General features: G+C 42.8%; 56 protein-coding genes, 8 tRNA genes and 1 other RNA gene. 50 read left to right on the top strand and 15 right to left on the bottom strand.

Translation table 11 applies throughout. From position 1 onward, the window contains the following. Positions 1 to 131: 131 nt before the first annotated feature. Positions 132 to 1,016 (top strand): small-conductance mechanosensitive channel MscS, encoded by an 885-nt coding sequence (mscS, locus tag C9J47_RS26015; protein WP_107256857.1) that lies wholly within the window; start codon positions 132 to 134, stop codon positions 1,014 to 1,016. Between the two features lie 87 nt (positions 1,017 to 1,103). On the opposite strand, the gene C9J47_RS26010 is transcribed toward mscS, so the two are convergent. Together C9J47_RS26010 and C9J47_RS26005 are read right to left on the bottom strand one after the other, a co-directional pair. Continuing rightward, positions 1,104 to 1,634, bottom strand: coding sequence for a YbaK/EbsC family protein (locus C9J47_RS26010; protein ID WP_107256855.1), 531 nt, complete (start codon positions 1,632 to 1,634; stop codon positions 1,104 to 1,106). Then, on the bottom strand, positions 1,621 to 2,256 hold the full coding sequence (locus C9J47_RS26005) for a LysE/ArgO family amino acid transporter (protein WP_107256853.1): 636 nt from the start codon (positions 2,254 to 2,256) through the stop codon (positions 1,621 to 1,623). The genes C9J47_RS26010 and C9J47_RS26005 overlap by 14 nt, the downstream gene beginning before the upstream one ends. A 159-nt stretch (positions 2,257 to 2,415) precedes the next feature. Here C9J47_RS26005 and C9J47_RS26000 point away from each other — a divergent pair, with 159 nt between their 5' ends. Continuing rightward, positions 2,416 to 3,312, top strand: coding sequence for a LysR family transcriptional regulator ArgP (locus tag C9J47_RS26000; protein WP_107256851.1), 897 nt, complete (start codon positions 2,416 to 2,418; stop codon positions 3,310 to 3,312). A gap of 184 nt (positions 3,313 to 3,496) precedes the next feature. Next, positions 3,497 to 4,198 (top strand): oxidative stress defense protein, encoded by a 702-nt coding sequence (locus C9J47_RS25995; protein WP_107256849.1) that lies wholly within the window; start codon positions 3,497 to 3,499, stop codon positions 4,196 to 4,198. A 163-nt stretch (positions 4,199 to 4,361) separates the two neighbouring features. Here the strand turns inward: C9J47_RS25995 and serA are convergent, their stop codons facing one another. The 5 genes from serA to zapA form a co-directional block, all read right to left on the bottom strand. Further along, positions 4,362 to 5,591, bottom strand: a complete 1,230-nt coding sequence (gene serA, locus C9J47_RS25990) for a phosphoglycerate dehydrogenase (RefSeq protein ID WP_107256847.1) — start codon at positions 5,589 to 5,591, stop codon at positions 4,362 to 4,364. 261 nt (positions 5,592 to 5,852) lie between these two features. After that, positions 5,853 to 6,512, bottom strand: coding sequence for a ribose-5-phosphate isomerase RpiA (rpiA, locus tag C9J47_RS25985; RefSeq protein WP_107256845.1), 660 nt, complete (start codon positions 6,510 to 6,512; stop codon positions 5,853 to 5,855). 272 nt (positions 6,513 to 6,784) lie between these two features. After that, entirely contained in the window at positions 6,785 to 7,390 is a 606-nt protein-coding gene (locus C9J47_RS25980) for a 5-formyltetrahydrofolate cyclo-ligase (protein WP_107256843.1), read from the bottom strand. A 90-nt stretch (positions 7,391 to 7,480) separates the two neighbouring features. Next, positions 7,481 to 7,662, bottom strand: a non-coding RNA gene (gene ssrS / locus C9J47_RS25975) — 6S RNA. A gap of 7 nt (positions 7,663 to 7,669) precedes the next feature. Then, the gene (gene zapA / locus C9J47_RS25970) at positions 7,670 to 7,972 is read right to left on the bottom strand and encodes a cell division protein ZapA (protein ID WP_107256841.1); all 303 of its coding nucleotides are present in this window, start codon (positions 7,970 to 7,972) and stop codon (positions 7,670 to 7,672) included. 276 nt (positions 7,973 to 8,248) lie between these two features. Between zapA and C9J47_RS25965 the strand changes: the two genes are divergently transcribed. From C9J47_RS25965 to gcvH, 4 genes are all read left to right on the top strand, one after another. Then, positions 8,249 to 8,917: a YecA/YgfB family protein gene (locus C9J47_RS25965; protein ID WP_107256838.1), complete on the top strand. Its 669-nt coding sequence runs from the start codon at positions 8,249 to 8,251 to the stop codon at positions 8,915 to 8,917. Between the two features lie 85 nt (positions 8,918 to 9,002). Next, complete coding sequence (ubiH, locus tag C9J47_RS25960) at positions 9,003 to 10,205, top strand: 2-octaprenyl-6-methoxyphenyl hydroxylase (protein ID WP_107256835.1); 1,203 nt, start codon at positions 9,003 to 9,005, stop codon at positions 10,203 to 10,205. A gap of 2 nt (positions 10,206 to 10,207) precedes the next feature. Continuing rightward, positions 10,208 to 11,416 (top strand): FAD-dependent 2-octaprenylphenol hydroxylase, encoded by a 1,209-nt coding sequence (locus C9J47_RS25955; protein WP_211321793.1) that lies wholly within the window; start codon positions 10,208 to 10,210, stop codon positions 11,414 to 11,416. A gap of 284 nt (positions 11,417 to 11,700) precedes the next feature. Further along, positions 11,701 to 12,093, top strand: coding sequence for a glycine cleavage system protein GcvH (gene gcvH, locus C9J47_RS25950; RefSeq protein WP_006232550.1), 393 nt, complete (start codon positions 11,701 to 11,703; stop codon positions 12,091 to 12,093). A gap of 116 nt (positions 12,094 to 12,209) precedes the next feature. Here the strand turns inward: gcvH and C9J47_RS25945 are convergent, their stop codons facing one another. Continuing rightward, a complete protein-coding gene (locus C9J47_RS25945) occupies positions 12,210 to 12,413 on the bottom strand; it encodes a DUF1107 domain-containing protein (protein ID WP_107256832.1) in 204 nt (67 codons plus the stop codon). A 479-nt stretch (positions 12,414 to 12,892) separates the two neighbouring features. On the opposite strand from C9J47_RS25945, the gene C9J47_RS25940 reads away from it, so the two are divergent. Genes C9J47_RS25940 through nqrM form a run of 3 tightly spaced genes read left to right on the top strand, consistent with a single transcriptional unit; the run spans position 12,893 to position 13,939 of the window. Then, the gene (locus tag C9J47_RS25940; protein ID WP_107256830.1) at positions 12,893 to 13,270 is read left to right on the top strand and encodes a DUF134 domain-containing protein; all 378 of its coding nucleotides are present in this window, start codon (positions 12,893 to 12,895) and stop codon (positions 13,268 to 13,270) included. 1 nt (position 13,271) lies between these two features. Continuing rightward, positions 13,272 to 13,748 (top strand): NifB/NifX family molybdenum-iron cluster-binding protein, encoded by a 477-nt coding sequence (locus C9J47_RS25935; protein ID WP_107256828.1) that lies wholly within the window; start codon positions 13,272 to 13,274, stop codon positions 13,746 to 13,748. Beyond that, positions 13,745 to 13,939, top strand: coding sequence for a (Na+)-NQR maturation NqrM (nqrM, locus tag C9J47_RS25930; RefSeq protein ID WP_107256826.1), 195 nt, complete (start codon positions 13,745 to 13,747; stop codon positions 13,937 to 13,939). Before C9J47_RS25935 ends, nqrM begins: the two co-directional genes overlap by 4 nt. Positions 13,940 to 14,090: 151 nt before the next feature. On the opposite strand, the gene C9J47_RS25925 is transcribed toward nqrM, so the two are convergent. From C9J47_RS25925 to ygfZ, 4 genes are all read right to left on the bottom strand, one after another. Next, positions 14,091 to 15,050: a LysR substrate-binding domain-containing protein gene (locus tag C9J47_RS25925; RefSeq protein ID WP_107256824.1), complete on the bottom strand. Its 960-nt coding sequence runs from the start codon at positions 15,048 to 15,050 to the stop codon at positions 14,091 to 14,093. Positions 15,051 to 15,194: 144 nt separating this feature from the next. Continuing rightward, positions 15,195 to 15,614 carry a hypothetical protein gene (locus tag C9J47_RS25920; protein ID WP_107256822.1) on the bottom strand — a complete coding sequence of 140 codons (420 nt, stop codon included), beginning with the start codon at positions 15,612 to 15,614 and terminating at the stop codon, positions 15,195 to 15,197. 235 nt (positions 15,615 to 15,849) lie between these two features. Then, complete coding sequence (locus C9J47_RS25915; protein ID WP_006232557.1) at positions 15,850 to 16,311, bottom strand: aminoacyl-tRNA deacylase; 462 nt, start codon at positions 16,309 to 16,311, stop codon at positions 15,850 to 15,852. A gap of 1 nt (position 16,312) precedes the next feature. Continuing rightward, positions 16,313 to 17,302, bottom strand: a complete 990-nt coding sequence (gene ygfZ, locus C9J47_RS25910) for a tRNA-modifying protein YgfZ (protein ID WP_107256820.1) — start codon at positions 17,300 to 17,302, stop codon at positions 16,313 to 16,315. A 354-nt stretch (positions 17,303 to 17,656) separates the two neighbouring features. On the opposite strand from ygfZ, the gene C9J47_RS25905 reads away from it, so the two are divergent. Next, positions 17,657 to 17,917, top strand: coding sequence for an FAD assembly factor SdhE (locus C9J47_RS25905; RefSeq protein ID WP_107256818.1), 261 nt, complete (start codon positions 17,657 to 17,659; stop codon positions 17,915 to 17,917). Continuing rightward, positions 17,886 to 18,305 (top strand): protein YgfX, encoded by a 420-nt coding sequence (locus C9J47_RS25900; RefSeq protein WP_107256816.1) that lies wholly within the window; start codon positions 17,886 to 17,888, stop codon positions 18,303 to 18,305. Before C9J47_RS25905 ends, C9J47_RS25900 begins: the two co-directional genes overlap by 32 nt. Positions 18,306 to 18,428: 123 nt before the next feature. Here the strand turns inward: C9J47_RS25900 and nadB are convergent, their stop codons facing one another. Further along, positions 18,429 to 20,051, bottom strand: a complete 1,623-nt coding sequence (gene nadB / locus C9J47_RS25895; protein ID WP_107256814.1) for an L-aspartate oxidase — start codon at positions 20,049 to 20,051, stop codon at positions 18,429 to 18,431. 578 nt (positions 20,052 to 20,629) lie between these two features. Between nadB and rpoE the strand changes: the two genes are divergently transcribed. The 11 genes from rpoE to acpS all read left to right on the top strand — a co-directional run bounded on the left by rpoE (position 20,630) and on the right by acpS (position 29,759). Further along, positions 20,630 to 21,208: an RNA polymerase sigma factor RpoE gene (rpoE, locus tag C9J47_RS25885; protein WP_006232563.1), complete on the top strand. Its 579-nt coding sequence runs from the start codon at positions 20,630 to 20,632 to the stop codon at positions 21,206 to 21,208. Between the two features lie 24 nt (positions 21,209 to 21,232). Continuing rightward, a complete protein-coding gene (locus tag C9J47_RS25880; RefSeq protein WP_107256808.1) occupies positions 21,233 to 21,931 on the top strand; it encodes an RseA family anti-sigma factor in 699 nt (232 codons plus the stop codon). Further along, positions 21,931 to 22,929, top strand: a complete 999-nt coding sequence (rseB, locus tag C9J47_RS25875; RefSeq protein ID WP_107256806.1) for a sigma-E factor regulatory protein RseB — start codon at positions 21,931 to 21,933, stop codon at positions 22,927 to 22,929. The genes C9J47_RS25880 and rseB overlap by 1 nt, the downstream gene beginning before the upstream one ends. Next, positions 22,926 to 23,423 carry a SoxR reducing system RseC family protein gene (locus C9J47_RS25870; RefSeq protein WP_107256804.1) on the top strand — a complete coding sequence of 166 codons (498 nt, stop codon included), beginning with the start codon at positions 22,926 to 22,928 and terminating at the stop codon, positions 23,421 to 23,423. Before rseB ends, C9J47_RS25870 begins: the two co-directional genes overlap by 4 nt. A 76-nt stretch (positions 23,424 to 23,499) precedes the next feature. Continuing rightward, positions 23,500 to 25,293 (top strand): translation elongation factor 4, encoded by a 1,794-nt coding sequence (lepA, locus tag C9J47_RS25865; protein WP_107256802.1) that lies wholly within the window; start codon positions 23,500 to 23,502, stop codon positions 25,291 to 25,293. Positions 25,294 to 25,445: 152 nt separating this feature from the next. Beyond that, complete coding sequence (lepB, locus tag C9J47_RS25860) at positions 25,446 to 26,345, top strand: signal peptidase I (protein WP_107256800.1); 900 nt, start codon at positions 25,446 to 25,448, stop codon at positions 26,343 to 26,345. A 10-nt stretch (positions 26,346 to 26,355) separates the two neighbouring features. After that, complete coding sequence (gene rnc / locus C9J47_RS25855; protein WP_006232569.1) at positions 26,356 to 27,030, top strand: ribonuclease III; 675 nt, start codon at positions 26,356 to 26,358, stop codon at positions 27,028 to 27,030. Then, the gene (gene era, locus C9J47_RS25850; RefSeq protein ID WP_006232570.1) at positions 27,027 to 27,932 is read left to right on the top strand and encodes a GTPase Era; all 906 of its coding nucleotides are present in this window, start codon (positions 27,027 to 27,029) and stop codon (positions 27,930 to 27,932) included. The genes rnc and era overlap by 4 nt, the downstream gene beginning before the upstream one ends. 8 nt (positions 27,933 to 27,940) lie before the next feature. Next, complete coding sequence (recO, locus tag C9J47_RS25845) at positions 27,941 to 28,651, top strand: DNA repair protein RecO (protein ID WP_107256797.1); 711 nt, start codon at positions 27,941 to 27,943, stop codon at positions 28,649 to 28,651. After that, positions 28,648 to 29,379 carry a pyridoxine 5'-phosphate synthase gene (gene pdxJ, locus C9J47_RS25840; protein WP_107256795.1) on the top strand — a complete coding sequence of 244 codons (732 nt, stop codon included), beginning with the start codon at positions 28,648 to 28,650 and terminating at the stop codon, positions 29,377 to 29,379. Before recO ends, pdxJ begins: the two co-directional genes overlap by 4 nt. Further along, positions 29,379 to 29,759, top strand: a complete 381-nt coding sequence (gene acpS, locus C9J47_RS25835; RefSeq protein WP_107256793.1) for a holo-ACP synthase — start codon at positions 29,379 to 29,381, stop codon at positions 29,757 to 29,759. The genes pdxJ and acpS overlap by 1 nt, the downstream gene beginning before the upstream one ends. Positions 29,760 to 29,867: 108 nt before the next feature. On the opposite strand, the gene barA is transcribed toward acpS, so the two are convergent. Continuing rightward, on the bottom strand, positions 29,868 to 32,651 hold the full coding sequence (gene barA, locus C9J47_RS25830) for a two-component sensor histidine kinase BarA (RefSeq protein ID WP_107256790.1): 2,784 nt from the start codon (positions 32,649 to 32,651) through the stop codon (positions 29,868 to 29,870). A 120-nt stretch (positions 32,652 to 32,771) separates the two neighbouring features. Here barA and rlmD point away from each other — a divergent pair, with 120 nt between their 5' ends. From rlmD to rpoS, 13 genes are all read left to right on the top strand, one after another. Beyond that, positions 32,772 to 34,136, top strand: a complete 1,365-nt coding sequence (gene rlmD / locus C9J47_RS25825; RefSeq protein WP_107256788.1) for a 23S rRNA (uracil(1939)-C(5))-methyltransferase RlmD — start codon at positions 32,772 to 32,774, stop codon at positions 34,134 to 34,136. A gap of 41 nt (positions 34,137 to 34,177) precedes the next feature. Then, positions 34,178 to 36,409: a GTP diphosphokinase gene (gene relA / locus C9J47_RS25820; RefSeq protein ID WP_107256786.1), complete on the top strand. Its 2,232-nt coding sequence runs from the start codon at positions 34,178 to 34,180 to the stop codon at positions 36,407 to 36,409. 182 nt (positions 36,410 to 36,591) lie between these two features. After that, positions 36,592 to 37,401, top strand: a complete 810-nt coding sequence (gene mazG / locus C9J47_RS25815) for a nucleoside triphosphate pyrophosphohydrolase (protein WP_107256784.1) — start codon at positions 36,592 to 36,594, stop codon at positions 37,399 to 37,401. Between the two features lie 245 nt (positions 37,402 to 37,646). After that, complete coding sequence (locus C9J47_RS25810) at positions 37,647 to 39,284, top strand: CTP synthase (protein WP_107256782.1); 1,638 nt, start codon at positions 37,647 to 37,649, stop codon at positions 39,282 to 39,284. An 83-nt stretch (positions 39,285 to 39,367) separates the two neighbouring features. Continuing rightward, on the top strand, positions 39,368 to 40,669 hold the full coding sequence (gene eno / locus C9J47_RS25805) for a phosphopyruvate hydratase (protein ID WP_107256780.1): 1,302 nt from the start codon (positions 39,368 to 39,370) through the stop codon (positions 40,667 to 40,669). 268 nt (positions 40,670 to 40,937) lie between these two features. Continuing rightward, entirely contained in the window at positions 40,938 to 41,213 is a 276-nt protein-coding gene (gene ftsB, locus C9J47_RS25800; RefSeq protein ID WP_006232580.1) for a cell division protein FtsB, read from the top strand. 32 nt (positions 41,214 to 41,245) lie between these two features. Beyond that, a complete protein-coding gene (gene ispD / locus C9J47_RS25795) occupies positions 41,246 to 41,950 on the top strand; it encodes a 2-C-methyl-D-erythritol 4-phosphate cytidylyltransferase (RefSeq protein ID WP_107256778.1) in 705 nt (234 codons plus the stop codon). 5 nt (positions 41,951 to 41,955) lie between these two features. Continuing rightward, positions 41,956 to 42,429, top strand: coding sequence for a 2-C-methyl-D-erythritol 2,4-cyclodiphosphate synthase (gene ispF, locus C9J47_RS25790; protein ID WP_107256776.1), 474 nt, complete (start codon positions 41,956 to 41,958; stop codon positions 42,427 to 42,429). Between the two features lie 25 nt (positions 42,430 to 42,454). Next, the gene (gene truD, locus C9J47_RS25785) at positions 42,455 to 43,513 is read left to right on the top strand and encodes a tRNA pseudouridine(13) synthase TruD (RefSeq protein ID WP_170107583.1); all 1,059 of its coding nucleotides are present in this window, start codon (positions 42,455 to 42,457) and stop codon (positions 43,511 to 43,513) included. Then, positions 43,494 to 44,243 carry a 5'/3'-nucleotidase SurE gene (surE, locus tag C9J47_RS25780; RefSeq protein WP_107256774.1) on the top strand — a complete coding sequence of 250 codons (750 nt, stop codon included), beginning with the start codon at positions 43,494 to 43,496 and terminating at the stop codon, positions 44,241 to 44,243. Before truD ends, surE begins: the two co-directional genes overlap by 20 nt. A gap of 2 nt (positions 44,244 to 44,245) precedes the next feature. Further along, the gene (locus C9J47_RS25775; RefSeq protein WP_107244345.1) at positions 44,246 to 44,875 is read left to right on the top strand and encodes a protein-L-isoaspartate(D-aspartate) O-methyltransferase; all 630 of its coding nucleotides are present in this window, start codon (positions 44,246 to 44,248) and stop codon (positions 44,873 to 44,875) included. Positions 44,876 to 44,879: 4 nt separating this feature from the next. Beyond that, a complete protein-coding gene (gene nlpD, locus C9J47_RS25770) occupies positions 44,880 to 45,800 on the top strand; it encodes a murein hydrolase activator NlpD (protein ID WP_107256889.1) in 921 nt (306 codons plus the stop codon). Between the two features lie 52 nt (positions 45,801 to 45,852). After that, complete coding sequence (gene rpoS, locus C9J47_RS25765; protein ID WP_107256772.1) at positions 45,853 to 46,857, top strand: RNA polymerase sigma factor RpoS; 1,005 nt, start codon at positions 45,853 to 45,855, stop codon at positions 46,855 to 46,857. Positions 46,858 to 46,992: 135 nt separating this feature from the next. On the opposite strand, the gene mutS is transcribed toward rpoS, so the two are convergent. Beyond that, a complete protein-coding gene (gene mutS / locus C9J47_RS25760; RefSeq protein WP_425440616.1) occupies positions 46,993 to 49,530 on the bottom strand; it encodes a DNA mismatch repair protein MutS in 2,538 nt (845 codons plus the stop codon). A 246-nt stretch (positions 49,531 to 49,776) separates the two neighbouring features. On the opposite strand from mutS, the gene pncC reads away from it, so the two are divergent. The 14 genes from pncC to C9J47_RS25690 all read left to right on the top strand — a co-directional run bounded on the left by pncC (position 49,777) and on the right by C9J47_RS25690 (position 57,624). Next, the gene (gene pncC, locus C9J47_RS25755) at positions 49,777 to 50,268 is read left to right on the top strand and encodes a nicotinamide-nucleotide amidase (RefSeq protein WP_107256768.1); all 492 of its coding nucleotides are present in this window, start codon (positions 49,777 to 49,779) and stop codon (positions 50,266 to 50,268) included. 138 nt (positions 50,269 to 50,406) lie between these two features. Continuing rightward, positions 50,407 to 51,468 (top strand): recombinase RecA, encoded by a 1,062-nt coding sequence (recA, locus tag C9J47_RS25750; RefSeq protein WP_107256766.1) that lies wholly within the window; start codon positions 50,407 to 50,409, stop codon positions 51,466 to 51,468. A 119-nt stretch (positions 51,469 to 51,587) separates the two neighbouring features. Then, positions 51,588 to 52,052 (top strand): recombination regulator RecX, encoded by a 465-nt coding sequence (recX, locus tag C9J47_RS25745; RefSeq protein WP_107256764.1) that lies wholly within the window; start codon positions 51,588 to 51,590, stop codon positions 52,050 to 52,052. Positions 52,053 to 52,284: 232 nt separating this feature from the next. Then, complete coding sequence (gene alaS / locus C9J47_RS25740) at positions 52,285 to 54,906, top strand: alanine--tRNA ligase (RefSeq protein ID WP_107256761.1); 2,622 nt, start codon at positions 52,285 to 52,287, stop codon at positions 54,904 to 54,906. 16 nt (positions 54,907 to 54,922) lie between these two features. Beyond that, positions 54,923 to 56,101: an aspartate kinase gene (locus C9J47_RS25735; protein ID WP_107256759.1), complete on the top strand. Its 1,179-nt coding sequence runs from the start codon at positions 54,923 to 54,925 to the stop codon at positions 56,099 to 56,101. Between the two features lie 85 nt (positions 56,102 to 56,186). Beyond that, on the top strand, positions 56,187 to 56,384 hold the full coding sequence (csrA, locus tag C9J47_RS25730; RefSeq protein ID WP_006232594.1) for a carbon storage regulator CsrA: 198 nt from the start codon (positions 56,187 to 56,189) through the stop codon (positions 56,382 to 56,384). A gap of 227 nt (positions 56,385 to 56,611) precedes the next feature. Next, positions 56,612 to 56,703, top strand: a tRNA-Ser gene (locus C9J47_RS25725). 37 nt (positions 56,704 to 56,740) lie between these two features. After that, a tRNA-Arg gene (locus C9J47_RS25720) sits at positions 56,741 to 56,817 on the top strand. Positions 56,818 to 56,871: 54 nt separating this feature from the next. After that, a tRNA-Arg gene (locus C9J47_RS25715) sits at positions 56,872 to 56,948 on the top strand. A 12-nt stretch (positions 56,949 to 56,960) separates the two neighbouring features. Next, positions 56,961 to 57,052, top strand: a tRNA-Ser gene (locus C9J47_RS25710). Between the two features lie 90 nt (positions 57,053 to 57,142). Beyond that, positions 57,143 to 57,219: transfer RNA gene (locus tag C9J47_RS25705), tRNA-Arg, on the top strand. Between the two features lie 57 nt (positions 57,220 to 57,276). Beyond that, a tRNA-Arg gene (locus C9J47_RS25700) sits at positions 57,277 to 57,353 on the top strand. A gap of 12 nt (positions 57,354 to 57,365) precedes the next feature. Further along, positions 57,366 to 57,457 (top strand) — tRNA-Ser (locus C9J47_RS25695). Between the two features lie 90 nt (positions 57,458 to 57,547). Next, positions 57,548 to 57,624, top strand: a tRNA-Arg gene (locus C9J47_RS25690). Positions 57,625 to 57,671 lie beyond the last annotated feature (47 nt).

Below are 57,671 nucleotides of genomic sequence, written 5' to 3'. Positions count from 1 at the left end.
TATAAAAACGCTGTTATATTAATAGGCAAGTTTGACCCGATATTATGACTCTTCTACGCAACTTATCTGTGAATACGTTGCGTAAAAATAATAGTTGGTGGTTACGGGACTAATAATTAGAGAGACTTATAATGACTGAGAGCGTTACTGACAAGGTTGTCGATACAATTACAGATAATGAATTAACAGAAACGATGTTAAGTGCTGGTAATTGGGTGGCTGATAACCAAGAGTTATTACTGCAATATGCTGTGAATCTTATTTCGGCAGTCTTGATATTATTTATTGGTAATATCATTGTAAAAACCATTGCCAATGGCGTAGCGAAAATGCTGCGTAAGAAAGACATGGACGAAGCCGTTGTTGAGTTCTTACACTCATTGGTTCGTTACTTGTTATTCGTCATTGTTCTAATTGCAGCTTTAGGGCGTTTAGGTGTTCAAACGGCTTCTGTGGTTGCAGTAATTGGTGCCGCTGGTTTAGCTATTGGTTTAGCGCTGCAAGGGTCGTTATCTAACTTTGCTGCTGGCGTATTGATTGTCGCCTTCCGTCCATTTAAGTCTGGTGACTATGTGGAAATTGGTGGTGTGGCGGGTTCTGTTGAATCAATCCAGATTTTCCAAACTATTCTAACAACACCTGATAATAAAATGGTTGTTGTACCCAACGGTGCAGTAATTGGTAGTGCAATTACTAACTACTCTCGTCATGAGACTCGTCGTATTGATTACGTGATTGGTGTTTCTTATAACGCTGATTTGAAAAAAACGAAAGAAGTGCTGACGCGTGTTGTTGAGGCTGATCCCCGCGTATTAAAAGATCCAGCTCCGACTATTGGCGTTGTCGCATTAGCTGATTCATCAGTTAACTTTGTGGTTCGCCCGTGGGTTAAAACAGGTGATTACTGGGCGGTATATTTTGATCTTCTTCAAGCGATTAAAGAAGAGCTTGATAAAGAAGAAATCGGAATCCCATTTCCACAAATGGATGTGCATTTGAATAAGCTGGAAGGTTAATCTAGTTTAGGATGAGCAAAGAAAAATGGAGCCGAATGGCTCCATTTTTATTGGGAAAATCAGGTTAAATACAACGATGATATATTTTCAGGCTGATGATGGTAACTGAATTTGTGGATTCGGTAACAATGCCAGCAATGAATCTAGTTTTGCGCCAGCAAAAGAAAATGTAGAAGTCGGCTTACCTGGGGTGTACATGATTTCATTAAAGCCATACAGTACCGGATCTATAATCAGTGTGACATGTTCGGGCAAACCAAACGGACATACGGCACCTGGTTCACAGCCAATCGCGGCAATCATTTCTTCATTGCTACATATTGATACGCGCTTACCCACTAATGATTTCACCAGTTTACTGTCAAGACGGTTGTCGCGATGGGTCAGCAACAAACAATGACCACCGCCTTTTAGTTTCATGAATAAACTTTTTGTGGGGGCTGCGGTGATACCTAGCTCATCACTGATACGCTGATCGGTATCGAAGTCCAGAATCGGTTCGTGTTGCCACTCTTGATAGTGCACACCTGCTTGCGTGAACAAATCGATATTTATTTGATAAATTTGATCTATTTTATTTGGTGAACTAGCTTCTACTAGCTCATTACTTAATGACATAGTTACTCCATAATTCTGTAATCAAGTGCCCTGCGATGAAAAACATCATGGCTGCAACTGCAATATCAATACCTGCTTTTACCTTAGGTTTTGACAGTGTAGGGGCTAATTTTGCAGCACCCACAGATAAGCTATAAAACCATACGAAAGACGCTAAGATAGTACCAACTGCAAACGCGATACGATCACTGCCTTCGAACTGCCCGCCAATAGAACCCAGAATAACAACAGTATCTAAATATAAATGTGGGTTTAATACCGTAACGGCTAATGCGCCAAGAATAACGGCACGGCGACCATGGGGAATTGTTTGCGTGTGTTGTTGTTCTGGTTGTGTATTTTGTCGTGCACTTTTTAAAGACATGCAGCCATAAAAGAGTAAAAACAAAATACCGCCAATGGTGACAGTAAAAAGTAAGACTTCATTACTTGCTAACAGCGCACCACCGCCAAATATCCCTAAGCTAATAAACAGCACATCACATACACTGCAAATTGTCGCCGTTGTTAAATGATGATTACGTTTAATCCCCTGATTTAGTACATAAGCATTCTGTGCACCTATTGGAATGATCATGCTTGCGCCTAATCCAAACCCTTGCAATAAAACCCAAACATTCATATTAGGTTGCCTTTAAATTGTATCGTTGAGAAATATTTGATGGTGAAAGTTTACTCTCTGGCTTTATGTTAAGTACAACTAATAAAACTTATGGATTATTAGAGTTTCTAATGTAATAGTTTTGATGTTGAGTCATGATATTAAAAAGGAGCGATGGCTATGCGAGGAGTCGATTATCGTTGGGTAGCAGCGTTGGATGCTGTGATCGCCCAGCGTGGCTTTGAACGAGCAGCAGAGAAGTTATGTATTACCCAATCGGCAGTGTCTCAGCGGATTAAGCAACTTGAGAAGCTGATGGCACAACCTCTGTTAGTCAGAGAGCAACCACCCAGACCGACGGCGGCAGGGCAGAAGCTATTGGGTTTATATCGCCGAGTAAGGTTATTAGAGCAAGAAGTCCTGCCAGAAATCACACCAGATGATATTAGCCAACCACTATCGGTTGCATTGGCGACAAATGCCGATAGTTTGGCAACATGGTTGTTACCAGCATTAAGCCCACTATTAAAATCGCGCTTTATCGAACTGAACTTATTGGTCGAAGATGAAGCTCGTACCTTAGATAAGTTGCGTAGTGGGGAAGTTGTTGGGGCGATCAGTATGGAGGCAGGGGTAATACCAGGATGTGTGGCTGATTATCTTGGACGAATGAATTACTTATGTGTCGCAAGTCCAGATTTTCAGCAAAAATATTTTTCGAATGGGGTTACCCAGACTAACTTAGTATCAGCCCCTGGGGTTGTGTTTGATCATCATGATGATATGCATGAAGTGTTTGTGCAGCAATATTTTAATTTACCTATCGGTAGCGTGATGAAACACACAGTAAGATCCTCTGAAGCATTTGTGCGGATCGCCACGGAAGGGATCGCATATTGCTTGATCCCAGAAGTGCAGATCCAGAGAGAGCTTGATCGCGGAGATCTCGTTAATGTTACACCTGAGCTTTCTTTGGTGCGTAACTTGTATTGGCATCATTGGGCATTAGAAAGCGGTGTGTTAACCGAATTATCAGAACGTTTAATTCAGTATGCTCGACAGGTTTTACCGCAATAGTGACATATTTATTTTGAGGTATGGTTGGCTACTTAGCTCTATTTTTAAGCGATTGTATTGACACTAATTTACAAATAAAACAACGTGCATAAAAATAGGAACTGCCGGGATTTTTTTAGTTATCTTGTTGTCGAATACATAAGAACAAATAATTGAAACGTAAATTAATCAATAGGAAATCAGAATGAAGAAGCATTTACTGGCAGTTGTTTTAGGCACGAGTTCATTCATTTCTGCAGGCGCGATGGCTGCTGATGTCAGTTTTCCACACCTTGAAACAACAGGTGTCGGTGAAGTGATTGCTCAACCTGATATAGCTGTGTTTTCTGTTGAAGTAACAGAAATACGTCCAACCGCCAAAGAAGCCAAACAAGCGGTAGATAAAGCGGTAACAGCATTTAATGAGCGCTTAAAGAAAGCGGGTGTAGAACGTAGTGATATTGAAAGTGCTAACATTCGCCTTAACCCACAATATCATTACCCGAAAGATCAAAAGCCTGAATTAACGGGTTACCGTGCTAGCCGCAATGTAACCGTGACAGTGAAAAAATTAGAAAATCTTAATACTTATCTAGACGGTGCATTAGGTGATGGTATTAATGGGATCAATAATATTCAGCTTAAAGTGAGTAATGAAGCAGAGTTTGCTGAACAAGCACGCCTTGCGGCAATTAAAGATGCGCAAGCGAAAGCGAAATCCTTGGCTGCGGGCTTTGGTGAAAAAATTGATGGGGTATGGAAGATTAACTACCAGCCATCAATGGTACGCCCTGTGATGATGCGTGCAATGGCGATGGATTCTGGAGCGAATACTGAAGCGTCTTATCAAGATTCTCAGATCACCATTCGAGATCGTGTTGAAGTGGTCTTTAGGCTAGAAGAGTAATATATAATACTAACCTAAATAAGTACCTGTTCATTCTTGCGCAAATTTATGACTATTTACTTATCCAGATTGGTATAAATAAAAAGGAGAACTCGACGTTCTCCTTTTTAGTGTCTGATTATCCTGAAATTAGAATATCAGCAGATATCTATTTACTCAGAACTTAGTGCAAAATACGTGCACGAATAGTCCCTTCGATCGCTTTTAACTTTTCTAGTGCTTCTTCTGCTCGTTCAATTTCAACATCAATAACCACATAACCAACCTCAGCACCAGTTTGTAGGTATTGAGCAGCAATGTTGATTCCTTCAGATGCAAAAATAGTCGTTATTTGGTTCAAAATACCCGGACGGTTTTCGTGAATATGTAACAAACGAGAACAATCACGGTGCTCAGGTAATGATACTTCAGGGAAGCCAACAGCAGACAAGGTAGAACCATTATCTGAGTACTTCACAATCTTACCTGCAACTTCAACACCGATATTTTCTTGTGCCTCTTGAGTTGAACCACCAATGTGCGGTGTAAGCAGAACATTATCGAATTGGGCTAGTGGCGAATAAAATGGATCGCTGTTGGTCTTTGGTTCGGTCGGGAATACATCAATAGCGGCGCCAGCGAGGTGTTTACTTTCTAGTGCACCACATAAAGCATCAATATCAACAACCGTACCACGGGCTGCGTTAATGAAAATTGAACCTGGCTTCATACGTGCAAACTCTTCTGCGCCCATCATATCTTGTGTATCAGGTGTTTCAGGTACATGTAAGCTGATTACATCACACTTATTCAGTAGTTCAGACATGGTACTAATTTGGGTTGCATTACCCAGTGATAGCTTATTTTCAATATCGTAGTAGTACACTCGCATACCAAGGTTTTCAGCCAAAATACCCAGCTGAGTACCAATATGACCATAACCCACGATACCTAGACGCTTACCACGTGCTTCGAAAGAATTATCTGCTGATTTCAGCCATTCACCACGGTGTGCTTTGGCATTTTTTTCTGGAATACCACGAACAAGTAGAAGTATTTCACCAAGTACTAACTCAGCAACACTTCGTGTATTAGAAAATGGGGCATTAAAGACAGGGATACCATGCTTGCTGGCAGCAGTCAGGTCAACTTGGTTTGTACCAATACAGAAACAACCAACAGCAGTAAGTTTTTTGGCAGCGTTAAAGACTTCTTCAGTAAGCTGAGTACGGGAACGAATACCAACGAAATGTGCATCTTTGATCGCTTCAAGCAGCTCTTCACCTGCAAGTGAGCCTTTATGGTACTCAATATTGGTATAACCGGCTTGCTGTAAAACCTCTAAACTAGAAGGGTGTAAACCTTCTAATAAAAGAACTTTAATCTTTTCTTTATCCAGTGAAACTTTAGCCATTGGTTCTCTTCCTTAAAAACATGAGTAAGGGATCAAAGCGTACTGATTAAGTGAAAGGGAATTGTGGCCTATAGCGGTTGCGGATATCCCTTTCCTGCACACCAGTAGCTTGAGCTTACACTCAAAAAAGTGCTACATACTGTTTATTAAAGTATCAAAAAATGAGCAATAAGGGTAAGAATATTACGAAATAGATAATAAAAAACGGCATATATTATGCCGTTTTGTAAGGAAATAACGTTAGTGCTGAGTTACGCGCAATTATTTTTCAAATTTTCTTACACCTTCAGGTGCACCAACCAATAGAACGTCAGCGCCACGGGCAGCAAATAGACCCACAGTTACAACGCCAGGCAGGGCATTGATTTTCTTTTCCATGTCTTTTGCATCAGTGATCGCCATGTTGTGCACATCAATGATGATATTACCGTTATCAGTAACCACACCTTCACGGTATTCAGGATCACCGCCAAGCTTAACAAGTTCGCGACCAATGAAAGAACGAGCCATTGGAATGACTTCAACTGGTAATGGGAACTGACCTAAAACATCGACTTGTTTAGTGTCATCAACAATACAAATGAACTTATCAGAAATGGCTGCTACGATTTTTTCACGCGTTAAAGCGGCACCGCCACCTTTGATCATGTCGTATTCAGCGTTGATTTCATCAGCGCCATCGACATAGATATCTAACCCAGCAACTTCGTTTGCATCAAATACAGTAATGCCCAGCTTTTCTAGACGTTCAGTAGACGCAACAGAACTTGAAACAGCACCTTTGATTTCTTCTTTACGTGTTTCTAGTGCATCGATGAAGTGATTAACAGTTGAGCCTGTACCCACACCCACAATGCTACCTTTAGTCACGTATTCCAGTGCAGCCCAGCCAGCAGCTTTCTTCATTTCATCTTGTGTCATGCCTTTCTCCTAGTAATACCAAACTGAACAGTTATCTGATCCAATCAGAGCGCTGATTATAGCGAAGAGTATATGGCTCGTCAGGAGATTTTTTTGACTGAGATCTTTGTTTTTAAAAACAAAAAGCATAAATCTATGAATAACAAATGTTTAGCGGTTCAGTTGTGGCACATAAAAAGCCAAACGTTTGCGTTGTGTAAGCTTTTTACTCTGAGAGAAGGGCAGCTAATTCTTGTTTGTGATGATTTTTCCGACAGATTTGGAGGAAACGGTTACCAATTAAAATGGCCCGATGGCGTAATGATGTCAGGTAAGGGGACATCCCATGCTTCATGAGGCAGGCTATTTACCTGTTGGCAATTGTGTGCCAAGCCAATAGGGCGAGGTCCCGTTTTGTGGTTATGCCAAGAAGAAAGTGTACGATCATAATATCCTCCGCCCATGCCTAGTCGTTGACCTGTTTTATCGAATGCGACCAAAGGGGTAAAAATAATATTAAGTTCAGGAACTGGCTTTACAAGGCGGACATCGAGCACGGGTTCTTTAATCTGGTATTTATTCGTCGTCATGTGAGTTTGAGCGGTGTAATGCAAAAACAATAAATGCCCTTGGCTGAAAGGGTGGAGTACCGGTAAGTAGACGGATTTTTCTTGTTGCCATAACCACTGTATTAACGGGAGCGTATCTATTTCGCCGTCGTTAGCAAGATATAAAGCGATGTGTTGTGCTGAAGATATATAAGACAATTGTTTGAATTGCGACAAAAGCTGTTGGCTTGCTGTGTGCTGCTCATCTTTGGATAATGCACGGCGAGCTTGCCGAATGTGCTGGCGTATCTGCTGCCGAGGTGATGCTGGTTGCTGAACAGGTGAACTCATGGGTCATCCAATGACTGAGGTTGTTCGATGCTAGAGGGTAAAATCAGATAAGAGTAAAGACACTCAGATCGTTGCTCATAGTAAAAGGCGGTATGCCCCAAGGTGCCGTTGCGCATCTAGGCCCTTGAACCAGATGTTCAAGGTGGTTCAGCAACATTAGCCGCAGGCTTCTCAGTCTAGCTGAGCTTGCACAATAGCTAATAAAAGCTGATCCGGGTTATTTGCTTATCGGCTCGGGGACGTTGACACACTGACGTACACCCTAGGGTCAATTCATTATCAACGCTTTGGTTGATTTTGCAAAGCTTTATCTAAAGTTTCTGCTAATAGGTTGATTCTATTTGAAAAATTAGAAGCGTTGCCTTTCTGTTCTTTTCTTTCTGAATGCATTTCATTGCACACATTCAATCCAGCAAACATTAAAAGTTGCTCGGTATTTGTCACTTTAGTGCGCTCAGACATATCTTTTAGACGTTGGTCAAAATCTGCTGCTGCTTCACGCAATGCATCTTCCTGACCTGCTGGACAGTTAACCTTTAACTTTCGGCCCAAAACTTCAATTTCAACTGCCTGAGTACTCATAAAATTCTAATCTGCTCCGTGCCAAAATGCTGTAACGTCAACATTTTGCTTGCGATAGGTGGTCAATATAAAAAAAGCCCTTTCAACATGCAAGCTTGTTAATCACGCTTTATGATGAATATAGGTCAACTATTCAGATATTAACCAGTCTGCTGCAAACTAATACAACAACAAACATGGTCGATGGTTTACATAAAGGGTATTAGCCTGTTTTAAGGCTAAGTGGTAGCATACCATAATATAGATGACGCCAATGAACATAAGGTAAAAAGCCGCATGAACGAAGTGAAGTTACCCACCTTTGAAGCGATTGAAAGTGAATTAAAAACACACGGTTTTTCTGTGTCACCATCAGAACTTCATGGTTTGCTGACGGGAATGATTTCTGGCGGTCTGAACGTAGAAGACGATAACTGGTTAGGCCCTGTTGCTGATTATGCTAATGAAGGCAAGCCCTTGCTTGATGGCGCTAAAGGCGTTGTACGTACTGTATTTGATGCAGCGACCGCTGAACTGAGCGGTATGGCACACACGGTCTTTACCTCGACTGCATCTGAATTAACGAACAACATCTTTAGCTTCACTTTGCTGATCCCTGATGAGAACACTGATCTGGTTGATCGCGCTGAAGCCCTAACAGAATGGGTTAGCAGTTTTATTTCTGGTTTAGGTTTAATGGGGTTAGATAAAACGCAGTTCTCAGCTGAAGTGAATGAAGTACTGGCAGAGTTACAAGAAATTGCTTTGCTGGGCATTGATGAAGATGAAGACTTAGCCGAGCAAGCCGAATTTTTCGAGCAAGTACTTGAACATGTACCTATGTGTGTTTTGACCTGTTTAGTTGAGTTAGGTGAACGCCCAAGTTCTGTTGAACTGCCAACGGTTGCTGGTACACCTGAAGATATCGCTCAAAAAGAACAAGATGACAAACCGACAGTACATTAATAGCTAGCTTCATAAATAACTAGGTTCATAAATAGTGAAGATTCATCAATAGCGAAGAGCCATAGCGTGAATTAAGGGAGTGAATGTGAAGCAGTATGATGTAGTGATTGCTGGTGGGGCAATGGCGGGGGCGACACTTGCTATTGCACTGAACAAGCTTAGTAGCGAACGAGACGTTAAACGTCAATTACGTGTTGCTGTAGTTGAAGCTGTTACACCGAATATAGACCAACACCCAGGTTATGATGCGCGTAGTATTGCAGTGTCATTTGGCTCGAGCCGCTTACTGAGTAAAATTGGTATTTGGTCTACGCTATCATCGGTTGCTACGCCTATCGCTCACATTCATGTTTCTGATCGTGGTCATGCCGGTATTGTACGGCTCGATGCAGAAGAACAAGCAGTTGATGCGCTAGGCTATGTCATTGAACTAGCTGATGCTGGAGGGTTGTTTCACCAGCAGCTAAAGGATTTAGATAATGTAGCACTATATTGCCCTGATTCGATTGTTGATATTTCTCGTACTCAGCAAAATGTGACGCTTTGTCTTGATTCTGGCGAGCAGATCCAAACGAAATTATTAGTGACTGCTGATGGTGCACTCTCGAGTTGCTGTGATCTCTTAGGGATTGGGCGACGTGAGCATGACTTTGAGCAAGTCGCGATTATTGCCAACATTACCACAGCACAAGCACACCAAGGGCGTGCTTTTGAGCGTTTTACGCCCTATGGCCCAGTGGCGTTATTGCCAATGTCGGAAGGGCGGAGCTCATTGGTATGGTGTATTAAGCCCGAATATCAATCAACGGTGATGAGCTGGGATGACGCTCACTTTTTAGCAGAATTACAAAGTACGTTTGGTTGGCGTTTGGGTGAACTCGTTAAAACAGGTAAGCGTGCTGCATACCCGTTATTACTTCGCCAGTCTGAAGTGTTAACGTCTCACCGTGTGGCTGTGGTGGGTAATGCCGCACAGACATTACATCCGATTGCAGGGCAAGGCTTTAATTTAGGCTTGCGTGATGTCATGACATTAGCCGAAGAGGTGGTTAATAGTTTTGAGCAAGACGAAGATGTTGGTGAGGCGGCGGTGTTGAGCCGTTATCGACAACGTCGAATACCTGATCGCCAAGCAACTGTATTGATGACGGCAGGGTTAGTGAGTGTATTTGCGAATGATAGTTTTCCTCTTGTTGCTGGTCGAAACACGGGGCTTATGGCTATGAATCTTTTTGATACGTTAAAAGCACCGCTGTTAAGGCGTGCAATGGGACAGGTAGAACGATAATCATGATGCAGAGTGTTGATGTTGCCATTATTGGTGGCGGTATGGTGGGTTTAACTCTGGCAGCTGCATTAGCTGAAACGGAATTGCGTGTTGCTGTTATTGAAGGACAACTACCTGATCCTGAATTGGCTTTATTGCCGGATGTACGTGTGTCAGCCTTAAGCCGCGCGAGTGAACGTATTTTACGTAGAGTAGGCGCTTGGCAAGGTATAGAGTCTCGTCGATTCAGCCCGTACAACCGAATGGAAGTATGGGAGCAAGATAGCTTTGCCAAGATTCAATTCGATGCCGAAAGGTTATCACAGCCTGATTTAGGCCATATCGTTGAAAACCGCGTTATTCAACTTGCGTTGCTCGATCGTATCAAACAGCTTAATAATGTGACCTTAATGGCCCCAGAACGATGTCAAAATATTGCTTTTGGTGAAAGCGAAGCATGGTTAACGATGGAGTCGGGTAAGAGCTTAACGGCAAAATTAGTGGTGGGGGCTGATGGTGCTAACTCATGGGTGCGTCGTCAGTTAGATATTCCACTAACACATTGGGATTATGGGCACAGTGCTATTGTTGCCAATATTCGTTGTGCTGAAGCTCATGATAAAACTGCTCGTCAGGTTTTTCGTCCACAAGGACCGCTAGCTTTCTTGCCGCTGGCTGAAAGCGATTTGTGTTCTATCGTATGGTCGGTAGCACCAGAAGAAGCAGAACAGTTGTGTGGGTTGTCTGATAGTGAATTTAATAAATCACTGACAGCGGCATTCGATAACCGTTTAGGTTTATGTAAGGTTGAAGGGGTGCGTCAAGCATTTCCATTAAAGATGCGGTATGCCCGTGACTTTGTACGTGAACGTGTTGCATTAGTCGGCGATGCCGCTCATACGATCCATCCCTTAGCGGGTCAGGGAGTCAACCTCGGCTTGTTAGATGCTGCGAGCTTGGCGCAAGAACTAAAAGTGTTATGGCAGAAAGAACAAGATATTGGTCAGAAGAGTAATCTTCGCCATTATGAACGCTGGCGTAAAGCAGAAGCAGCGAAGATGATCACCACAATGCAGGGCTTCCGTGATTTATTCGACGGCAGTCATCCGGCTAAGAAATTAGTGCGTGACTTAGGCATGTTATTTGCCGATAAAGCGCCGGGTATCAAAGATGAATTTATGCGCCGTGCTTTAGGGTTATCGGGTGAATTACCGGATCTTGCTAAACACTAAATATTACTGTTTTTCGACATACAGACTTGATGTGATTATAAAAAGACTACTTCAATAGAGGTGGTCTTTTTTGTTTTTGATAATTTAAAACATAAAGTGATCACAAAATTGTTTTTTTCTCCTACAGTAAATACAAGAAATCAATGTCGTGTGCGCTAGCGCTAATACGGTAACCTGCATTTCATGCAAGCTATCTGATTTGGCATTGTTTTATGTGTTTTCATCATCTGCTTCAATCGAACCTTATACGAGTATAAGCAGCCATTTCATAAGGAAGTTACACCATGAGTTATGTTCCCTCTGAATTGAGATTCTCTAACACCCACGAATGGGTGCGTTCTGAAGGTGACGGTATCTATACTGTCGGTATTACTGACCACGCGCAGGCACTGTTAGGTGATATGGTTTTTATTGATGTTCCAGACGTTGATTCTGATACCGAAGTGGGTGAAGACTGTGCTGTTGCCGAATCGGTGAAAGCAGCATCTGATATTTATGCTCCGCTTACTGGAGTCGTGGTTGCTGTGAATGAAGAACTGAGTGATTCCCCAGAATTGGTAAACAGTGATCCATATGGTGATGGCTGGTTATTTCAAATTAAAGCGGAAGATGACGGCGAATTTGATGATTTGCTTGATCCTGAAGGTTATCAAAGCCTCATCGATGAGACTGAATAGTTGAGTCGATAAGAGCCATAATGATTCTGCGCTAAAAAGTAAAAAAGCCCACCAAAGTAGCTTATGACTCATAAGTACTCGGTGGGCTTTTTAGAATAAGATAATGAACAGTGTCATTAATAAATTTCTTTTAAGCGTTTGATCTCGAAATTAACCTCGTTCACGGTTTTATAATGTCGCTCTTGGGCTTTTACTGGCACAAGTAACATTCCTTTGTCGAACTGATAGCCTCCTCGGCCATCAATATATATTCTTCCACTAAATAAACGGCTTACATGCTTAGCGATAAGCTTAGGCAGGTAGCGTTTGAACATGCGCATATAAAATTCAACCTTGAATTCGTTTTTCAACGGTGCGTATTATAAAACTATTTGCATGACAAAGATGTGACTTTATCAGCATAATAATAATGTTAAATTAAATTGAGCAGACCATCATTAGTCACCAATATTTGCTTTTAGCATAATATGCTGATGGTTGCTTCTGGATATAGCTTGTTAGATTTAATTTAATGACGCTCTAATTGGGTGTTTAGGTGTTTTTAGTAGCTGTTTTATATGGTTTTATGCGTTTTTTGCTGCATATTATGATACCAGCTTGATTCGCTATACCTCTTCAGTATGTCTCTTATTATGTGATTCCGCAGTCACCTCGTCATGGTTCACAGCATTTTCTTCTGAAACTCAATTTTCAAATAATCGCTATTATTTTTTGTATTTAGCTGTGTTGGATCAATACATAATTTCTGGCATACGCCAATAATGAATGTCGGTATATTTCAAATCAAAGTGAGGGGCTTATGGGTAGACCCAAGATCCAGCGAAAAATTAATTGCCGCCCAGCATATTCATGCTTTAAGCCTAACGGCATTCCAATGACTGAACTGAGCTCAATAGTTTTGGCTGATGATGAGTTGGAGGCACTGCGTTTGGTTGATATGAATGGGATGCAGCAATTGGCGGCAGCTCACGAGTTAGGGGTATCTCGCCAGACGTTGGGTAGTATTGTGTCTCGTGCTCGTCAAAAAGTGGCACAAGCTTTAGTGACGGGGCAAGCGCTTGATTTGCAAAGTACGCATTTACCTCACACGCAACGTCAGGCAAAAAAAGTTTTGTCATCATCTATCACTCAGCCTAAAAACGTAGCAATCGTTGAGACTGAAACAGAGGAACACTGATATGTGTATCGCAATAGCAATCACTCTTCGCTCTCAAGTTGCAGGGCACTTTGGTAAAGCCGCTGCCTTTATGGTTTATGACTTGCAAGGACAATTTATAGAGCGCATTGAAAATACAGGCAGTAAAGAGTTAGGTTGTAAGCATAAGAAAGTTATTCAACGTCAACTGAGTGAATTAGGCGTTAAAGAAATTGTGCTAGGCAATGTTGGTCAACGCTCTTTAGGTCGTTTACTGAATGCGGGCTTCAGTGTCACAAAAGTGCCTCAGCGTAGCTCTATTGATGCTGTTATGACGGGGAAAGTAGAAAAAGAAGCCCTGACAACAGCAGAACAAGGTCGGCCATGCAAGCGAGATAAAGGCGATTGTGGCTGCGGATGTGCTGGCAAGAAGAAGCCTGTACCGATAAAAATTGGCACCACGATGAATAGAAAATCAACAATCCAAGGTCTAACTAAGATAGGAGGGTTTACGTTATGACATTTGCATTAACGATGGCTGTTTTCTTGTTAGTGATTGCTGCGATGGCTATTGGCTGGGTAGTGAAAAAGAAAACGATCAGTGGAAGCTGTGGTGGTTTAGCAAACGTGGGTGTAGATAAAGAATGTGATTGTGATGAGCCTTGCGACACACATAAGCTTTATCAAATTCAAGAACCGAGTGTTAAATAGTAATTAGCATGTCTGCTTAAGTACATGTTGTTTCTTAAGCACATACAAGCAGAAGAGAGGCACTGTTGATATCGCCTCTCTGGCTGTTAAATTTATTCAATACAGAGCTTGTGCCAAGTTGCCCAATCTATATTGTATTTACCTCACCGCGTCATCTTGCTTCACTTTTCCCTCGCAGGGACGCGACGCGTTCAGTCACGGTTTCACTCACAATCTGGCGTAACCATTCCATTCTTTGATGGGTGCTATTTCGACGTAACCACAGCATGTTGATATGAAAATCAGGAATATCAACAGGGGGCTTGCACTGGGTTAGGTTGTCATTAAAAATATCAATTTTGGCCATTAATCGTGATACCACACACAATAGGTTACGATCTTTTAAAAGGTGTCTAATCGTCAGGAAATTACTCGATCCTAATGCGATATGACGTTTAAAGCCTTGTTCTTGTAATTGGTTATCAATAGGGCTTGCGAGCTTTCCATCAGGTGATACCAATGCTTGCGGTGTAATGATGTAGCGTGCCAAGCTGACAGGTATTGTTAAGCCAGTAGCCGATTGATCGAATAAGCACACATGATCTTCGGTGTATAAATATTGGCTTTCAAGTTCTTTGGGCAAATCAGTCATGGAGCCAATCACCACATCGAGGTTTTTATCGTTGAAGCTGTTGATGTAGTTATGCCTATCGACATTGCAAAAGCTGAGTTGGCATTTAGGTGCCTGTCGTGAAATGGCGTCAAACAGGGCTGGAGCAAACAGTAATTCAGCGTAGTCGGTTAAGCCGATACGAAACGTGCCTTGATAATGCTGCGAATCAAAGTCATCTGGTCGTAAAACCTGCGTCATTACAAGGTTTAGGATATTTTCAATGGTTGATGACAGTTCAATCGCACGTTGAGTCGCGATCATTTGATGCCCTTGGCGCTCAAACAGTGGGTCGTTCAGCAATAAACGAAGCCGAGATAAATTGTGACTCATTGCTGATTGACCAATCGATAACTTGGCGGCTGCTTTTGTCACGCTACGTGTTTCCATTAGTGCTGAAAAAGCAACAAGTAGGTTGAGATCGACGCCTCGCCAGTTAATATCTTTGCTTTTACTTTCCATTATTTACCCCACATAGCTCACTTCGTTAGTTGTTATACACTGCTGCAGAAGGCGGGGAAAGGGGGGTGACAAAGGAAAGGGAGTTGGGTAACCAAAATGCTGAGTTTTGGCTACGCCTTAGTATGTATTTATTCGTTCAATGATCTAATTTAATTCACCTTGTTGGCACTTTGGACATTGTTCACCACCGCTCATTTTCACAATATTTTGAGACCAGCAGTGTGGACAAGCATGGTTGTCTTTTTGAGGATTGAGCGAAAATTGGTTTGCACACTGTTGGCAGTTATGGCGATAGAGCTTTCCACTGAGCGCCAGTACCATTTGATGTAATGCTTTGGCATTATCATCTTCATTTTTCCCTGTCATTACAGCTTCAACAACCTGCTGATTAATACCATATAAAGCTGCCATACTTTGGCTAATAGAGTCAGTGCTAATTCGCTTACCATTAGGATCAATAACATAAGCTTGAGGCTGTATATTCGTGACATGATAGTCACAGTGATTGCATGAGATCGCGTGGTGGGAATGTGATGAAGCTATCTGTGTTTGGGCGTGTGGCATTGTAAAAATCTCTATCAATAAACAATATTTATTGAAAAGCTATTCTACATTGATGAAAAACTATGCAAAAGCAGTTAACTAAAATTTTTTAAATACGCCACAGATTTTATGTAACGACATGTATATTTTAGGCAAACTAAGCCCATAAAATAAAACGACTCAATGAGTCGCTTTTATTCGGGCGTTTTAATGATGAATGTTAATTCTTGATAGTAGTTATATGTTTATTCCAGCATTAGCGACAAATGTCGGCAAACATAGGATCGCAAAGCAGTAAAAGGTCGTCGGTTTCCAGCTCAATGCCAGCCATCCGATCCCCACTGCTAATATTGACTCTTTCATGCGCTTTGATGGAATGATCAAAGATCAGCGGCAATGGTTGCTTTAATCCGACAGGGGCAACCGTACCAATGACTAATCCGGTGATCTTTTCTACATCGGCTGCGTCTGCGCAGGTCATACGACGGCAGCCAAACATAGCGCGTACTTTAGTGGGATCGACTTGTGCAGGCCCAGGTACACACGCTAAAACATGAAAGCCACTCATATCGCGTAGCAAGATCGATTTCACCATTTGTTCAGGTGCAACGCCTCGCTCTTTGGCTGCTTCTTCTATTGTTTTTGCAGGTTTTGAATGCGGGAGTAGACGGTAATCGACCCCCTCATTATCCAGAAAATGTATAACAGAGGTTTGCATCTTATTTATCGTCTAACGAGTAAGGTAAATCAAGTTGTGTCCAGATAGCTTCCGGCTGGTCAGCAAGACGGAATTGCGTAGCTTCGTCAAGATCGTTCGGTAATACAACCAAGGCAATAGCTTGATCATCGGCATACAGATAGCTCGCTAATAAGGTGCCACCTTTACGCCAGTTATCACCCACGCTACGTTCTAATGCGTCACCAGTAAGGGGGCATTGTGTCGCTATACCAGTAACTATGTACATAGCACGCTTGTTGATACCACGGTACTTAGCACGTGCTACCGTTTCTTGACCAGTGTAACAGCCTTTTTTAAAGCTGATTCCATCTACTGCTTGTAGATTGACTGCTTGAGGAATGAATTCTAGTGCGGTAACTGCATCTACACGGGGAATGGCATACAGTACATCATAGAGATCCCACAATGTGCTATCAGATAGCTGCACGTTATTGTGTGTTTCTACAAGGGTATTGATAAGTTGAGCAACTTGCTCTGGGGCAATGGCGAATAACCAACGATCATCGTCAATTTTAATGGCGGTGCCTGCGGTAATGACACGTACATCACCGTCGCCCGGGAAGTGTTGATCAACAACAGCTTGTGCTTGTTCACCAGAAAAGCCCAGTAAAACATCACTGCTTGCTTCGATATCGACTTTTGAAAATACTGCGTACTTTTTCAATTCAGGTAATTGCGTTTCCATCACACTTTTACGTTGCAGAAACCCATAGCCTTCATTGTGATTAAATAAGCGAAAAATGGTGCGCATTTTACCTTTGGCATCACAATGAGCACCTAAGGTCGATGAGTTGACTGGCAGTGATACCACATCACAGGTTACTTGACCTTGTAGGTAAGATTTCTTGTCGTCACCAATTAGAGTGATTAATCCCCAATCATCGAGGTTGATGAGTGCCAATTCAGGCAGTTTATCTTGTGCTGTTAATGCGACTTTTTTGAAATTTAGTGCGTTAAACTCGATGCTCATTGGATATTCCATAGTTAACATTGTAACCACGGCTCAAAATACAATACTGCGATTGTTTAACAACCGCGTTATGTGAGCCATTACAAATAAATGGTAAGTTTGACCACCATGTTAAATTGCTTATTACCATTTGTCAGCTTTGCGAACCGATTATCGTGTTGCACTTATTGTTAGGCTTCAGTCTTGAGTAAAACAGCAGGCTATTATTGATCATATGTCTCATCTTCAGTGTTTGCTTGTTTTTGCGCATGGTAGAGGAAATAAGTGGCTGCTAATATTGGTGGCAAATTTTAGGGTAGTACAATATTGCTTTGCTACCGCTAGGAATATTCAGATTAGATAACGAGGTTGTATATGTTGAGTTCAGATGAAAGAGCACGCCTAAAATGGGCATGTCGACGTGGTATGCTTGAACTGGATGTAATCATCATGCCTTTTTTTGAAGAGTGCTTAGACGACTTACCCGATCAAGAACAGCGTGATTTCGTGTCGTTATTGACCTGCGATGATCCGGATTTGTTTACTTGGATGATGGGCCATGGTCGCAGTGAAAACCCTGCTCATGCCGCAATGGTCGATAAAATTGTTGCCCACAATAACAGCAAGCTTCGTTAATCTTCGTCTACACCCTTCGCAAAAAATCCTTGCTGCACTAAGTGCTTTATATCTTGGTGTAGCAATTGTTCTCTTCGTTCCACTTTTGACATCATGGCTACCGCTTATCATTGTTACATTTCTTTTGGAATGTTTATGGATTGAGTGGCTTGAACGCTACCAACATTATTATCGTCAGCAAGGGAACCTTAGTGTTACGGTTTCTGGTGCGGTTAATTGGCAACAGAAGAAGTGGCAAATTAATAAAATAAAAGTCGTTACCCGTTGGTTTATCTTATTTCGAATGCAACATGCACAAGAGGTAAGTTGGGTATGTGTTAGTCATGATGCCTGTAAGGATGAAGAGTACCGAGCATTGGCAATGCTGTGTTATATGGCGAGATTGTAGAGTGATGCAGGATTCATACGGGATACGTTTTTCATTGAATCATGTTCAAAAAAATCCCAACCGAAGTTGGGATTTTAAGAAAGGCACTTAGATTAAAGTAGCATTGCTAACAACGTTGGCAGCTTAACAAGGCTGATCCGGTGTTTGAATGGTTGGTCCTGAGTTTTCTTTCAGCTCTGGATAATCTAAGGTGAAGTGTAAACCTCGGCTTTCTTTTCGTTCTAGCGCACATCGAACAATTAGCTCTGCCACTTGGACTAAATTACGAAGTTCAAGCAGGTTGTTAGACACGCGGAAGTTACCGTAGTATTCATCAATTTCTTGTTTAAGCAGCTGAATTCGACGCATTGCGCGTTCTAACCGTTTGGTTGAACGTACAATTCCGACGTAATCCCACATAAACAGACGTAGTTCATGCCAGTTGTGTTGGATAACGACTTCTTCATCTGAACAGTTAACTTGGCTTTCATCCCAATGGGGAAGAGGAGCGGGCATGCTGACATTATCTAATTTCGAACTGATGCTTTCAGCGGCTGAACTTGCATATACAACACACTCTAATAATGAGTTAGAAGCCATGCGGTTTGCACCGTGCAAGCCAGTGTAACTGACCTCGCCAATCGCATATAAACCGTCTAAATCTGTTCGACCTTTGGTATCGACCATCACACCGCCACAGGTATAGTGCGCAGCTGGCACGATTGGGATTGGCTCTTGGGTGATATCAATGTTGAACGTTAATAGTTTTTCATAAATCGTTGGGAAATGTTTAGTAATAAAATCATCAGACTTATGGCTGATATCTAGAAACATACAATCGGCCCCCAAACGCTTCATCTCGAAGTCGATTGCGCGTGCGACGACATCACGTGGTGCAAGCTCACCGCGTTCATCGAAATCGCTCATGAAACGGCTACCGTCAGGGCGACGTAAATATGCCCCTTCACCACGTAGTGCTTCGGTTAATAGGTAGTTTCTTGCGTCAGGGTGGAACAAGCATGTTGGGTGAAATTGGTTAAATTCAAGATTCGCTACTCGACACCCTGCACGCCATGCCATGGCAATACCATCGCCAGAAGATACATCTGGGTTTGATGTGTACTGGTATACCTTTGAAGCGCCACCTGTTGCGAGTACAACAAATTTGGCATGTACTGTTTCAACCACTTCTTTATTACGGTTCCAGACATAAGCGCCTAATACACGGTTTGGTGTATCGTTGTTACCTAGCTTCTGGTGAGTAATAAGATCAAGCGCATTATGACGCTCTAATACTTCGATATTGGGGTGGTTATGAACGTTATCTTGCAGTGAGTTTTGCATTGCCATGCCTGTGGCATCGGCGGCATGCAATATACGTCGGTGACTATGACCACCTTCACGCGTTAAATGATAGCGAGGGCTTTCATCATCATTATCTTGTTCTTCACGATCAAAGGGTACACCGCCATCAATCAGCCATTGAACCGATTCTTTGGCATTTTCCGCAATGAAGCGCACCACATTATCATCACATAAATGTGCACCTGCAATTTGTGTATCTTCTATATGTGATTCAATACTGTCTGATTCATCAAAAACAGCGGCAATACCACCTTGTGCGTAGTATGTTGCCCCTTCACTGCGTGTACCTTTACTGACTACAACGACTTTACTTAAAGGCGCTAAACGAAGTGCAAGTGTTAAACCGGCAGCACCGCTACCAATGACTAAAACATCGCAATGATGTTCACGATTTTTGTTCATATCGATATCATATCCCTGTGGCAATCCGCCATATATTACCAAAATCCATCCTGAATGGTCATAGTGACCATCAAATCCTTATTGCTCGTCATCGAGTATGTACATCAGCAAAAGTTAAATAATTACTTTAGCAAAGTGAAGTATCCACATTATTGTTTTATATCGTGTTCGTGTGGTTTACTTATTAAAGTTAAAAGCGAAGACCCCATCAAATAAATGCATTTTTTTGACATTGATTTGTCTCGCTAGCAAGCATAGTTGGTGTAACATATGAAGCACTTATCGTTGTATAATGCGTCATAGTGATAAAAAGATCGCGCACTATTACTAAGAAATTATTTCTTTCGGCTAGGAACTTTGCCGTTTTTCTCGAGTCATACATAGTGCTCACGCTCATAAATGTTTTCATACTACTGTGTTTTAGCTGAGTGTTTACAGACGTTTTTTTAGCAATCTTAGTCTGCATAAAACACTTGAACAGGTAAGTGGTTAATACGACATAAATTAGTTATTAACGTAACATTGACCTGTAATAGTACGAATCCGAGTGCAAGACAGATATAGGAGTACACGCTCGAATGAGCGAGCAGCAAACTGATCAGGTATTAATAGAGCGAGTCCAACGAGGAGATAAGCAAGCGTTTAATCTTTTGGTAATAAAATATCAAAATAAAGTTTGTAATCTCGTTGCGCGGTATGTCAGTAACTCAGGCGATGTCCCTGATGTTGCACAAGAAGCCTTTATTAAGGCGTATAGAGCTTTGCCTACATTTCGTGGTGAAAGTGCTTTCTATACATGGCTATACCGTATTGCTGTTAATACTGCGAAGAATTATTTAGTGGCTCAGGGACGTCGTCCACCCGCTTCCGATGTTGATGCAGAAGATGCAGAATATTACGAAACTGGCGGTGCATTGAAAGAAATTTCGAACCCTGAGAACCAAATGTTGTCTGAAGAATTAAAGCGGGTTGTCTTTGGTACCATAGAATCATTGCCGGAAGATCTTAAAACTGCGATCTCATTGCGCGAACTGGATGGTTTAAGCTATGAAGATATTGCAGAAATAATGGATTGCCCTGTAGGTACTGTAAGATCACGCATATTCCGTGCTCGAGAGGCAGTTGAAAAACGCATACGTCCTCTTATGCAACGATAATGTTAAGCCAAACGGTGAAGAGAAATGGCTGATAAAGAAAAGATTTCGGCGCTAGTTGATGGCGAAGAGCTCGATCAGAGTATTATTAATGCGCTGACCGTAGACAAAGAAAGCGAACAATCTTGGCATGACTTCAACCTTATTGGTGATGTTATCCGAGGTGACGCCCCGCAATGCAAAGAATGGAATATTGCTGGAAGCGTAGCGTTAGCATTGGATAATGAACCTGCTCATGTAGGATTAACCGACTTTAGTGCAGAACCTGATGTAATTGCTCCTGTTGTTGATACCCCTGTTATTGATATCAGAACTGCACAAAAAACTGAATCACAGCCTACACCGCGTCAGGCTAAGCGTACTTTACCTGCTTGGTTGACTCAGTTTGGTCAAGTGGCGATTGCAGCGTCAGTATCATTAGCTGTTATTGTTGGTGTTCAACAATACAATGGCGGTGATGATGCATTGGTTGCAGATGCAACGAATTCACAATTACCAGTACTTCAAACCATTCCGTTTGGAGGAAAAGCTGAACCTGTCAGCTTAACGCGTGATTCTGTCCGTACTGGTGCGCACAATAGTGCACCAAGTGAAGCGCAATTAATGGAGCAACGTCGCCGTATTAACGCGATGCTGCAAGATTATGAATTGCAACTTCGCTTTAATGCTGAAGATGGCAGTATCGATAGAACATTATTAGAAGCAAATTCATCTGTGGCGGATTAATGATTAAAATTCTGGTCGGTGCCGTGACACTGGTCAGCCTATTGATGCCAATACAAGCCTCTGCTGAAGAAGAACCTAAAGCTTCAGCTGAGGCTTTGTTGCATCAAATGGATGAGGCTAGTAGAGACCTCAGTTATGAGCTCTCTTACATACTAATTAAGAAAAATAGTATTGAACCGCTGCGTTATCGCCATGCTGTAGAAGATGGTAAAACGTACGCACATCTTATTTACCTTAGTGGTCCACCACGTGAGGTGATTCAGCGTGGTCGTGAAGTCAGTTATTTTGAACCGGGGTTAGATCCATTCACAATCGACAGCAATAAAATGGTGGCACCGTTGCCTCCAGTCATGAAAACAAATATTCATGAATTGTCGGATTTCTATGATTTCATTTCGATGGGACGTGCGCGTGAAGCTGGTGTGGCTTGTGATGTTATACGCGTTGCTCCCAAAGATGGGACGCGTTACTCCTACTTATTGTGGGTAGATACACGTAGCCATTTAGTGATGCGTGCTGATTTGCTAGATCGTGACGGTGAACCATTAGAACAGTATCGTGCAGTTTCTTATGTGGTTAATCCTAAAGTCGGTGAAGTACTTAAAAATTTAAGTACGGTTGATTTGCCAGCTGTTGTACAACTACCACCACAGCCTCAAGCAGATCTTGGTTGGTCGGTGAATTGGTTGCCTCAAGGTTTTGAGTCTGTTTCGCGTAATCGCCATCGCTTGGTGCTAACAGAGCGTCCGGTTGAAAGTAAAATGTACAGTGATGGGTTATTTAGCCTTTCTATCTACGTTTCTGATGCTGACAACTATACTGTACGTGAGCAGCTTGTAAGACAAGGCCGTCGTACTTTGCATAGCCATGTACTTGGTGGTAAAGAAGTGACTGTCGTTGGTGATATTCCACCAGCCACTGCACGACGTATTGCTGAGTCTATTGCTTTTGTTGATTCCCCTATCGTTAGTCCGACTACCGAGGGTACAAAGCCATGATGAGTACACTGGCAACGGTTATCGCTGTAGATCAAGGCAGTGTGACTGTCAGTTGTAAGCAACAAACCAGTTGTGGTCATTGTGCGTCACGTGATAATTGTGGAACAGGTATTGTGACTAAAGCAATACCTGGGCGAGCACACCAAGTCACGTTAGTGACAGACAAGTCGCTAACGATTGGTGAGGTTGTTGAAATTGGATTATCAGAAAAAAGTATGCTGAGTTCTGCACTGCTGGTATACATTGTACCGTTGCTATTTTTAGTCGTGGGTGCAGTCGTAGGGCAGTGGTGGTTTGTTGATTTAGCAGGCACCAGCGAACTCGGTGTCATTATTACATCTATGGTCAGTGCAGCTATTGGGCTGCTACTTGCGCGGCAATATGCTAAGCGCTTAGACGGCAATTCGGACTATGAACCGAGCCTGATTCGGGTATTGGGGCAACCACTATCATCAGATAAGATGATAAATGCTGCATCGAAAGATAGCGAGTAGCCCTGAAATTCGGTAGAATCCGTCAACTTGATCAAAAGATCCCATTCATTTAAATCACGAGCTAGTCACGCCATTCATGAAGCACATTCGTAACTTTTCGATTATTGCACATATCGACCATGGTAAGTCGACCTTATCCGACCGTCTAATTCAAGTCTGTGGTGGCCTTTCCAACCGTGAAATGTCTGCGCAGGTTTTAGATTCCATGGATCTTGAACGCGAACGCGGTATCACTATCAAAGCCCAGAGTGTAACACTCGACTATACGGCTAAAGATGGTGAAACTTATCAGCTTAATTTCATCGATACGCCAGGACACGTTGACTTCTCATACGAAGTATCGCGTTCATTAGCAGCCTGTGAAGGGGCTTTGCTGGTGGTTGATGCTGGTCAGGGCGTAGAAGCTCAGACATTAGCTAACTGTTATACAGCAATGGAGATGGACCTAGAAGTGGTGCCGATTTTGAATAAAATCGACTTACCAGCGGCTGATCCAGAGCGTGTAGCAGAAGAAATAGAAGACATTGTCGGTATCGATGCGGTAGATGCAACGCGCTGTTCTGCGAAAACAGGCCTAGGCGTTGAAGATGTTCTTGAAAACATCGTTGCTGCTATTCCACCACCAGAAGGTGATCCTGAAGGTCCGTTACAAGCCTTGATCATTGACTCATGGTTCGATAATTATTTAGGCATAGTTTCTTTGGTTCGAGTTAAAAATGGCTCACTAAAGAAAAATGCAAAAATTAAGATGATGAGCACAGGTCAGGTTTGGAATATTGACCGTTTAGGTATCTTTACACCGAAGCAAATCGACACGACAGAGCTGAACACTGGTGAAGTAGGTTGGGTTGTTTGTGGTATTAAAGACATCTTAGGTGCACCAGTTGGTGATACGATCACTACAGCTAAAGATGGCTGTGAATCACCATTACCAGGCTTTCAGAAAGTGAAGCCTCAGGTTTATGCCGGTCTGTTCCCTGTATCTTCTGATGATTACGAGAACTTCCGTGATGCACTGGGTAAATTAAGCCTAAATGATGCATCTTTGTTCTATGAACCAGAAAGTTCTTCTGCACTTGGTTTTGGTTTCCGTTGTGGTTTCCTTGGCATGCTGCATATGGAAATTATTCAAGAACGCTTGGAACGTGAATACGATCTTGCGCTTATTACCACGGCACCAACCGTAGTTTATGAAGTTGAAACTACACGTGGCGAAACCATTTATGTTGATAGCCCATCAAAGCTACCAGCCGTGAATGATATTGCCGTTATTGGTGAGCCAATTGCACGTTGTAATATCTTGGTACCATCAGAATACCTAGGTAATGTAATTACCCTGTGTATCGAAAAACGTGGTATGCAAGTCGATATGGTTTACCACGGTAACCAAGTTGCGTTGACATATGATATTCCGATGTCAGAAGTGGTATTGGATTTCTTCGACCGTTTGAAATCGACATCACGTGGTTACGCATCGCTAGATTATAACTTCCAGCGTTACCAACCATCAAACATGGTACGTGTTGATGTAATGATTAATGGCGATCGTGTTGATGCACTTGCTATCATTACGCACAAAGATAATGCGAATGGTCGCGGTCGTGATTTAGTCGACAAGATGAAGGAATTCATTCCTCGTCAGATGTTTGATATTGCGATTCAAGCGGCGATTGGCGGTATGATTATTGCCCGTGCAACCGTTAAGCAGTTACGTAAAAACGTTATTGCTAAGTGTTACGGTGGCGATATCAGTCGTAAGAAGAAGCTGCTACAGAAGCAGAAAGATGGTAAAAAACGTATGAAGCAAATCGGTAATGTCGAGCTGCCTCAAGAAGCGTTCTTAGCTATTTTACATGTAGGTAAAAAATAAGTAGATAGCTTATCTCATTACCTGTGTGTTTCTATTAATACTTTAAATGCTGATTTATAATAATTAAATCAGCATTTTCATTTAATGCGTAAACACATTTTTGAGTAGTTCAGCGATATAAAGCTGAACTGTTACATTGATTAGGGAATACAATGGCTAATACTTTTTCGTTAATTTTGGTACTTGCGACATTATTTACCGGGCTCATTTGGGCTCTTGATAGGTTTGTCTGGGCGCCAAAGCGTCAATTGAAAATTGATGCGGCAGCTGCAAATGCTGGCGATCAAGTAGATGTTAAAACCCTAGAAACCGTAGCACCGCAACCGAGCTGGATAGAATCAACTAGCTCTATGTTTCCGGTGATTGCGCTTATAATGGTATTTCGCTCATTTGTTTATGAGCCGTTCCAGATCCCATCCGGCTCGATGATGCCAACGCTACTTATTGGTGATTTCATCTTGGTTGAGAAATTCGCATACGGTTTGCGCGATCCTGTTTTCCGTCATAAGTTGATTGAAACAAGTGAACCTGAACGTGGCGATGTTGTGGTATTCAAATACCCACCTCAACCGAATATTGATTACATAAAACGTGTAGTTGGTATGCCTGGCGACACTGTTCGTTACAGCGCAGATAAGCAGATTTGTATTGCGCCGAAAGGCACTACAGATTGTAACGTCGTACCGTTAAGTAACATGACTGACAGTGAATTCACTCAAAATATGACACGTTTAGTGAAATTTAATGAAAAGTTGGGTGATGTAGATCATCAAATTTTAGTGAATCCATTAAAACGTGACCGTACATTGGCTTACCAGCCTCGTCCGGGAATCACTGAGTGGGTTGTGCCTGAAGGTGAATATTTTATGATGGGTGATAATCGCGATAATAGTGCAGACAGTCGTTACTGGGGTTTTGTTCCAGAAGCGAATTTAGTCGGAAAGGCGGTCGCGATCTGGATCAGCTTTGAGTTTGAACGAAGTGCTGATAGCGTACTACCATCTTGGATTCCTACTGATGTGCGTTTTAATCGCATTGGTAGCATAAACTGATTGAGATAAAATGACATCTCCTGCGAATAGACTCCAGCGTAAGCTGGGGTATCAATTTAATAGTACTGAGTTGATGACATTGTCACTGACACACCGCAGTGCTAATGGAACGCATAACGAACGCTTAGAGTTTTTAGGCGATTCGATCTTAAGCTTTGTTATTGCCGATGACTTATATCACCGTTTTCCTCATGTGGATGAAGGTGATATGAGCCGTATGCGAGCAACGCTTGTTCGTGGCAAAACATTAGCTGAATTGGGCCGTGAATTTGAACTTGGTGATTATTTATTACTGGGTCCAGGTGAGCTGAAAAGTGGCGGGTTCCGTCGTGATTCAATTCTAGCTGATTGCGTAGAAGCGATTATCGGTGCAATTTATCTGGACAGTGATACGGAACAGGTACGTAAGGTTATTTTATCTTGGTATCAGTCTCGTCTTGAAACGATTCAGCCTGGTATTAACCAGAAAGATCCTAAAACACGTCTGCAAGAGTGTTTACAAGGTCGTCGTTTAGCGCTTCCAGCGTATACTGTAACTAAGGTGCATGGTGAAGCTCATAATCAAGAGTTCACGGTGCAATGTGAAGTGACGGGTTTGGATAAGCCTGTTATTGGTAAAGGCAGCAGCCGGCGCAAGGCAGAGCAGGCAGCAGCAGAACTTGCGCTTAAGCAGTTGGAATCATGACAGAGAAGCAACATTGCGGCTTTATAGCCATCGTAGGCCGACCTAACGTTGGTAAATCGACTCTACTTAACCGTTTGGTTGGGCAGAAGCTTTCGATCACTTCACGTAAACCACAAACCACTCGTCACCGTATTATGGGTGTAGATACCCGTGATGGTTACCAAGCGGTGTTTATCGATACTCCTGGTCTTCACATTGAAGAAAAGCGTACGATCAACCGTTTGATGAACCGTGCTGCAAGCAGCTCATTGACTGATGTTGAACTAGTATTGTTCTTGGTCGACGGTACAGTGTGGACTGCTGATGACGAAATGGTACTGAATAAGCTTAAGAAAAGTGGGCTACCTACAGTATTGTTGATCAACAAAGTTGATAACGTTAAAGAAAAAGGCGATTTATTTCCGCATTTAGATGCTCTATCGAAGAAGATGGACTTTGTGGATGTTGTGCCAATTTCTGCGAAAAGCGGTACTAACGTTGATGCGGTAGAAAAGATTGTACGTGCTCACATTCCTGAAGGTGAATATTACTTCCCTGAAGATTATGTGACAGACCGTTCACAACGCTTTATGGCATCTGAAATCATTCGTGAAAAACTAATGCGTTTCTTAGGCGAAGAACTTCCTTATTCTGTTACGGTTGAAATCGAGCGTTTTGATTACAACCCTAAGATGGATGGTTTTGATATCAACGGTTTGATTTTGGTTGAGCGTAAAGGCCAGAAGAAAATGGTTATTGGTAAAAACGGCGAGAAGATGAAAGTCATCGGTCGTGAAGCCCGTATTGATATGGAAGACTTGTTTGAACGTAAAGTGTACCTAGAGCTATGGGTTAAAGTGAAATCAGGATGGGCAGATGACGAACGTGCATTGCGCAGCCTAGGTTACATCGACGACCTATAAGGAACACAATGGAGGGGCTACAGCGTTGTTTTGTCCTTCACTCTCGTCCATATAGTGAGACGAGTCTGATCCTTGATGTTTTCAGCGAGGATTATGGCCGTCTTACTATTTTGTCGAAAGGTGCACGACGAAAGCGTTCCAATCTAAAAGGCACCCTTCAGCCTTTTACCCCTCTGTTTATGAAATGGACCGGCCGTGGTTCAATGAAAACATTGACCCACGCCGAGCCTATCAGTATTAGCCTGCCCATGCGTGGCTACATTCTCTATTCGGCATTTTACCTTAACGAAGTATTGGCCAGAGTGCTTGAAAACGACACCCCTTATCCTGTGCTGTTTATGGATTATTTGAATGCATTACGTGAGTTAGTGCAAGCGGATAACCCAGAGCCTGCATTGCGACGTTTCGAATTAGCCTTATTGCATCACCTTGGTTATGGCATTGATTTTCTTCATTGTGCAGGTAGTGGTTTGCCTGTTGATGATCTTATGACGTATAACTATCGAGAACAAAAAGGTTTCATCGCATCAATGATGACTGGGCACCTCACTTTTACCGGTAATCAATTATTGGCAATTGCTGCTCGACGCTTTGAAACTCCAGATCAGCTTAAGGCCGCAAAACGCTTTACACGGATAGCCTTAAAGCCGTATCTTGGCGGGAAACCATTAAAAAGTAGGGAGTTGTTTATCCCTCGAACAAGGAATAGCGGAAAATGAACAACATACTTCTTGGCGTCAATATCGATCATATTGCAACATTACGTAATGCTCGTGGTACGCGTTACCCTGATCCTGTGCATGCAGCTGAAGTTGCAGAACGTGCAGGTGCAGATGGTATTACGGTTCATCTACGTGAAGACCGTCGTCATATTAATGATCGTGACGTTCGTATTCTGAAAGAAACCATTCAAACGCGTATGAATTTAGAAATGGCAGTGACTGATGAGATGGTAAGCATCGCATTAGACACTAAGCCAGAATTCGTATGTTTAGTACCAGAAAAACGTGAAGAGTTGACCACTGAAGGTGGTTTAGACGTTGCTGGTCAGTTAGAAAAAATTAAAGTGGCGACGCAAAAGCTGACTGCTGCCGGTATTAAGGTGTCGTTGTTCATCGATGCAGACCGCGCGCAAATTGACGCAACCTTGGCGTGTGGCGCTCCATTTGTTGAGCTGCATACTGGTCACTATGCCGATGCTGAAACAGAAGAAGCTCAGCAAGCTGAGCTAGAAAAAATTGCTTCAGCAGCGACTTACGCACATGGTTTAGGTATCAAAGTGAACGCGGGTCATGGCCTGACGTACCACAATGTGAAGCCAATAGCGGCACTGCCTGAACTGTACGAATTGAACATTGGTCATTCGATCATTGGCCGTGCAGCTTTCGATGGTTTGAACAAAGCTGTAGCAGACATGAAAGTAGAAATGCTGGACGCGCGTCGTTAATGGCGATTATCGGATTGGGTACAGACATTGCTGATATTGAACGGGTAGAGAAAGTTTTTGCCCGTTCAGGTGATGCTTTTGCTGAACGTATTCTTGCGCCCTCCGAGTTGGAGATTTACCACAGCCTCAAGTTGAAAGCCCGTTACTTAGCCAAGCGATTTGCGGTCAAAGAAGCGGCGTCAAAAGCCTTGGGCACTGGCATCGCGTGTGGCGTATCCTTTCAAGATTTTATCGTCAGTAATGATGAACGCGGTAAGCCTTTACTCTCCTTATCGGGCAAGGCAGCAGAACTGGCAGAGAGCATGGGTGTGAAACATGTGCACCTGACTTTAGCCGATGAAAAGCGGTATGCCGTTGCAACGGTTATTTTTGAAAGCTAGCTGAATTACATGAATCCGGCTAAGTAAAAGTCTTCTATTAAAAAAGCGCCGATGGTCATTACCGTCGGCGCTTTTTTATCTTATGTAGTACCTGTTTAGGCTAATGCTTTATTTGTTTCTAAATGCCTTCGAGGCTTTTACAACGAGGTTCATCTCATCCATTAACTCAAAGAGCTCAGGTTCGATATCTGCGACCGTTGCATTGGCCTTAAGCTGTGTTTCGATGGTATAACATAAGCTCTTCAATCGAGGTACACCACTGTATGCACAGCTACCATGTAGTTTGTGAATCGGTGGCCATAACTCAATTTCTTTTCCATCCAGTGCTTCATTGACCAGCATTTCAACCTCTGGCATGAAATCGAGCAGCATTTGCAGCATATCTTTGGCGAGATCTTCTTTTCCTGCTGCTTGCTTCAGTGCTAAATCCCAATCCCAGCTGATATCTTTGCTGTCTTGAGCCGGCTGTTGCTGCGTTGAAACCACTTCGGGTTCAATATCAATAATCGTATTTTGGGTATATTCATTCTCTGGATGTTGATTCCATTTCGCCAAAATTTGCTGAAGAATATGCTCTTCGATAGGTTTGGTTAAGTAATCATCCATACCGGCATTAATTAAGCGCTCACGCTCGCCAGGCATAGCATGTGCTGTTACCGCTATGACGGGTGTTGAATGGTTTAACTCCGTTTTGTGAATCGCTTCACATGCCGTTACACCGTCCATTTCAGGCATTTGAATATCCATGAAGATCAGATCAAATGCTTTTTGATGCGCGTATTCAACCGCTTTTTTACCGCCCGTGGCAGTAATAACCGTTTCGACACGTTCACTTAATAATGCTGAGATTAGCTTCAAGTTCGCAGGGTTATCATCAACGGCCATTACAGTGAGAGGCTCAATTTTTTGAGCAGGTTCTGGTAATGATAATAACTCAGGTTCTAAGATGTCATCAGGCTCATTATTCAGCACTTCAAACAGTTTACGGTGTGAAAGAGGCTTACCTAAACAAGCTGATACCCCAGCATTGATCAGGCGTTCAGATAAGGCTAATTCAGTCGTTGGCAGGCTGACGATAACTTTATCAGTAACTTGTTCTGCTTTGAATACGCGATCCAAGAGTATCGCGATAGGTGGCTGTTGACCGGGAGGTAGACAAATTAAGGCAAAGTGATGATGCTCTACCTCTTCAGGCATCGTGGAACGATAAGTCACAAACATGCCAGCTCTAATAAGGCGTTGTTGTACTACTGATGCCGCCTGCATGTTTGGTTCGATCAACAATACCTTCTGACCTACCAACGAGGTAGTATCGATTGGTTGAGAGACAGGCAGGTCAGTTTTCAGCATGCTTAACGAGAACCAGAATGTTGAACCTTGGTGTAAGCGACTGGTTAGGCTGATTTCTCCGCCCATCTGCGTGACTAACTTCTGGGTAATAACAAGCCCTAAACCTGTACCGCCATAGCGACGGGATATACTGGCATCTGCTTGGCTAAAGGCTTGGAATAACTGGGCTTGTTGGCGCTCTGAAATACCAATACCAGTATCGCGAACGGTAAACTGCAGCTCGATGTTTTCATCTTTACTGGCTTTTAATTCAACCGAAACATCAATGTTGCCTCGTTCGGTAAATTTCACGGCATTACCGATCAAATTCGTGATAACTTGCTGAATACGCAACGGATCGCCAATTAAGCCAGCAGGAATACGATGGTCAACTTTTAGTGTTAGCTCAAGCCCTTTCTCGTGCGCACTTGGTGCCAGTAATCGCATGACTTCATCAAGTGATTCAGTGAAGTCGAATGGAATATTTTCAAGTAATAACTTGCCCGCTTCCAATTTAGAGAAGTCGAGGATGTCATTAATGATGGTTAAGAGGTTATTGGCCGATTTTTCAATGGTGAGCAAATAGTCGTGCTGGCTTGAACTCAATCGCGTTTTTAGCATCTGACGGGTAAAACCAATAACACCGTTGAGTGGTGTTCGTAATTCGTGCGACATATTGGCTAAAAATTCCGATTTTACACGTGCTGCTTCTTGAGCGCGTTTTTTTGCAATATCCAGTTCAACGTTTTGAATTTCCAACTGTTCAAGCGTTTCTCGTAAATCAGAAGTGGCCTGATCGATGCTTTGTTGCATTTCGATATGGTACTCAGACAGCGAGATAGCCATGGCATTGATACCATTTTTAAGCGTATCCAGCTCACCAAGCAGTTGCCCTTCAATTCGAATGTCGAGATGCCCTCGTCGAATTCTATCGACTACACTCACCATATGCGAAATAGGGCGGGTCACATCTTGCATCAAGCGGTACGCAAATAATGAAGAGAGCGTAAGTCCAAATAGTAATACCATTAAAGCCGTGAAGACTTCTTGATATTGTTGTAGGCGCAAGGCGCTAAGGTCTAATTCTAGGGCGATATAGCCCAATGCTTTACCTTGGTAGCTGATCGAGTTGTTACTGCCAAACTGCCCTTCGGCTAATATCGGAGCTCTTAATATCAGTGAGTTATCACTTAGTCGTGTTTCAAGTAATAATGGAATAGGTTGACCCGTGGGGTACATCAAGGCTTCAAAATTACGATGAAAATTAGAGGTCACAAATAACTGATTATCTGCATCAAAAACCGCAATGCTTCGAATTATTTGAGAGTTCTTTCTATGGGTGTAGCTGATCAGACGGCGCACTGCTTCACGGTTCTTGTCTGTCATCCCATATTCAGATGAAATAGCTAAAGGTTCGATGATACTAGAACCCGTAGAAATCAGCTGGTGCTCAAGATCTCGATAGCGGCTCATCGTGAAGAAGGCACTCAATAATAGGCCTATAATTAGTGTTGGTGCTAATGTCAGGGTGAAGACCCTGGCACGAAGTCCGTATCTGCTCATTGTTCTCTTAATTACAAGAATGCGATTCTGTGGGAGAATTGTGGTCCATTTGTGGCCCTAGCTTAAAGAAACTAGGGCTATTCGACAATAAACCAATGTCTTTTCGTGAGTCAAAACACTATGGCACGCTTTTTTAAGCCTCAAAAACGTAAAATCACTGATACTAAGCACAAAGAAATCGTTATTAATCGATTAGATCATCTGGGTGCTGGTATTGGTCATCTAAACAATAAATCTATTTTCGTTGACGGTTTGTTGCCGGGTGAAAAAGCATTGGTTCAGATCACTGATGATAAAAAGCAGTATGCGCGTGCTAAAGTCATCAAGCGTCTTATTGACAGTCCAGCGCGTATTAAACCGCATTGTCCAATCTATGACCAGTGTGGTGGTTGTAACTTGCAACATTTATCGCATCAAGGTCAGGTTTTTGCTAAACAGCAGGCGTTAAGCGATTTGATGGTAAAATTTGCAGGTGACCAACAAACGGCGGCTATCGAGCAAGTTACTCCTATTATAGCGGCAGAACACCATTATCGTCGCTGCGCTCGATTTAGTGTTCTGCCAAGTAAAGATGGCCAGTTACAGTTTGGCTTTCGTAAAAAACAGAGCAAAGACATTGTTAATGTAAAGCAGTGCCCAGTGCTTGCTGAGTCATTGAATGAACTTTTACCCCCTTTACGTAGTCTGTTATCTACATTGAAAGGACAAAGGCATCTTGGTCATATTGAGCTTATTGAAGCTGATAATGGTCGTGTTGTATTGATTCGACATCTAAAGCCTTTTTCTGACAAAGACATGACGCTGATTCTTAATTTTGCCCAAGAGCAAAATGTTATCCTATTCTTAGCGCCAACCTCAGATGACATCGAGTTGATTCACGGTGAAACCCCGTACTATCGCTTAGATGATTTAACATTACATTTTTCACCGAAAGACTTTATTCAAGTCAATCGTGATGTGAATAAGAAAATGGTAGAACAAGCAACAGATTGGTTAGATCTTCAGCCTAACGACCGTGTGTTGGATTTATTTTGTGGGCTAGGTAATTTCAGTTTGCCGCTCGCAAAACACGCAAAAGCAGTGGTTGGAGTTGAAGGCATCGATGAAATGGTTCATCGTGCAACAGAGAACGCAATGTGCAACAAGCAGAATAACGCTACGTTTTATCAAGCTAATTTAGATGATGACGTGACAAAGCTTGCATGGGCACGAGAACCTTTCAATAAAATATTATTGGATCCCGCACGTGCAGGTGCTGCAGGTGTGATGGAGCACGTAGTGAAGCTTAAGCCTGAAAGGGTAGTATATGTATCATGTAACCCGGCTACACTCGCACGAGATAGTCAGGTATTACTGAAAAAAGGTTATCAGTTGGAACGTCTTGGCATGTTAGATATGTTTCCACAGACGGGGCATTTAGAGTCGATGGCATTGTTTGTTAAAGCCAAGGCTGTTAAAAAAAAGAGAGTGGTTACCAAACTTTGATTTGGTAGTTATCACCAATACAGAGAATACAGGACAGAAAAATGGTCGCAGTTCGCGGTGCGCATTTAAAGGAAAATGATACATTTGAGCTTTCATCATGGGTTGATAGCCTGCAGCAAGATGCCAAGGTATCTAAACGCTTAAAAAAGACCTATCAACGATGTATCGAAATAACGACTAAGGAAGAGTCTACGCCATTGTTATTATGGCGTGGCCGCGAAATGGTAGAAATTTTAGTTACCTTGAGTATGGATACAGACACTCTGGTAGCTGCGTTATTAGTCCCGCTGGTTGAAGCTGGGATTTATCAACATGAGCAAGTTAAAGAAGATTACAACACCACCATTATGCAATTGGTTAAAGGTGTTGAGCAAATGGCCGCGATTGGTCAGTTGAATGCGACCACAGAAGGTGCCGAGCAATCGGCACAGGTCGATAATATTCGTCGCATGTTGTTATCTATGGTTGATGACTTCCGTTGTGTTGTCATTAAGCTCGCAGAGCGTATTTGTAATTTACGTGAAGTAAAAGATGAGCCGGATGAGGTACGCCGAGCAGCAGCACGTGAATGTGCCAATATTTATGCGCCATTAGCAAACCGCTTAGGCATTGGTCAGCTTAAGTGGGAAATCGAAGATTATGCTTTCCGCTATCAGCATCCTGATGTGTATAAGCAAATTGCTAAGCAACTATCAGAACGCCGTATCGACCGTGAATATTATATTGATCATTTTGTCTCTGATTTAGATGAATCAATGAAAGCGTCACACATCAAAGCTGAAGTGCACGGTCGTCCTAAGCATATCTATAGTATCTGGCGAAAGATGCAAAAGAAAAGCTTAGAGTTTGATGAGCTATTTGATGTACGAGCGGTACGTATTATTGCCGACCAGCTACAAGATTGTTATGCCGCATTAGGCGTAGTGCATACTAAGTATCGTCATCTTCCGAAAGAATTTGATGATTATGTTGCGAATCCAAAACCGAATGGTTACCAATCGATTCACACCGTCGTATTAGGACCTGAAGGGCGTACGATTGAAATTCAGATTCGTACTAAGCAGATGCATGAAGAGTCTGAATTAGGTGTGGCAGCACACTGGAAATACAAAGAAGGATCATCATCTGGCGCTGCGAAGTCATCTTATGATGAGAAAATTAATTGGCTTCGTAAGCTACTTATGTGGCAAGAAGAAATGTCAGATTCTGGCGAAATGCTGGATGAGTTACGTAGCCAAGTCTTTGATGACCGTGTTTATGCTTTTACGCCCAAAGGTGATGTCGTTGATTTGCCGTTAAATGCAACCCCACTCGATTTTGCTTACCATATTCACTCTGAAGTTGGGCACCGCTGTATTGGCGCCAAAGTAGAAGGGCGTATTGTACCGTTCACTTATCATTTACAGATGGGTGAGCAGGTTGAAATCATCACCCAGAAAGAAGCGAATCCGTCGCGGGATTGGTTAAACCCTAATTTAGGCTTTGTAACCTCTGGTCGAGCAAGAGCCAAAGTGCATGCGTGGTTCCGTAGGCAAGCTCATGATAAAAACATGATAGCGGGGCGTGAAATCTTAGAGCTTGAACTGAATAAAATCGGCGCCAAGCTTAAAGATGCAGAAGTGTATGCATTAAAGCGTTTCAATGCTAAAAACGTAGATGAATTGTTCGTTGGTATTGGTAGTGGTGATTTGCGTATTAACCAAGTGGTTAATCACATCAGCATGATTATTAATAAGCCAACGGCAGAAGAGGAAGACCAACAGTTAGTGGATAAGCTGACTGAAGCGAGTACCAAAATCAGCACTAGTGCGAAAAAGCCTCAACGTGATGCTGTTGTTGTTGAAGGCGTCGATAACTTAATGACGCATTTAGCACGCTGTTGTCAGCCGATCCCTGGTGATGAAATTGTGGGTTTTGTCACCCAAGGTCGTGGTATTTCTGTTCATCGTAATGACTGTGAACAACTTGCAGAACTTCGTCATCATGTACCAGAACGTATCATTCATACGGTGTGGGGGGGTGGTTTCGTGGGTAATTATAATATTACAGTGCGAGTAACTGCCTCAGAGCGAAATGGCTTGATTAAAGAGCTGACCAATACTTTAGCGAATGAAAAAGCAAAAGTGGCGGGAATGAAAAGTCGCATTGACTACAAAAAGCAGATGTCGATTATGGACTTTGATTTAGAACTCACCGACTTAGAAGTACTGAGTAAAGTGTTGAAGCGTATCGAACAAGTTAAAGACGTTGCTGAAGCTAAGCGTTTGTATTAAAGGCGTTTGTATTAACAAGGCTTGATAGAGGCATCAATACGGCAGATTTAGCCAATAGTTTGTACCATAACGTAAAAACAGGAAGCATTATGCTTCCCGTTTTTGTTTCTGGTAATCTGCAACCAAACGGCATGTCGTGACGTAGCCATATCTATCACCGCAAAAACCAATAGCGATCTATTATGAGCGAACCTAAATCAGCACCAATCGAACAGTTACTCGAGATTATGGTCACCCTGCGTGATCCTCAAAAAGGATGCCCGTGGGATCTTAAGCAAGATTTTTCTTCGATCATTCCGCATACGATCGAAGAAGCTTACGAGGTTGCTGATGCTATCGAGCAGAAAAATTGGAGTGATGTGCGTGAAGAGTTAGGTGATTTACTGTTTCAAATAATTTTTTATAGCCAGCTAGGCAAAGAACAAGGGTTGTTTGATTTTAATGATGTGGTTGCTGGATTAAATGAAAAATTAACGCGTCGTCATCCTCATGTTTTCAGTGACGCTAAGTTTGCTGATGACGAGGCAATTAACGCCAACTGGGAAGCTGAAAAAGCGAAAGAGCGAGATGCAAAAGGGCACGATGAAAGTATATTAGCCGATATTCCCCTCGCATTACCTGCCTTGAGTCGCGCCGATAAAATTCAAAAGCGTTGTTCAAAGCATGGTTTCGATTGGGACACGATTGCCCCCGTGGTTGATAAAGTAAAAGAAGAGCTCGATGAGGTCATGGATGAAGTCATTCAAGTGTCACCTAATCAAGCTAATATCGAAGAAGAAATGGGCGATTTGCTTTTTTCTGTGGTGAATTTAAGCCGCCATTTAAAAGTAAAACCAGAGCTTGCTTTACAACGCGCAAATAAAAAATTTGAAAAGCGATTTCGCCAAGTAGAAAAAAGTGTGCTAGAAAAAGGGATGCGTTTAGAAAGTTGTTCATTGGATATGTTAGATAATGAATGGGATAAAGTGAAACGTGCTGAGCGCAAAGAATAATCGTTATCATAAATATAATTCATTGATTATTAGATTTATATTCACTGGTCTTTTTTATTAAAAAGAGTAACATTTGTCGGTTGATTTTTAACCAATCGACCTATGTAGTCGGTATAATTGATTTGAGACAAAAAAAAACGATGAATGCTGTGATAGTTTTCACGTTGTGGCAATAAAGTGTGTCTGGTATACTAATTTCCCGTCCAGATACACTTTATCCTCTACACCAATCTTCCAGGTTAATCATGACAACGAATTATATTTTTGTTACGGGCGGGGTCGTATCCTCACTAGGTAAAGGCATTGCAGCAGCATCATTAGCGGCAATTTTAGAAGCACGTGGTCTTAAAGTGACCATGATGAAACTAGACCCTTACATCAACGTTGACCCAGGCACAATGAGCCCAACTCAACACGGCGAAGTATTCGTTACGGAAGACGGTGCAGAGACCGACCTTGATTTAGGTCACTATGAGCGTTTTATCCGCACCAAAATGACCAAGCGTAATAACTTTACCGCAGGTCGTGTTTACGAAGAAGTACTTCGTAAAGAGCGTCGCGGAGACTACCTTGGTGCAACTATTCAGGTAATTCCTCATATCACGAACGAAATTAAAGAACGTGTGATTGCAGGTGCTGAAGGCCACGATGTTGCTATCGTTGAAGTTGGTGGTACTGTTGGTGATATCGAATCGTTACCATTTATGGAAGCTATTCGTCAGTTGGCAGTACAGAAAGGTCGTGAGCGCACTATGTTCATGCACCTAACGTTAGTTCCTTACCTTGCTGCGGCAGGTGAAGTGAAAACGAAGCCAACACAACACTCGGTAAAAGAATTACTTTCTATTGGTATTCAGCCAGACATCTTAGTATGTCGTTCTGATCGTGTTATTCCTGCTAACGAGCGTGCGAAAATTGCACTGTTCTGTAATGTGCAGGAAAAAGCTGTAATCTCAATGAAAGATGTAGATTCAATCTACAAAATCCCACAACTTATTAAAGCTCAAGGTCTTGATGATCTTGTATGTCAGCGTTTTGGTATTACGGCACCAGAAGCTAATTTGGCTGAGTGGGAACAAGTAATTTACGAAGAAGCAAACCCAACCGAAGAAGTAACAATCGGTATGGTAGGTAAGTATATTGAACTGCCTGATGCTTACAAATCAGTAAACGAAGCATTGAAACACGCTGGCCTGAAGAACCGTCTATCTGTGAAGATCAAATATGTTGATTCACAAGATGTAGAGTCTAAAGGTATTGAAGTACTTGAAGGTCTAGATGCAATTCTAGTACCTGGTGGTTTCGGCGGTCGTGGTGTTGAAGGTAAAATCCGTACAGCACAATATGCTCGTGAAAACAAAATTCCGTACTTAGGCATTTGTCTGGGTATGCAGGTAGCATTGATTGAATTTGCGCGTAATGTTGCAGGTTTAGCTGATGCACACTCTACTGAATTTAATGCTGAAACTAAAAACCCAGTAGTTGGTCTAATTACCGAATGGGTAGATGGTGACGGTCAAGTAGAGAAGCGTACAGAAGAATCAAACTTAGGCGGTACAATGCGCCTTGGTTCTCAGTTATGTCACCTGAAAAATGGTTCTAAAGCGCGTGAGCTATACGGTAACGCAAGCATTCATGAGCGTCACCGTCACCGCTATGAAGTGAATAACAATTTGCTTCCGCAACTAGAAAAAGCTGGATTGAAAATTTCAGGTCTGTCAGCAGACAAGAAATTAGTGGAAATTATTGAATTACCTAACCACCCATGGTTTGTGGCTTCTCAATTCCACCCTGAGTTCACATCAACTCCTCGCGATGGTCACCCTCTATTTGAAGGTTTCGTGAAGGCAGCAGGTCAACAACTGCGTGGTGAACTTAAATAAGTAAGGATTACGGATAGCTGTAGAGATAACCCACTACGGCTATTTTTTAGCTTTTAAATTGAAGATAAGCAAGAGGAAACACAATGTCTAAGATCGTTAAAGTTCTAGGTCGTGAAATCATCGATTCACGTGGTAACCCAACAGTAGAAGCTGAAGTTCACCTAGAAGGCGGTTTCGTCGGTATGGCTGCTGCTCCATCTGGCGCATCAACTGGTTCTCGTGAAGCTCTTGAACTACGTGACGGCGACAAATCTCGCTACCTAGGTAAAGGCGTTCTTAAAGCTCTTGAAGCTGTGAATGGTCCTATCGCAGAAGCACTACTTGGTAAAGATGCAAAAGACCAAGCTGCTATCGATCAGGTAATGATCGACCTAGACGGTACTGAAAACAAATCTAAGTTTGGTGCTAACGCAATCCTTGCTGTTTCTCTAGCAAACGCTAAAGCAGGCGCTGCAGCTAAAGGCATGCCTTTATACGAGCACATTGCAGAACTAAACGGTACTGCTGGCGTATTCTCTATGCCTCTACCAATGATGAACATCATCAACGGTGGCGAGCACGCTGATAACAACGTTGATATCCAAGAGTTCATGATTCAGCCAGTTGGCGCAAAGACTCTTAAAGAAGCACTACGTATTGGCGCTGAAGTATTCCACAACCTTGCTAAAGTACTTAAGGCTAAAGGCCTAAGCACTGCAGTTGGTGATGAAGGTGGTTTCGCTCCTAACCTAGAATCTAACGCTGCTGCACTAGCTGCAATCCAAGAAGCTGTTGAAGCTGCTGGTTACGAGTTAGGTAAAGACGTTACTCTAGCAATGGACTGTGCTGCATCTGAGTTCTACGACAAAGAAGCTGGCAACTACAACATGAAAGGCGAAGGCAAAATCTTCTCTTCTGAAGAATTTAACTTCTACCTACAAGACCTTGCTAACCAATACCCAATCGTATCTATCGAAGATGGTCTTGACGAATCAGATTGGGCTGGCTTCAAGCACCAAACTGAACTTCTAGGCGACAAGCTTCAAATCGTTGGTGACGATCTATTCGTTACAAACACAAAGATTCTTGCTGAAGGTATCGAGAAAGGCGTTGCTAACTCTATCCTTATCAAGTTCAACCAAATCGGTTCTCTTACAGAGACTCTAGCTGCAATTAAGATGGCTAAAGATGCTGGTTACACAGCAGTTATCTCTCACCGTTCTGGCGAAACTGAAGATGCAACTATCGCTGATCTAGCGGTAGGTACAGCTGCAGGCCAAATCAAAACTGGTTCTATGAGCCGTTCTGACCGTGTTGCTAAGTACAACCAGCTAATTCGTATCGAAGAAGCGCTAGGCGCGAAAGCACCTTTCAACGGTCTTAAAGAAGTTAAAGGTCAAGCTTAATTATTAAGCAATGACTTTGGGTTCTTAACCCTGATTCTTCTGAAACCGCCTCTTTTGAGGCGGTTTTTTTATATCTCGTGTCTTTTTTATCTCTGAATAAGCCAGACTAAAAGCCTAGTGCTAGTCACAAAGTGCGCTTTATGGGATTATTACAGCGAATGTTCATTTCACTGTTTAGCAATCATGATATGTATCGTTAACCAATGTAATGGCTATTTATCCTCATATAATGAGTATCAAATAATTAACAAGAAAAGTGGGGAAGTGCATGCGTCTGTTATCTGTGCTGCTACTGGCTACCTTGTGTTGGCTCCAATATGATTTTTGGTTGGGTAAAAATGGCTTGATGGATTACTTAGCCGTTGAAGCTAATGTCGGTATTCAGCAAAAAGCCAATGCGGAACTCGTTCAACGTAATCAACAAATGTACGCCGAAATTGATGATCTACATCGTGGTCAAGAATCGGTAGAAGAGCGGGCAAGAAATGAACTTGGCATGATTAAGCCAAATGAAACTTTCTTCCGGATCATCGGCGATAACTAATCGCCTTTATTTAACTCAGAATGAACTGTGCCATGAATCAACAGCTTACCGCGGTTGTACCTGCTGCTGGTATTGGTAGTCGTATGGCTGCTGATCGACCAAAGCAATATTTACATATTGCGGGTAAAACAATTTTAGAACACACGATTGACCGTTTGTTTAGTCACCCCGCGATTACACGAGTGATTATTGCGATTAGCCAAACGGACCCCTATTTTGCTTCACTTCCACTGGCTAGCGACCCACGTATTACCGTGGTTGATGGTGGTGCCGAGCGTGCAGATTCTGTGTTTGCTGGTTTAGCCGCGATTGATGATGAAAATACCTGGGTGTTGGTTCATGATGCAGCTCGTCCTTGTGTGCGGCTTAATGATTTAGAACGGCTTGTTGAGGCGGCGATACGCAGTGACAGTGGAGCGATCCTTGCGGCTCCGGTTCGCGATACAATGAAACGAGGTTGCCAGCAAATTAATGGGCTGCAGGGTATTGTATCAACGGTTGAACGCAATAATCTTTGGCATGCACTTACACCACAAATGTTTAAAGTGAAGCAACTAAAAGATTCATTACAGCACGCACTCAAAGAAGGTGCGGTTATTACCGACGAGGCGTCGGCGCTGGAGTATTGTGGGTATATCCCACAGCTAGTAAAAGGGCGTTCAGATAACCTTAAGGTGACTCAACCTGAAGATTTAGCCTTGGCTGGTTTCTACTTAGAACAATTAATGAAGGAATAAATCTGATGCGAATTGGACACGGATTTGATGTACATAAGTTTGGTGGTGAAGGGCCCGTTATTATTGGTGGTGTTGCTATCCCTTATGAGCAAGGTCTTATTGCCCATTCAGATGGCGACGTTGCACTTCATGCCGTTTGTGATGCCTTGTTAGGCGCTATTGGCGCGGGTGATATTGGACGTCACTTCCCAGATACAGACGCGGAGTGGAAAGGGGCTGATAGCCGTTTTTTACTGCGAGATGTCTACAGTAAAGTAAAGGATAAAGGGTATCATCTTGGTAATCTTGATGTGACGATCATTGCCCAAGCCCCTAAAATGGCCCCGTATATTGATGCGATGTGCCAAGCGATTGCCGAAGATTTAGAAACAGATATCGGTAATGTTAATGTTAAAGCGACAACTTCAGAACGTCTCGGTTTTACTGGGCGCAAAGAAGGCATCGCTTGCGAAGCGGTAGTACTAATTAATGCTCAATAATGACGGTGTTGTGATGTCTGATAATATGCTGAATGTAATGGATAATTTTTGTTGGCTATATGAAAAACCAACATGTCAGGGGCAAATTAAAGCACTGCCAGAGCATTTCATCGTAAAAGAAAATTTAGGTTTTGAGTTCGCAGGCAAAGGCGAGCACTTCATGGTAAAGATCCGCAAAGTGGGTGAAAATACCAAATATGTAGTGAATGAACTTGCGAAGGCTTGCGGTGTTAAATCCCGAGATGTGAGCTGGGCCGGCCTTAAAGATCGCCATGCTGTGACTGAGCAATGGATCAGTGTTCACTTACCGGGTAAGGCAGATCCTGATTTAACGGATTTTGTTGCTGAGCATCCAGGTATTGAAGTACTCGAAACAACACGTCATGACAAAAAATTACGACCGGGTGATCTTGTTGGTAACTGGTTCCAGTTACGCCTGCTTGATCTAACCAACCCTGAAGAATTAGCCCTGAAACTAGAACAAGTAAAAATGCACGGTGTGCCAAATTACTTTGGTCAGCAACGTTTTGGTCACGGTGGTAATAATGTGATTAAAGCACGCAGCTGGGGCAATGACGAGTTCCGCTTACGTGATAAAAGCAAGCGTAGTTTTTACTTGTCAGCCGCTCGTTCATGGCTATTTAATATGGTGTTATCAACCCGTATTGAACAAGGCAGCGTGAATTCGTTAATGGTTGGTGATTGCCTGCAAAATGCCGGTGAAGACAATTGCTTCCTTGCCGAATCTATTACCGAAGAATTGCAAGCTAGTATTGATAAGGGGCTTGTTAATATTACTGCACCGTTAGTGGGCGATAATGCATTGCCGACAGCAGCAGATGCAGAGGCTTTTGAGTTAGCCATTATTGCTAATGAACCTTCATTACTGAAGTTGATCCGTGATAATCGAATGCGCCATGAACGTCGTACTTTATTACTGAAACCAAAAGAGATGGAATGGCAATTTGATGGCAATGATGTTGTATTATCATTTGCGTTACCTGCCGGCTGTTTTGCGACGTCAGTAGTCAGAGAATTACTTGTCGAACAAGAAGGTAGTACGCATGCGAATATTGATCAGTAATGATGATGGCATTTTTGCCGAGGGCATTAACACGCTAGCGACAGTGTTAAGTGAACTGGGAGAAGTGACTGTTGTTGCGCCTGATCGAAACCGCTCTGGCGCATCGAATTCATTAACGCTCGATTACCCTCTTCGTATTCGCGAAGAGGGAGATAGACGTATTTCTGTCGATGGCACTCCGACAGACTGCGTGCATTTTGCATTGAATGAATGGCTAGATTATCGTCCAGATATCGTGGTCGCAGGCATTAACCATGGCGCCAATTTGGGTGATGACGTGCTGTATTCCGGTACGGTTGCAGCTGCCACAGAAGGACACTTTTTAGGTGTACCTGCAGTTGCGGTTTCATTGGTCGGTTCAACACATTTTGATACCGCAGCACAAGTAGTAAAAAGTATTGTTGTGAACTTGCTAAAGAAGCCGTTACCTAAAAACAAGATCTTGAATATCAATGTACCTGACATTCCTTTTTCTGAGTTAAAGGGTTGGAAAGTGACGCGTTTAGGTGCCCGTCATCGTGCAGAACAGATGGTTAAAGATGTGGATCCTAGAGGGAAGGTATTATATTGGTTAGGTCCTCCAGGGGCATGCCAAGATGCTGGTCCTGGCACTGATTTTCATGCTGTAGAGCAAAACTTGGTGTCGATTACTCCGTTGCAGGTTGATTTAACGGCGCATGATGCTCTTGAGAGTGTTGAGTTATGGATGAATGAAGAGGGGGAAAAATAGGGATGCGCTACGCGAAAGAACGACATAACTTGATGGTTATTTTACAACGTCATGGTATTCGAAATGAGAAAGTACTCAATGCAATAACCAGCGTTCCAAGAGAACTGTTTATTGATGAGGCTTTTTCTCACCAAGCGTATGAGAATAATGCATTACCCATCGGTAGCGGACAGACCATTTCTCAACCTTATATCGTCGGTAAGATGACAGAGTTACTCGAATTAACGGCACAATCACACGTGTTGGAAGTTGGCACTGGCTCGGGCTACCAAACCGCGGTACTCGCCCAATTAGTTGATCATGTATATTCAGTTGAGCGTATTAAAGCACTACAATGGCAAGCTAAACGCCGTCTAAAACAATTAAATCTCCATAATATATCGACTAAACATGGGGATGGATGGAAAGGTTGGCATAATAAAGGCCCATTTGATGCCATTATTGTTACCGCAGCCGCAGAAGAAATGCCGATGGAATTATTGGCGCAACTTACTGACGGTGGACGGTTAGTTATCCCTGTTGGCGATGACTTACAGGTATTAAAAAAGATCACTCGTAATGGCGAACAGTTTGTTTCTCAAGATATTGAAGCCGTTAGGTTTGTTCCTTTGGTTGCTGGAGATTTAGCATAAAGTGATGGGGCTGCGTGTGAAGGGAAACATATGGTGTATAGCCTCAGTTGCAGCTTGTCTGCTGCTGTTGTCTGCCTGTAGCAGTCACACGCCTGCACCTGTTTCTAGCCTTAATAAAGATTACTCACAAGTTGATCGTGGTAGTTTTCGTGGCAGTTACTATCGAGTTCAAAAAGGCGATACGCTTTATTTTATTTCTTATGTAACAGGTAAAGAAGTTAAAGAAATAATTGCTCAGAATAAATTGTCATACCCTTATACGATTTATCCCGGACAAAAACTTGATCTTTGGAATTCGAAATACGTTGCACCTAAATACGGCATTGCTGCTGTCGCTGTTGTTAAACCCCCAGTAAAAACAACAGCTAATACTGCTAAGCCAAAATCACCTGCACAGCAAAAAAAAACGAAGCCCAAACCTCCAGTGCAACCAAAGAAAGTTGAGCAAAAAACAGTCAATAAAAAAGTTGATCAAGATCGCACAAAGGAGTACTCTCAAAAAGCGACAAAAAGTAACAATTCAGCAACAAAAAAACCAGCAGCCAGTAACAAGGTCGCTAGTTGGAACTGGCCAAATAATGGGCGCGTTATTGCAAAGTTTTCCAATTCAGAAAATGGAAATAAAGGCATAGACATTGCTGGTCAACGTGGTGCAACGATTGCTGCATCAGCAAATGGTCGAGTGGTTTATGCTGGTAACGCACTTCGTGGCTACGGTAATCTCATTATTATTAAGCATAGCGATGATTACCTTAGTGCTTACGCCCATAACGATAAAATGCTTGTGAAAGAGCAGCAAACAGTAAAAGCCGGGCAGAAGATTGCTTCAATGGGAAGCTCGGGTACAAGCAGTGTTCGTTTACATTTTGAAATTCGTTATAAAGGTAAATCCGTTGATCCAATGCGGTATTTGCCCAAAAAATAGAATGACATAGAGAAGTTGTAATGTCTTGCTAACTCGCCATCTGGGAGGCGCTATGAGTAGAAGCAGCACAGCAAAAAAAACTGACACATTAAACCTTGATGAAGACATTGATATCGAGGCAATAGCTGATGCGGCAGCAGCGAGTACTAAAGCTGAGCCGGAAGAAAGCTCAAATGATGAAGTTGATGTTTCTAAATACGGAACCACGCAAAAAGCGCTTGATGCAACACAACTTTACCTTGGTGAAATTGGTTTTTCACCACTGCTAACGGCAGAAGAAGAAGTATTGTATGCGCGACGAGCATTACGTGGTGATGAAATTGCACGTAAGCGTATGATTGAGAGTAACTTACGTTTAGTGGTTAAAATTTCCCGTCGATACAGCAATCGTGGTCTTGCTTTGCTTGATCTAGTGGAAGAGGGGAACCTCGGGCTTATTCGAGCAGTTGAAAAGTTTGATCCAGAACGAGGCTTTCGATTTTCGACTTATGCAACGTGGTGGATCCGCCAAACAATAGAACGCGCGATCATGAACCAAACCCGCACCATCCGCTTACCAATCCATGTCGTAAAAGAACTGAATGTTTACCTCAGAACTGCACGTGAACTTGCTCAAAAGCTTGATCATGAACCTACTGCAGAAGATATCGCACTGAAATTAGAGAAACCCGTTGATGATGTTAATCGTATGCTACGTTTGAATGAACGTGTTAGCTCGGTCGATAATCCGATAGGTGGTGATTCTGAAAAAGCGTTGCTTGATATTATCCCTGATGAGAAAGGAGGAAGCCCTGAATCATCAACGCAAGATGACGACATCAAAAACTCCATCGTTCACTGGCTACAAGAGCTGAATCCTAAGCAACGAGAAGTACTTGCTCGTCGTTTCGGGTTACTTGGCTATGAAGCATCAACCTTGGAAGATGTTGGTCGTGAAATCGGTTTAACCCGCGAACGCGTTCGTCAAATTCAAGTTGAGGGCTTACGTCGTTTACGTGATATGTTGACCCATCAAGGACTGAACATTGAGTCGTTGTTTAATCAAGGTGCGCAATAATTTAATTATGTTTTGTTGAAATAAATGAGCCCATTTTGTTACACCTTTTGTCATTTATTCTAGAAATATAAGAAACAAAAAAGGACGCCGATGCGTCCTTTTTTTATTTTCTACAAATTTGAGCTGTTAGGTTAATTACATTAATGCCTTTAATCGGTATAACTCGTCTAATGCTTGGCGTGGTGTCATCTCGTCAGGATTGACTTTGGCTAATGCTTCTTCAACGTCACTCGGTTCAGGAAGCAACGTCAGCTGCTGCTCTTCTCTCGGTGCTTTCGAAGGGTTTTTTATCGCTTGTTGGTGACCCGTTGTTTCTAGTTGGGTAAGCTTAGCCTTTGCTCGTTTGATAACCGCCTTAGGCACACCTGCTAAGCTGGCAACCGCCAAACCATAAGATTTACTTGCCGCCCCTTCTTGTACTGCATGCATGAAAGCAATTTCATCACCGTGTTCAACCGCATCTAAATGAACATTGGCTAAGCCATCCATCATGGAGGGTAACTCTGTTAGTTCGAAGTAATGAGTCGCAAATAAAGTCATCGCTGAGATTTTTTCAGCTAGCCATTCAGCACTTGCCCATGCCAATGACAGACCATCATAGGTACTTGTACCACGGCCTATCTCATCCATCAGTACTAAACTTTTGCTTGTCGCATTATGAAGGATATTGGCTGTTTCAGTCATTTCGACCATGAAGGTAGAACGACCAGAAGCTAAATCATCAGAGGCACCAATACGAGTGAAAATACGATCCAGAGAACCGATTCTAACGGCTTCTGCTGGCACAAACGAACCCACGTGAGCCATAAGAGCAATAAGGGCTGTTTGACGCATGTAGGTCGACTTACCACCCATGTTTGGGCCGGTAATAATTAACATACGACGATCATGGTGAAGAGAAATTGGGTTAGCAATAAACGGTTCACTTAATACTTGTTCAACAACTGGATGACGACCAGCTGTTATCTCAATTCCCGTTTGGTCGGTTAACTCTGGTCGGCAATAGTTCAGGGTGTCAGCACGTTCCGCAAGGTTGGCTAATACATCTAATTCACTTAAAGCACTCGCTGTATTTTGTAGCAACTCTAAGTGAGGCAGTAACTGATCAAACAGTTCTTCCCACAATTTCTTTTCTAAACCTAGGGCTTTAGATTTAGAGTTAAGTACCTTGTCTTCGTGTTCTTTTAGTTCAGGAATAATATAACGTTCAGCATTCTTTAGGGTTTGGCGGCGAACATAGTGATCGGGTGCTAAATGACTTTGCCCACGGCTAATCTGAATAAAGAAACCGTGAACCTGATTAAAGCCCACTTTTAAGCTATCAATACCATGCTGCTCTCGTTCACGAGTCTCAAGATCATCAAGGAATTTTTTCGCACCATCAGCAAGGTCACGCCATTCATCCAATTCCGCGCTATAGCCTGGTGCTAATACGCCACCATCACGAATAATAACGGGTGGGTTTTCTATAATTGCGCGTTCAAGCAATTCGCATAGTTCGTCCATTGGCGCAGAAGACTGTGCAAGCTCGCCGATACGTGGCTGCTCAATGTCAGCCAATAAATCGGCTAGCTGGGGCAGAGATTGTAATGCGCTACGCATACGCGCCAAATCGCGAGGGCGTGCAGAACGCAGTGCTAATCGCGCTAAAATACGCTCTAGATCGCCCATATGACGTAGTACTTCAGCCACATCAATAAACATCCCCGTATCTTTAAATGCTGCGATTGCATCTAAGCGATGGTTGAGCTGCTTGGTATCTCGAATAGGTTGATGCAACCAGCGTTTTAGTAAGCGGCTGCCCATTGGAGTAGCTGTATGGTCAAGTACCGATGCTAGGGTGTTCTCAAAGCCACCAGATAAGTTTTGGGTCAGTTCTAAATTACGGCGTGTTGCAGCATCTAAAATAACCGAATGATCTTTGCTGTCTAAGGTAATTGCACGAATGTGGGGCAAGGCAGTACGTTGGGTATCTTTCACATATTGCAGTAAACACCCAGCAGCCGATAACCCACGTTCCGCTTTTTCGACACCAAAGCCAATTAAGTCACGAGTACCAAATTGCAGGGTTAATTGTTGACGTGCAGTATCGAGATCAAATTCCCAAATAGGGCGACGACGTATTCCCTTAATGGCATCAATCATGTGTATTTGCGTAAAGTCTTCAGGGTAAAGCAGCTCTGCCGGACTAGTGCGTTGCAATTCTGCTTGCATTGCTTCTTCAGTTTCAGGTTCTGAGAGCATGAAACGGCCAGAAGTAATATCCAGTGTGGCGTAGCCAAAGCCTTTACTGTTTTGATAAATAGCCGCGACTAAGTTATCTCGGCGCTCGCTTAGTAGCGCCTCATCACTGACAGTACCCGGTGTTACAATACGTACAACTTGACGCTCTACAGGGCCTTTGCTTGTGGCTGGGTCGCCAATTTGTTCACAAATAGCGACAGACACACCTTGTTGAACTAGCTTTGCTAAGTACCCTTCCACAGCATGGTAGGGTAAGCCAGCCATAGGAATAGGCTGACCATTTGATGAACCACGCTTAGTCAGCGTAATATCAAGTAGTTGAGACGCTCTTTTAGCATCATCAAAAAAGAGTTCGTAGAAATCACCCATGCGATAGAACAGTAGTGTGTCAGGGTTTTCAGCTTTAATGCGTAAGAATTGCTGCATCATGGGTGTGTGTGTTTCTAAACCTTTTACTGTCACAATATTGCCTACTGTTGCTGCTGGATTAAATTCTGGTACAAGGATACGTGAATCAGGCTAGTCGGCAAAGTAGCAATGCGGGGAATTTGCTTTCAAGTGGGTAAGTTGATAATCGTAGCGGTTATTTAGATATCCTGATAGAGGCGCTTGCGGCAAATAGTTTTAAGGTGATTTCCAATAATACAGTGTTGCTGACCGAATAAGGATTGAGAGATGAATAGGGTAGTGGAACTGGCTGAACAATTGGGCGCGGCGTTATCACAGCAGAGTTGGATCGCAACAACGGCTGAGTCGTGCACGGGTGGTGGTGTATCTATGGCGATTACTGAAATAGCAGGCAGTTCTGCGTGGTTTGACCGCGCGTTTGTGACTTATAGTAACGAAGCCAAGCAACAAATGATTAATGTACAGGTTGAGACACTAGCTACACACGGTGCTGTCAGTGAACCTGTTGTTATAGAAATGGCAAAAGGTGCGTTAGATAATTCTAATGCCAATATCAGTGTTGCTATCAGTGGGATCGCTGGCCCCGGTGGTGGTACAGAATTGAAACCTGTTGGCACGGTATGCTTTGCTTGGGCAGATAAAACGGGGTGGCTGTATACTGAAACCTGTTTGTTTGATGGTGATCGCAACGCTGTAAGAGAGCAAGCGATTGAAAAATCGTTATCTGGCATGCTTCAGCGGTTAGTTACGATAGCTTAATGGTGCGTTGTTATTTTTAGGCTAAGTGTAAAGATAAAAAAAATATCACACAGTGCTAGACACTGTATGAATAGACAGTATACTAATCATCATTAAGCAAGTTCAGTTATTTCATTTAAGCATCCGTTGGAGAGTCGAATGGACGATAATAAGCAGAAGGCTCTTGCCGCAGCGTTAGGTCAGATTGAAAAGCAATTTGGTAAAGGTTCAATCATGAAGTTGGGCGACAACCGCACAATGGATATTGAAACCATTTCAACAGGTTCACTTTCACTTGATATTGCATTAGGTGCTGGTGGTTTACCAATGGGGCGTATCGTTGAAATCTATGGTCCTGAATCATCAGGTAAAACAACGCTAACGCTTGAAACAATTGCCGCGGCGCAACGCGTAAATAAAACGTGTGCTTTTATTGATGCTGAACACGCATTGGATCCAATCTATGCCCAGAAGCTGGGTGTTGATATTGATCAGTTACTTGTTTCTCAGCCAGACACGGGTGAGCAAGCATTAGAAATCTGTGACGCACTAGCACGCTCTGGTGCTGTTGACCTTATCGTAATCGATTCTGTTGCGGCTTTAACACCTAAAGCTGAAATTGAAGGCGAGATGGGTGATTCACATATGGGTTTACAAGCACGTATGCTTTCTCAAGCGATGCGTAAGCTGACTGGTAACCTGAAGCAATCAAACTGTATGTGTATCTTCATCAACCAAATTCGTATGAAAATTGGTGTGATGTTTGGTAACCCAGAAACGACTACGGGTGGTAATGCTCTTAAGTTCTACGCATCTGTTCGTCTTGATATTCGCCGTACTGGTGCAATTAAAGATGGTGATGAAGTGGTTGGTAACGAAACACGCATCAAGGTTGTTAAAAATAAAATTGCTGCACCGTTTAAGCAGGCTGAAACACAAATTCTTTATGGTCAAGGCTTCAACCGTAACGGTGAACTCATTGATCTAGGTGTTAAGCATAAGCTTGTAGAAAAAGCGGGCGCTTGGTACAGCTATAAAGGTAATAAAATTGGTCAAGGTAAGGCTAATTCTTGTAAGCACCTAGTCGAAAATCCAGCAATAGCTGAAGAGATTGAAAAACTACTGCGTGACATGCTGTTATCACCAGCAGTGGAAGAAGCAGAAGAAACTGATGAAAAAAAATCAGGTTCAAAAAAAGATGAAGCTGAAGCTCTAAAATAAGAGTGCTGAAGCAGCTGTAACATGAAGATATATCTCTTCTTGAACAGCTTTCATAAATGAATAAGAAAGCGGGCTTTGTAGCGTATACAAAGCCCGCTTTTTGTTTAACGGAATTTAATATGACAAAGAATAGCCCTCACAAAATATCAGCGAAACAAGTGGCTATTGGGTATTTATCACGTCGCGATTATGCTGAAGTGGAATTACGAATAAAACTTCAAGGTAAACACTATGCTCAAGATGAAATCGACAGTGCAATTGCTGACTGTCTTGAGCGCGGTTGGCTGAATGATCATCGTTATGCATTACTCATTGTACGAAACAGTATTGCTAAAGGGCTGGGAGAGTTGCGTCTTCAAGCAGAATTAAGAAATAAAGGTGTATCAGAGGCTATCATTAATCAAGTCTTTGATGAGTGTGATGTTGATTGGTTTGAACATGCGAAAGATGTTGCTCTGCGAAAGTTTGGTATTAGTGATGCTGATACACTTAAAGAAAAAGCGAAGCGTTATCGCTTTATGGAATATCGAGGGTTTGACTCAGACCAAATAAGCTACGCATTGAATATTAGTGATGATGAGTGACCTGAAATCAATTATAACGATTGGGTCTAACAGCCGCCGTACAACCTCCTTCCCGTAATTAACTGCATATTTAGCGGTTAAGATGCCATTATTTACGTAATTTTTAACATAATATTTCCCGTACCCACAGTGGTTGTTTTACAATGACCGCCAAAAATTTTATCTTAGTCCGATACTATCGCTTAAAGGCGATAATTCTGGTTTCTATAAAACATCTATTCAGGATTTCCCAATGTACATGAGCACTGATGAGATTCGCCGTGCGTTTCTAGCGTTTTTTGAGAGCAAAGGCCACCAAATAGTGGAGAGCTCTTCTCTTGTACCTGCCAACGACCCAACGTTGTTGTTTACCAATGCAGGTATGAATCAATTTAAAGATACTTTTCTAGGTATTGAAAAGCGCAGCTACACTCGAGCGACAACTGCTCAACGCTGTGTACGTGCCGGTGGTAAGCACAATGATCTAGAGAATGTTGGCTTTACTGCCCGTCACCATACTTTCTTTGAAATGCTGGGTAATTTCAGTTTCGGTGATTATTTCAAGCAAGACGCGATTAAGTATGCTTGGGAGTTTTTAACTGATGTATTGGGCTTGCCTCAAGATCGTCTATTGGTAACGATTTACGAAACAGATGACGAAGCATTCGACATCTGGAATAAAGAAATGGGTATCCCCGCAGATCGTATCGTACGTATCGGCGACAACAAGGGTGCACCTTACGCGTCAGACAACTTCTGGCAAATGGGTGACACAGGTCCTTGTGGCCCTTGTACTGAAATTTTCTATGATCACGGCGAACATATTTGGGGCGGTCGCCCTGGTACACCAGAAGAAGATGGTGACCGTTTCATCGAGATCTGGAACAACGTATTCATGCAATTTAACCGTCAAGCTGACGGTACTATGGAGCCGTTACCTAAGCCTTCTGTTGATACAGGCATGGGTATTGAGCGTATTGCTGCAATTATGCAGGGCGTTCACTCTAACTATGAAATTGATATCTTCCAGACACTCATCAAAAAGTCTGCAGAAGTGATTGGTTACGAAGATTTATCTAATCAATCATTACGCGTTGTGGCTGACCATATCCGTTCATGTGCATTCTTAATCGTTGATGGTGTTATGCCGTCAAACGAAGGCCGTGGTTATGTGCTTCGCCGTATTATTCGTCGTGCAGTGCGCCACGGTAATAAATTAGGCGCAACAGGTGCGTTCTTCTACAAGCTAGCGGGTCCTTTAGCTGAAATCATGGGCACTGCTGGTGAAGAGCTGAAGAAACAACAAGCGCTTGTTGAAAAAGTATTGAAGATTGAAGAAGACAACTTTGGTCGTACACTTGACCGTGGTTTGACAATCTTAAATGACGCTTTAGATAACTTAAGCGGCAAAGAGCTTGATGGCGAAACGGTATTTAAACTGTATGACACATACGGTTTCCCAGCAGATTTAACCAACGATGTTGCACGTGAGCGTGATTTCACCATTGATGAAGAAGGCTTCAATAATGCGATGGAAGCACAACGTCAACGTGCGCGTGAAGCGGGTAAATTTGGTGTTGATTACAATGAATCAATCAAAGTAGACGCGAATACTGAATTCTGTGGCTACACAGGCACAGCAGCACAAAGCAGCATTATTGCGCTTTACCGTGACGGTGAAGCGGTTGATAGCATTCTTGCTGGTGAAGACGCATTAATCATTCTTGATAATACGCCGTTCTATGCCGAGTCTGGTGGTCAGTGTGGTGATGCTGGTGTTCTAACCGCAGAAAGCACAGTGTTCAATGTATCTGATACACAAAAGTTCGGCGCTGCTATCGGTCACAAAGGGTCACTCGAAAAAGGTGCGCTTAACGTTGGCGATAAGCTTGAAGCTCAAGTTGATGTTGCACGTCGTGCTGCGATTACACTGAACCACTCAGCAACACACTTACTGCATTCTGCATTGCGCAACTTGCTAGGTGAGCATGTTGCTCAGAAAGGGTCATTAGTTAAGCCTGACGCACTACGCTTTGACTTCTCTAACCTTGAAGCGGTTAAGCCCGAGCAATTGCGTGAAATCGAACGTGTTGTGAATGAACAAATTCGTTTGAACCACAGCATTGATACCAACATCATGGATATTGAATCTGCTAAGCAAAAAGGTGCAATGGCACTGTTTGGCGAGAAATACGATGATGAAGTACGCGTACTTAGCATGGGTGAGTTTTCAACTGAACTATGTGGTGGTATTCATGCGAAAAATACCGGTGATATTGGTTTATTCAAGATTACCTCTGAAGGTGGTATTGCGGCCGGTATTCGTCGTATTGAAGCGGTAACGGGTGCTGCTGCTATTGATGCATTACATGCACAAGAAGCATTGTTATCTGAAACGGCAAGTATTGTTAAATCTGATACAGCTTCTGTTGCGACAAAGGTGAGCGCGTTACTGGCACACAGCAAGCAATTAGAAAAAGATATTCAGCAACTTCAAGATAAGCTTGCCGCACAAGAAAGTGCTGGTTTGCTTGATCAAGCGAAAGAAATCAATGGTGTGAAAGTATTGATAACGCAGCTTGATGGTGCTGACAATAAAGCCCTGCGTGGCATGCTAGATGAAATAAAGAATAAATTAGGCAGCGGTATCGTTGTGCTTGGTAATGTGAGTGGCGATAAAGTTGGTTTGATCGTTGGTGTAACGAAAGATCTTACTGGCAAAGTGAAAGCGGGTGAGCTTGTTAACATGGTTGCCCAGCAAGTTGGTGGTAAAGGTGGCGGTCGTCCTGACATGGCTCAAGCTGGCGGCACAGATGCCGCTGCATTACCTGCGGCTCTTGAATCGGTTACTCCTTGGTTAACTGAAAAACTGTAAATATTGGAGAGGTGAAGTGACATTATTAGTGCAGAAGTTTGGTGGTACGTCGGTAGGTAGTATTGACCGAATTGAAGCTGTAGCTGATCGTGTAATGAAAACATATCAGCAAGGTCATCAGATAGTTGTTGTATTGTCAGCCATGGCCGGTGAGACAAATCGCTTGTTAGGGTTGGCAAAACAAATTGATGAGATTCCAACGGCGAGAGAGTTGGATGTCTTATTATCAGCGGGTGAGCAAGTGTCTATTGCTTTACTTGCGATGGCTTTGAATAGGCGAGGCATTAAGGCGCAATCCTTAACTGCTGATCAAGTGACTATTCGAACGGATAATGTATTTAATAATGCCAGTATCACAAAAGTTGAGACAAAGCGTATAACAGCGTTACTTGAACAAGGTAACGTTGTTGTTGTGGCTGGCTTTCAGGGGCGTGATAGTGATAACAATGTCACGACCTTAGGGCGAGGCGGTTCAGATATGACCGCCGTTGCGGTTGCGAGCGCTTTGAATGCAACTGAGTGCCAAATATTTACAGATGTAGATGGGGTCTATTCGACAGACCCCCGTTTAGTACCTGATGCCAGACGTTTAAATGTGATTCATTTTGAACATATGAGAACAATGGCGAGTAAAGGTGCTAAAGTGCTACAATTACAGTCAGTTGAGTATGCTCTTCAGCATAGTGTCCCTTTACGAGTACTTTCATCGTTTGATGAAGGGGAGGGCACTCTTGTAAATTTTGACATAGCGTCAACACCTTCTATTGTTGGTATTGCCATTTTAGGTAATCAAGCATTGTTGGAGGTTGAGTTATCTAAAGATGAGCTACAAAGACAATTAAGTATATTTGGGGTAGAGGTTTGGAGTGTGACTGCAAAAGCAGATTCCACACAAATTGTTGCTTCAAATGACGATTTAGCACGACTTAGACTAGTGTTAGATGAGAAAATGCGCCATATTGGTGATGTTTCAACTCTATCTATGATAGGGAATGATGTATTGGAATATGCGGATGAAATTCGTATTTTCTTATCAGAAGCAGGCATTATTGTGCACCATAAGCAGCGACAAACTGATTGCCTTTCTTTTTTGATAGATAAAGACAATCATAAGTTAGCTGCTGATATCATCCACAAAAGGTTTGTGGTAGACCAGCAAAGTCTGGATAATCTACCTCTTCTCGCTATTTATTGAGCTGAGACCATTTACGCTGTAGTAAATTTTGCTGGATAATAAATATTAATTCTTATAAAACTGAGATAACTCAAGGAGCACACGAATGCTAATTTTGACTCGTCGCGTTGGTGAAACGCTAATGATTGGTGATGAAGTAACAGTTACTGTACTTGGTGTTAAGGGTAACCAAGTTCGCATTGGTGTTAACGCACCTAAAGAAGTATCTGTTCACCGTGAAGAAATCTACATGCGAATTCAAGCTGAAAAAGAAAACGGAACTCAAGGTTCTGGCAACTTCTAATTCAAATGGGTCGGCTATATTATGCTGGCCTTTTTTGTCTCAAGTTTGATCTAGATACAAATTATATTTTTGTTAGCTTTGACGAAATATGCCAAACATTTCGATAGTTACGTTGGTTTAGTTGCCGTGTTGGCTATTAAATGTGCATGCGTGCTGCTATTGCTGTTTTTTGGCAATAAAGTGTTTGACTTATTTTTGGCTGGCAGTAATATGAGCCCCCGAAACACGGTGAGGTGGCCGAGAGGCTGAAGGCGCTCCCCTGCTAAGGGAGTATATGGTTTATCCCGTATCGAGGGTTCGAATCCCTCCTTCACCGCCATTATTTTTTAATGGCATTGTGGAAAAGAAACATCAGTGCACGCGTAGCTCAGCTGGATAGAGTACTTGGCTACGAACCAGGCGGTCGGAGGTTCGAATCCTCCCGCGTGCACCATTATTTATAAGCAATGACATTCTTCAGTTGTCGTTGTCGTAAAACAGAATTAGTGCACGCGTAGCTCAGCTGGATAGAGTACTTGGCTACGAACCAGGCGGTCGGAGGTTCGAATCCTCCCGCGTGCACCATCTAATTCGTGTGGTGAGGTGGCCGAGAGGCTGAAGGCGCTCCCCTGCTAAGGGAGTATATGGTTTATCCCGTATCGAGGGTTCGAATCCCTCCTTCACCGCCATTCTTTCGTTAACGCTAGTATGCTACTTAGTAGTCGACTTGTGTTAATAAGTATCTTTCTTAGCCGGAAGATAAGTAAAGCAACATCAGTGCACGCGTAGCTCAGCTGGATAGAGTACTTGGCTACGAACCAGGCGGTCGGAGGTTCGAATCCTCCCGCGTGCACCATCATTTAAAAGCAGTGACAGTATTTCATGATTGTCATTGTGGTAAAACAGAATTAGTGCACGCGTAGCTCAGCTGGATAGAGTACTTGGCTACGAACCAGGCGGTCGGAGGTTCGAATCCTCCCGCGTGCACCATCTAATTCGTGTGGTGAGGTGGCCGAGAGGCTGAAGGCGCTCCCCTGCTAAGGGAGTATATGGTTTATCCCGTATCGAGGGTTCGAATCCCTCCTTCACCGCCATTCTTTCGTTAACGCTAGTAAGCTACTTAGTAGTCGACTCGTGTTAATAAGTATCTTTCTTAGCCGGAAGATAAGTAAAGCAACATCAGTGCACGCGTAGCTCAGCTGGATAGAGTACTTGGCTACGAACCAGGCGGTCGGAGGTTCGAATCCTCCCGCGTGCACCATCATTTAAAAGCAGTGACAGTATTTCGTGATTGTCGTTGTGGTAAAA

The organism is Photobacterium indicum (assembly GCF_003026215.1).
Lineage (GTDB): Bacteria > Pseudomonadota > Gammaproteobacteria > Enterobacterales > Vibrionaceae > Photobacterium > Photobacterium indicum.
Note: the sequence above shows the minus strand (reverse complement) of the source record. Positions and strands in the feature narration are given on the sequence as shown.

Bases quoted from the DNA above. Each gene is read 5' to 3' on its own strand.
- C9J47_RS25810 (WP_107256782.1), top strand. From the start codon at position 37,647: ATGACAACGAATTATATTTTTGTTACGGGCGGGGTCGTATCCTCACTA.
- rpiA (WP_107256845.1), bottom strand. From the start codon at position 6,512: ATGACACAAGATGAAATGAAGAAAGCTGCTGGCTGGGCTGCACTGGAA.
- nadB (WP_107256814.1), bottom strand. From the start codon at position 20,051: ATGAACAAAAATCGTGAACATCATTGCGATGTTTTAGTCATTGGTAGC.
- pncC (WP_107256768.1), top strand. From the start codon at position 49,777: ATGAATAGGGTAGTGGAACTGGCTGAACAATTGGGCGCGGCGTTATCA.
- lepA (WP_107256802.1), top strand. From the start codon at position 23,500: ATGAAGCACATTCGTAACTTTTCGATTATTGCACATATCGACCATGGT.
- eno (WP_107256780.1), top strand. From the start codon at position 39,368: ATGTCTAAGATCGTTAAAGTTCTAGGTCGTGAAATCATCGATTCACGT.
- C9J47_RS25925 (WP_107256824.1), bottom strand. From the start codon at position 15,050: ATGGAAAGTAAAAGCAAAGATATTAACTGGCGAGGCGTCGATCTCAAC.
- rlmD (WP_107256788.1), top strand. From the start codon at position 32,772: ATGGCACGCTTTTTTAAGCCTCAAAAACGTAAAATCACTGATACTAAG.
- relA (WP_107256786.1), top strand. From the start codon at position 34,178: ATGGTCGCAGTTCGCGGTGCGCATTTAAAGGAAAATGATACATTTGAG.
- csrA (WP_006232594.1), top strand. From the start codon at position 56,187: ATGCTAATTTTGACTCGTCGCGTTGGTGAAACGCTAATGATTGGTGAT.
- acpS (WP_107256793.1), top strand. From the start codon at position 29,379: ATGGCGATTATCGGATTGGGTACAGACATTGCTGATATTGAACGGGTA.
- C9J47_RS25955 (WP_211321793.1), top strand. From the start codon at position 10,208: ATGATGCAGAGTGTTGATGTTGCCATTATTGGTGGCGGTATGGTGGGT.
- C9J47_RS25870 (WP_107256804.1), top strand. From the start codon at position 22,926: ATGATGAGTACACTGGCAACGGTTATCGCTGTAGATCAAGGCAGTGTG.
- nlpD (WP_107256889.1), top strand. From the start codon at position 44,880: ATGGGGCTGCGTGTGAAGGGAAACATATGGTGTATAGCCTCAGTTGCA.
- C9J47_RS25775 (WP_107244345.1), top strand. From the start codon at position 44,246: ATGCGCTACGCGAAAGAACGACATAACTTGATGGTTATTTTACAACGT.
- recX (WP_107256764.1), top strand. From the start codon at position 51,588: ATGACAAAGAATAGCCCTCACAAAATATCAGCGAAACAAGTGGCTATT.
- alaS (WP_107256761.1), top strand. From the start codon at position 52,285: ATGTACATGAGCACTGATGAGATTCGCCGTGCGTTTCTAGCGTTTTTT.
- C9J47_RS25980 (WP_107256843.1), bottom strand. From the start codon at position 7,390: ATGAGTTCACCTGTTCAGCAACCAGCATCACCTCGGCAGCAGATACGC.
- truD (WP_170107583.1), top strand. From the start codon at position 42,455: ATGCTGAATGTAATGGATAATTTTTGTTGGCTATATGAAAAACCAACA.
- serA (WP_107256847.1), bottom strand. From the start codon at position 5,591: ATGGCTAAAGTTTCACTGGATAAAGAAAAGATTAAAGTTCTTTTATTA.
- surE (WP_107256774.1), top strand. From the start codon at position 43,494: ATGCGAATATTGATCAGTAATGATGATGGCATTTTTGCCGAGGGCATT.
- ygfZ (WP_107256820.1), bottom strand. From the start codon at position 17,302: ATGAGCATCGAGTTTAACGCACTAAATTTCAAAAAAGTCGCATTAACA.
- C9J47_RS26005 (WP_107256853.1), bottom strand. From the start codon at position 2,256: ATGAATGTTTGGGTTTTATTGCAAGGGTTTGGATTAGGCGCAAGCATG.
- pdxJ (WP_107256795.1), top strand. From the start codon at position 28,648: ATGAACAACATACTTCTTGGCGTCAATATCGATCATATTGCAACATTA.
- C9J47_RS25905 (WP_107256818.1), top strand. From the start codon at position 17,657: ATGTTGAGTTCAGATGAAAGAGCACGCCTAAAATGGGCATGTCGACGT.
- zapA (WP_107256841.1), bottom strand. From the start codon at position 7,972: ATGAGTACTCAGGCAGTTGAAATTGAAGTTTTGGGCCGAAAGTTAAAG.
- rnc (WP_006232569.1), top strand. From the start codon at position 26,356: ATGACATCTCCTGCGAATAGACTCCAGCGTAAGCTGGGGTATCAATTT.
- era (WP_006232570.1), top strand. From the start codon at position 27,027: ATGACAGAGAAGCAACATTGCGGCTTTATAGCCATCGTAGGCCGACCT.
- mutS (WP_425440616.1), bottom strand. From the start codon at position 49,530: ATGATGCAGCAATTCTTACGCATTAAAGCTGAAAACCCTGACACACTA.
- C9J47_RS25940 (WP_107256830.1), top strand. From the start codon at position 12,893: ATGGGTAGACCCAAGATCCAGCGAAAAATTAATTGCCGCCCAGCATAT.
- ispF (WP_107256776.1), top strand. From the start codon at position 41,956: ATGCGAATTGGACACGGATTTGATGTACATAAGTTTGGTGGTGAAGGG.
- rpoE (WP_006232563.1), top strand. From the start codon at position 20,630: ATGAGCGAGCAGCAAACTGATCAGGTATTAATAGAGCGAGTCCAACGA.
- C9J47_RS26000 (WP_107256851.1), top strand. From the start codon at position 2,416: ATGCGAGGAGTCGATTATCGTTGGGTAGCAGCGTTGGATGCTGTGATC.
- rpoS (WP_107256772.1), top strand. From the start codon at position 45,853: ATGAGTAGAAGCAGCACAGCAAAAAAAACTGACACATTAAACCTTGAT.
- C9J47_RS25915 (WP_006232557.1), bottom strand. From the start codon at position 16,311: ATGCAAACCTCTGTTATACATTTTCTGGATAATGAGGGGGTCGATTAC.
- ftsB (WP_006232580.1), top strand. From the start codon at position 40,938: ATGCGTCTGTTATCTGTGCTGCTACTGGCTACCTTGTGTTGGCTCCAA.
- C9J47_RS26010 (WP_107256855.1), bottom strand. From the start codon at position 1,634: ATGTCATTAAGTAATGAGCTAGTAGAAGCTAGTTCACCAAATAAAATA.
- ispD (WP_107256778.1), top strand. From the start codon at position 41,246: ATGAATCAACAGCTTACCGCGGTTGTACCTGCTGCTGGTATTGGTAGT.
- nqrM (WP_107256826.1), top strand. From the start codon at position 13,745: ATGACATTTGCATTAACGATGGCTGTTTTCTTGTTAGTGATTGCTGCG.
- C9J47_RS25920 (WP_107256822.1), bottom strand. From the start codon at position 15,614: ATGCCACACGCCCAAACACAGATAGCTTCATCACATTCCCACCACGCG.
- mazG (WP_107256784.1), top strand. From the start codon at position 36,592: ATGAGCGAACCTAAATCAGCACCAATCGAACAGTTACTCGAGATTATG.
- barA (WP_107256790.1), bottom strand. From the start codon at position 32,651: ATGAGCAGATACGGACTTCGTGCCAGGGTCTTCACCCTGACATTAGCA.
- C9J47_RS25995 (WP_107256849.1), top strand. From the start codon at position 3,497: ATGAAGAAGCATTTACTGGCAGTTGTTTTAGGCACGAGTTCATTCATT.
- C9J47_RS25945 (WP_107256832.1), bottom strand. From the start codon at position 12,413: ATGCGCATGTTCAAACGCTACCTGCCTAAGCTTATCGCTAAGCATGTA.
- recA (WP_107256766.1), top strand. From the start codon at position 50,407: ATGGACGATAATAAGCAGAAGGCTCTTGCCGCAGCGTTAGGTCAGATT.
- mscS (WP_107256857.1), top strand. From the start codon at position 132: ATGACTGAGAGCGTTACTGACAAGGTTGTCGATACAATTACAGATAAT.
- rseB (WP_107256806.1), top strand. From the start codon at position 21,931: ATGATTAAAATTCTGGTCGGTGCCGTGACACTGGTCAGCCTATTGATG.
- C9J47_RS25935 (WP_107256828.1), top strand. From the start codon at position 13,272: ATGTGTATCGCAATAGCAATCACTCTTCGCTCTCAAGTTGCAGGGCAC.
- C9J47_RS25880 (WP_107256808.1), top strand. From the start codon at position 21,233: ATGGCTGATAAAGAAAAGATTTCGGCGCTAGTTGATGGCGAAGAGCTC.
- gcvH (WP_006232550.1), top strand. From the start codon at position 11,701: ATGAGTTATGTTCCCTCTGAATTGAGATTCTCTAACACCCACGAATGG.
- recO (WP_107256797.1), top strand. From the start codon at position 27,941: ATGGAGGGGCTACAGCGTTGTTTTGTCCTTCACTCTCGTCCATATAGT.
- lepB (WP_107256800.1), top strand. From the start codon at position 25,446: ATGGCTAATACTTTTTCGTTAATTTTGGTACTTGCGACATTATTTACC.
- C9J47_RS25965 (WP_107256838.1), top strand. From the start codon at position 8,249: ATGAACGAAGTGAAGTTACCCACCTTTGAAGCGATTGAAAGTGAATTA.